A 43,528-nucleotide genomic window follows, 5' to 3' on the forward strand; every position below is an offset into this window, starting at 1 on the left:
CGGCCGTGGGGCTGGTACGACTCCATCGACAACGGCGAGCGTTTCCAGGTGAAGCGCATCGTGGTCAACCCGGGCGCGCGGCTGAGCCTGCAGATGCACCACCACCGGGCCGAGCACTGGATCGTGGTGAAGGGCACCGCCGAGGTGACCAACGGGGAGAAGACCTTCCTGCTGGGCGAGAACGAATCCACCTACATCCCGCTGGGCCATGTGCATCGCCTGGCCAACCCGGGCAAGGTGCCGCTGGAGATCATCGAGGTGCAGTCGGGCAGCTACCTCGGTGAGGATGACATCGTGCGGTTTGAGGACAAGTACGGGCGGGGGTGAGGCCAGGGGGGCTTCACCGAATGGCGTCAGCCGCCAGGCTTGGATGTAAATCCGAACCGGGTGGCGACTTCTTCCTGCCGGATTGAGCCCACCTCCAGCCGAAGCCCTGCCCAGCTGAGGGTGAGGGTGGCTCCAGGGGTTTCCAGGTCGCCTTCGAGGTGGGCGCAGAATGCGGCGAGATCCCTGTCGTCCAGGAGGGCAATGCCGTGCTCGCACTCGAGCAGCAGGCAGCCTTCTTCATCGAACCAGGCGCCGCTGACCGACTGGACCTGTGTCCCCGTGTGGGTGCGCAGTGTTCCGGCGTTCTCGAGGTGCAGTACGCTGGGCGTGTAGTCCAGATCGACGAAGACCTGCTGCGGGCCGTTCTGGAAAAACCAGCGTCCGTCAGTTGTGGCCTGGTAGTTGCGCCCGATGAAGGCTCTAAGGCCCGCGTGACGAACCGGCCCTTCGGGAACCCGCCATTCGCCTCGTCGGCTCAGGCGCAGCCAGCCCGTGCAGGAGGGGACGTCCGGCCACTTGGCGAGGGCCAGGCGAACCGCGTCATCCATTGCAGCGGACTACCAGAGTTTCCACCACGGCGTGGTGGTGTTGAGCGTGGTCTCGCCGGCAAGGAAGCGGCTCTTCGGGTAGTTCTGGCGCAGCACGCGCTCCGCATCGTCACGCAGCTCCTTGAGCTTGAGCTCGTCGTAGCTCTTGACCATCAGGAACAGGGCTTCTTCGGTCGCTGGGGACTGGGGGAAGTCCTTGACGGTGGCCTGGGCCCGGTTGGCTGCGGCCACATAGGCGCCCCGGCGGACATAGTAGCGGGCCACGTGGACCTCGTAGGACGCCAGGGCATTCACCAAGTAGCGCATGCGCAGGGTGGCGTCCGGTGCGTACTTGCTCTCGGGGAAGCGCTGAACCAGTTCCTTGAACGTCTGGAAGGAGGCGCGGGTGGCCTTGGGGTCGCGCTCCGACAGGTCCTGGTTGGCCAGGGAGCCGAGCAGGCCAAGATCCTCGTTGAAGTTGGCGAGGCCCTTCAGGTAGTAGGCGTAATCGACGTTCGGGTGGTTCGGGTGGAGCTTGATGAAGCGCTCGCAGGCGGCGATGGCTGAGGCCGGCTCGTTGGACTTGTAGTAGGCGTAAGCCACTTCAAGCTGGGCCTGCTGGGCGTAGCGACCATACGGGTAGCGGGCCTCAAGTTTTTCGAACATCTTGATGGCCCGGTCCCAGGCGCCGTCGGACATGGATTCCTTGGCCTCCGAATAGAGCTTCTGGGCGCTCCAGCCGGTGGTTTCGTCAGCCTGATCGGGCAGGCCGCTGCAACCGGCAAGCAGAAGAAAGCCGGCAAGCGTTAAACTACGCAGGGTGAAATGCGCCATTGAAAACTCTTTGGAAGATGAGTGGGCCGATTATAGCCCAGCCATTCCTTCCCTTAGCCCGCAGCGAGAATCCATTCCTGTCGACCTGGCCGGCCTCCGCGCCGATCAGGCCCTCGCGCGCCTGTTCCCCGAACATTCCCGAAGTCGCCTGCAGTCCTGGTTGAAGTCCGGCCGGATCCTGATCGACGGCAAGTCGCCGGACTCCAAGAGCAAGGTCTGGGGGGGGGAGACGGTCCAACTGAGTCCCGAGCCCGCCGACGACGTGCTGGCGGAGCAGGCCGAGGACATCCCCCTCAACGTGGTTTTCGAGGACGAGACCCTGGTGGTCATCGACAAACCGGTGGGGTTGGTGGTCCATCCGGGCAGCGGCAACTGGTCCGGGACGCTCCTGAATGCGCTGCTGCATCATGATGCGGGCTGCCGGGCCTTGCCCCGGGCCGGTATCGTGCATCGACTTGACAAGGACACCAGTGGCCTGCTGGTGGTGGCGCGCACCCTCGAGGCTCAGACCGACCTCGTCCGTCAGTTGCAGGCGCGCAGTGTCAAGCGGCATTACTACGCCCTGGTGCATGGCCATCCCCTGGAATCGGGGCGAGTGGAGGCGCCCATCGGCCGCCATCCGGTGCAGCGGACAAAGATGGCCGTGGTGCCTGGCGGGCGAGAGGCCCTGACCCACTACCGGGTGGTCGAGCGCTTCGAGCGGGCGACCCTGGTCGAATGCAGCCTGGCAACCGGGCGAACCCATCAGATCCGGGTGCACATGGCTCATATCGGTTACCCGCTGGTCGGCGATGCGACCTATGGCAAGACCCGCAGCGCCGATCCGCGTCTTGATGCATTCTCCCGCCAGGCCCTGCATGCCTGGCAACTGGGCCTGATCCATCCGCGCACCGGGCAGCCGTGCCGCTGGGAGGCTGCCTTGCCGGGCGACTTTCAGCAGCTTCTCGACGAGCTCGGCGGAGGACGGAGAGGGTGATGGGAATCAACGGAATCCGGCCGGGCTGGCCTGCACCGGATCGTGTTCACGCCTTGGTCACGACCCGTGCAGGCGGAGTCAGCGAAGCGCCCTACGACAGCCTCAATCTCGGTGAGCACGTCGGGGACGATCCTGCCCGGGTGGCTGAGAACAGGCGCCGGCTGCAGGCCTTGGTGCCGGTTGAGCCTTGCTGGCTGAACCAGGTCCACGGCACGACGGTCCTCGATGCCGACACCTGGTCCGGCGGCCTGATGGATGCCGATGCCGTGGTGAGTCGTCGTGCCGGACGCGTGTGTGCCGTGATGACTGCGGACTGCCTCCCTGTCCTGTTGTGCGATGTGGCCGGGAGCGTCGTGGCTGCGGCCCACGCCGGCTGGCGGGGGCTGCATGGCGGAATCGTCGAGGCCACCGTGGCGGCGATGGACGTGCCTCCCTCGAGCCTGGTCGCCTGGCTCGGGCCGGCCATCGGGCCGGACGCCTTCGAGGTCGGCGAGGAGGTCCGACAGGCGTTCATGAGCCACACGCCCCAGGCTGCCCGCGCCTTTCGGGCCACCGCCACGCCTGGCAAGTGGATGGCCGATCTGTATGCGCTGGCCCGTCTGAGGCTTGCTGCACTGGGTGTGGCGCGAGTGCATGGAGGTGAGTTCTGTACCCATGCCGATGCCACCCGTTTTTTTTCCTATCGCCGTGACGGGGTGACCGGCCGCATGGCCTCCCTGATCTGGCTGGACTGAGGCTTTGCCTCCGGTCTCTGACGTTATACTGCGCCCCCGTGTCTTTCCTGCCCATGACCATGACCCCCCTTGCCTGGATTATTGCAATGAGTTTTGCAGGGGGGCTGCTGAGTGTGGTGGTGGCCGCCGGCTTCGCCTGGGCGGCTCGTCCCCACTGGGTTCCCACCCTCATCAGCTATGCCATCGGAGCCTTGCTCGGGGCGGCTTTCCTTGAGGTCCTGCCGCATGCCATCGAGGCGGCGGAGAGCCCCGAGCGTGCGGCCATGAACATCCTGGCCGGCATCCTGCTTTTCTTCGTGCTGGAGAAGCTGGTGCTGTGGCGTCATTGCCATGACGAGGGCTGCCACGGCCACGGGCATGCCGCCGGCGAGGACCATCGTGACCACGGGCATGGTCACGATCACGGGCGCAGTGGCCTGCTGATCCTGGTGGGTGACACATTTCACAATTTCGTGGACGGCGTCCTGATTGCGGCGGCCTTCGTGGAAAGCACGCCCCTCGGCATTGTCACCGCACTGGCTATCATCGCCCACGAAATCCCCCAGGAGGTGGGGGATTTCCTGATCCTGCTGCACTCCGGCTATAGCCGCACCAAGGCACTTGTGTTCAACCTCTTGTCGAGTCTCGCGACCCTGGTTGGCGGCATGCTGGCGTATTTCGCACTTTCTCACATGGAGTCGCTGGTGCCGGTGTTTCTTGCGCTTGCGGCCGCGAGTATGATCTACGTGGCAGTGGCCGACCTCATTCCGGGTTTGCATAAACGGACCGAATTGCGGGCTACTGCGCAGCAGGTATTATTGATCGCCGCCGGCATTGCCTCCATCGTCCTCGCCCATCCGCTCGCGGAGCGCGCGTTGGGCTGATCGGCGGCGTCGCGCCGGTGTGCCGAAGAGCCACAGGAACAGGGAGAGCGGCGCAACGCCATAGAAGAAGAAAGTCAGAACCCCGCCGACAACGCTGGTCTCGGCCAGCGTCGCGAGCAGGGCGACATAAATCCAAGCAATCGCAACGATATACATACCCGGATTCTACAAGCCGAAGCGGAAGGGCGGTATCGGCCCCGCGTGCCTCGGTTGTCATTGCGCTTGCTTTCCGGGCGTTGCTTTTGAAGCACACAACAAGGAGAGGTAGATGTCGGTAACACCGGAGCAGTCCGCAGAGGCACTACAGAGCATGTTCAAGTTCGGCCAGTCCCTGGCCGAGGGGTTCTTCGATTTCCTTGGCAAGCAGAATGCAGCGATGCAGCAGGTGGCGCCGGCATCGGCACCGCAGATCCCCCTGCCGGAGACCGAGGAGCTGACCCGTCTTCAGAAGGATCTGGCCGAAGCCCATGCCCGCCTCTGGGCGGCGATGTCCCAGGCCCGTCCCGGCGAGCCGGTCGAGCCGGTCGTCAAGCCCCAGCCTGGCGATCGCCGTTTCAATGCGCCCGACTGGAGTTCCAGTCCAGTGTACGACTACATCCGCCAGGCCTACCTGCTGAACGCCGATTACTTGACCAAGGTGGCCGATGCGCTGCCGGTGGCTGACGGACGCAGCAAGACGAGGATGCAGTTCCTCACCCGCCAGTACATCGATGCCCTGGCGCCCTCCAATTTTGCTGCCACCAACCCGGAATTCATCCGCACGGCGCTGGACAGCAAGGGCGAGAGCATCACCCAGGGCATCAAGAACCTCATCTCCGACATGGAGAAGGGGCGCATTTCGATGACTGACGATTCGGCCTTCGAGATCGGTCGCAACCTGGCCACCTCGCCCGGTTCCGTGATCTACGAGAACGAGCTGATCCAGTTGATCCAGTACGCGCCGCTGACCGAGAAGGTGCACAAGACCCCGCTGCTGATCGTCCCGCCCTGCATCAACAAGTTCTACATCATGGATCTGCAGCCGGCGAACTCGCTGGTGCGCTTCGTAGTGGAACAAGGCTTCACGGTCTTCCTGGTGTCCTGGAAGAACGCCAAGGCCGAGCAGGCGCATTTTGGCTGGGACGACTACCTGGAAAAGGGGCCGATCACCGCCCTGCAGGTGGTCCGCGACATCACCAAGGTCGACAAGCCCAACGTGCTGGGTTTCTGTGTGGGCGGCACCATCCTGTCGTCGGCGCTGGCCGTGCTGCGTGCCAAGGGCGAGGATCCGGCCGAAAGCCTGACCCTGATGACGACCCTGCTCGATTTCAGCGATGCCGGCGAGATCGGCTGTCTGGTGGACGAGGCCTCCGTGGCCGCCCGTGAAGCCACCATCGGCAAGAGCGGGATATTCAAGGGGCGCGAACTGGCCCAGGTCTTCTCGAGCCTGCGCGCCAACGACCTGATCTGGCAGTACGTGGTCGGCAATTACCTCAAGGGCAAGCAGCCGGAGGCTTTCGACCTGCTCTACTGGAACTCGGACAGTACCAACCTGGCCGGCCCCTTCCTGGCCTGGTATCTGCGCAACATGTACCTGGAGAACAACCTCCGGGTGCCCGGCAAGCTCGAAATGCTCGGCGTCAAGGTGGATATGGGCAAGGTCGACCTCCCCGCCTACCTGCTGGCGGCCCGTGAGGACCACATCGTGCCCTGGACCAGCGCCTACCTGGTGCGCCAGATCCTCGGCGGTGAGACCACCTTCGTGCTGGGCGCGAGCGGGCACATCGCAGGCGCGATCAACCCGGCTTCGAAGAATCGGCGCAGTTACTGGGTCGGTGACTCCGCCGCCTCCGTGCCGGAGGAGTGGCTGGAGAGCGCCACCGAGAAGCCCGGCAGCTGGTGGCTGCACTGGGTTGAATGGCTGAAGACCCGTGGTGGTCCGATGGTGGCTGCGCGGACCAAGCCGGGCAATGCCAAATACAAGGTCATCGAGCCGGCTCCCGGACGTTACGTCAAGGAAACGGCCTGATAGAGGCAGCCGCCGCCCGCTCAGGGCTAGCGGCTGTCGTCACGCGTCGGCAGCGAAGAATCAGAATGGGGGCGTTGCCGGCATGCATTTGACCCCCGCAAAAATCACGACAAGGAGGGAGAATCATGGCACGTGTAGCGCTCGTAACCGGTGGTATGGGTGGTCTCGGAGAGTCCATTTGCATCAAGTTGGCGGCCCTGGGGTACAAGGTCATCACCACGCATTCGCCGGGTAACGAAAAGGCGGCCGAATGGCTGCAGTCGATGAACAACATGGGTTATGGCTTCAAGGCCTACCCCTGTGATGTCTCCGACTTCGATTCCTGCAAGGTCTGCATCGAAACCATCGTCCGTGACATCGGGCCGGTGGATGTGCTGGTGAACAACGCCGGCATCACCCGGGACATGACCTTCAAGCGCATGTCCAAGGCTGACTGGGATGCGGTGACCCACACCAACCTCGACAGCGTCTTCAACATGACCAAGCAGGTCATGGACGGCATGGTCGAGCGCAAGTGGGGGCGCGTCATCAACGTGTCCTCGGTCAACGGCATCAAGGGTGCATTCGGTCAGACCAACTATGCGGCAGCCAAGGCCGGCATGCACGGCTTCACCAAGGCGCTGGCGCTGGAAGTGGCGAGGGCCGGGGTCACCGTCAATACCATCTCCCCGGGTTACATCGGCACCAAGATGGTCATGGCGATTCCCCAGGAAGTGCTTGAGACCAAGATCCTGCCGCATATCCCGGTCAGCCGCCTCGGCAAACCCGAGGAGATTGCAGGGCTGGTGGCCTACCTCGCGTCCGACGAGGCGGCCTTTGTGACAGGCGCCAACATCTCTATCAACGGCGGTCAGCATATGTTCTAATCACGGCTCCATTTGGCACCGCAACAAAGGAAAGTGAAATGACTCAGCGTATCGCTCTTGTTACTGGCGCAGTTGGTGGCCTCGGCACTGCAATCTGTAAATCCCTCGCTGCTGCCGGCGTCCGCGTGGTGGGTAACTTCTTCCCCGGCGACCCCGCCAAGGATGCCTGGGTTGAAGCCCGCAAGGCCGAAGGCCTGGATATCCCGGTGTACGGTTTCGACGTGTCCGACTACGAGCAGTGCAAGGCGGCCGTTGAGCAGATCGCTGCTGAAGTGGGCCCGATCGACATCCTGGTGAACAACGCCGGTATCACCCGTGACAAGTTCTTCCCGAAGATGGAAAAGGGTCAGTGGGATGCGGTCATCGCGACCAACCTCACCAGCCTTTTCAATGTGACTCACTCCATTTCCCCCAAGATGGCGGAACGTGGCTGGGGCCGCATCATCAACATCTCCTCGGTGAATGGCGTCAAGGGCCAGGCTGGTCAGACCAACTACTCCGCGGCCAAGGCTGGTGTGATCGGTTTCACCAAGGCGCTGGCTGCCGAGCTGGCCACCAAGGGCGTGACCGTCAATGCCATCGCTCCGGGCTACATCGGCACCGACATGGTCATGGCGATCAAGGAAGAAGTACGTAACGCGATCATCGACACCGTGCCGGCCAAGCGCTTGGGCAAGCCCGAAGAAATCGGTGCCGCGGTGACCTATCTGGCTTCCGAGCTGGCGGGTTACGTAACCGGTGCCACCCTGAACGTGAATGGCGGTCTCTACTATCAGTAAGACATTGTCAAGTGCGTCACAAAAGCCCCGCCCCAAGGCGGGGCTTTTTTTTGCGCAGCGCAGTATAATCTCCGGAGGCGAACTCAATCGCCGAGGAGAAGACACGAATGGCCGACCAGATTCGCCTGATAAAAAAGTACCCGAACCGCCGCCTGTACGACACCCAGACCAGTTCTTACATCACGCTCGCCGACGTCAAGGAGCTTGTGCTCGAGAGTGGCACCTTCCAGGTCGTTGACGCCAAAAGCGGAGAAGACCTCACGCGCAACATCCTGCTGCAGATCATCCTCGAAGAAGAGGCCGGTGGTGCGCCGATGTTCACCAGTGACCTGCTGTCCCAGATGATCCGCTTCTATGGCAATGCCATGCAGGGGATGATGGGCAAGTACTTGGAGAACAACATCAAGGCCTTCACTGACATGCAGGCCAAGCTGCAGGACCAGGTCCGTTCCGTCTATGGTGAGAACGCCACGGTCAGCCAGGACCTGTGGGCTCAGTTCCTGAATTTTCAGGGGCCCGCCATGCAGAGCATGATGGGCGCCTACATGGAGCAGAGCAAGAAGATGTATGCGCAGATGCAGGAGCAGCTGGACAGCCAGACGCGCAACCTGTTCTCTGGTTTTCAGTTCCCCGGTTTCCCGCCCCCGCCTGGTTTCCCCGGCGAAAAGAATGACGGGCCTGTGGCGGAGACAACGCCACCTCCCACTCCCAAGAAATAATAGAATCCCTGGGCCGCGCAGTTGTCGCGGCCCTTGCACTTTTACCCATCAGGTTTTTCAAAGCATGACCCAAGCCAAACCCGCGGCCGCCCCCAAGGTGGGCTTTGTATCGCTAGGTTGCCCCAAGGCCCTGGTTGATTCCGAACACATCCTCACGCGCCTGCGCGCGGAGGGCTATGAGATCTCCCCTTCCTATGAAGGGTCGGATCTCGTGGTCATCAACACCTGTGGCTTCATCGATGCCGCAGTGGAAGAGTCTCTCGATGCCATCGGCGAAGCTCTCAATGAAAACGGCAAGGTAATCGTCACCGGCTGCCTGGGCGCCAAGGAAGATGTGGTGATGGCTGCGCATCCGCAGGTGCTGGCGGTGACGGGGCCTCATGCCACCGAGCAGGTCATGCACGAGGTGCACAAGCATCTGCCCAAGCCCCATGATCCCTTCATTGACCTGCTGCCGCCCCAGGGTGTCAAGCTGACGCCCGACCACTACGCCTACCTGAAGATCTCCGAAGGCTGCAACCACCGCTGTACCTTCTGCATCATCCCGTCCATGCGTGGCGATCTGGTGAGCCGGCCCATCGGCGAGGTCATGCGCGAGGCGGAAAACCTGGTGAATGCCGGGGTCAAGGAGCTTCTCGTCGTGTCCCAGGACACCAGCGCCTACGGGGTCGATACCAAGTACCGTACCGGCTTCTGGGGCGGCCGGCCGATGCGCACTAAACTCTATGACCTGTGCAATGCGCTGGGTGACCTGGGGGTCTGGGTCCGCCTGCATTACGTCTATCCCTATCCGAGCGTGGATGAGTTGATCCCGCTGATGGCGGAGGGCAAGATCCTGCCTTACTTGGATGTCCCCTTCCAGCATGCGAGCCCGCGCATCCTGAAGGCCATGAAGCGGCCGGCCAGTACCGAGAACAATCTGGAGCGGATCCGCCGCTGGCGCGAGATCTGTCCGGACCTGACTATCCGATCGACCTTCATCACCGGCTTCCCTGGCGAGACCGACGCAGACTTCGAGGAGCTCCTGCAGTTCCTCGAAGAGGCCCGCCTCGATCGCGTCGGCGCATTTGCCTACTCCCCGGTGGAGGGGGCTGCCGCCAACGAACTGGCTGATCCGGTGCCCGACGAGGTCCGCGAGGAGCGCCGCATTCAGTTGATGGAGTTCCAGGAAGATATCTCCACCGAGCGCCTCGAACGCTTCATCGGTCGGGAGATGACCGTGCTGGTGGATGAGATCGACGAGGAGGGGGCGCTGGCACGTTCGCCTGGGGATGCGCCGGATATCGATGGCCTGGTGATCATTCCGGCCGGGGAGAACCTGCAGCCCGGAGAGTTTGCCCGCGTCCGCATCACTGATTGCGACGTGCACGATCTCTACGCCGAGCCTCTCTGAGCGCCACCTTAGCCTGGCACCCGGCCATGAAGCGCAAGCCTGTCATCGGCATCGCCCTCGGCAGTGGCTCGGCGCGAGGCTGGGCACATATCGGCGTGCTGCGGGCGCTGGCCCGGGAGGGCATCGAGCCCGCCATCATCAGTGGCTGCTCGATCGGCGCCTTTGTTGGCGCCATTGCCGCAACCGGTGACCTGGACAAGCTCGGTGCCTGGGTCGAGGCGCTAGGCTGGCAGGATGTGGTCGGGCTGATGGACATGGGCCTCCGCGGCGGCCTGCTCAAAGGCGACAAGCTGATGGCCTTTTTCGAAAGGGAGTTTGTCGATCGGGACTTCACGGCCTTGCTTCACGTCTTTGGATGCGTTGCCACCGACCTGCACAGCGGACATGAGGTGTGGTTGAGGGAGGGCAGCGTTTCCGAAGCTGTCCGTGCCTCCATCGCCTTGCCTGGATTGATGGCACCGGTCTGGCAGGATGGGCGTCTGCTGGTGGATGGAGGGCTGGTCAATCCGGTGCCGGTGTCTCTCGCCCGTGCCATGGGGGCGGACGTAGTCATCGCCGTCGAGCTCAATTCCGATGTGGTGGGCTGGGCCTGGCGGAACAGGGCGCCGCCGCCCGAACCGGTGGAGGCGGCCAGCGGCTGGCACCGCAGGTTGCTCTCCCGCCTGGGCCGCAATGGTCACAATGGCGACTCGGACGATGAGGCCCTGCCGTCCCTGTTGAGCGTCATGCAGAGCAGCATCTCCATCATGTCGGTCCGGATCGCCCGCAGTCGTCTGGCCGGGGAGCCCGCCGACGTGGTCGTCTCGCCTCGTCTCGCCCAATTGGGCTTGATGGATTTTCACCGGGGTGCGGAGGCCATCGCAGAAGGCGAGGCCGCCGTGGCCGCCGTTCTTCCCGCCATTCATCGCGCCCTGGGGCGTTGAGTCGCTGTCTTGGCGAAAGCCGGGGAGCTTGTCATGACTGACTTCATTGCTTCACTTCAGGCCCTGCTCGGGGCGCCTCATTGTCTTGTCGATGCGGCCGGAATGGCGCCTTGGCTGAGCGACTGGCGGGGGCGGTACACGGGCAATGCGCTTGCCGTCGTGCGTCCGCAGGATACCGCTCAGGTTGCGGAGGTAGTCCGGTTGTGTGGGGCCGCGGGCGTGGCGATCGTCCCGCAGGGCGGGAATACCGGTCTGTGTGGTGGCGCGACGCCCTTGATGGAGGGGCGTTGCATTGTCCTCAATGTGTCGCGTCTGCGGAGGTTGCGGGATGTGGATCAGGCCAACAACACCCTGACCATCGAGGCTGGGGCGACTCTTGCGGAAGCCCAGGCCGCCGCCGCCGCCGTGGATCGCCTGTTTCCGCTGTCGCTGGCCTCGGAGGGGAGTTGCGAGGTAGGCGGGGTGATTTCCACCAATGCTGGCGGCGTGCAGGTGCTGCGCTATGGCAATACCCGGGATCTGGTGCTCGGGCTGGAGGTTGTCCTGCCCAGCGGCGAGGTCTGGAATGGCTTGCGTGGGTTGCGCAAGGACAACACGGGTTACGACCTTAAGCAGCTGTTCATCGGTGCCGAAGGCACGCTAGGCATCGTCACTGCAGCGACGCTCAAGCTCTTTCCGCGTCCGCGCGCCACCGCCACTGCATGGCTGGCCGTGCCGACTCCGGCCAAGGCCGTCGAGTTGCTGGGGCGGCTGCGCGAGGCTGCCGGTGAGCGTGTGAGTGCGTTCGAGCTGGTCGGGCGGCAGGCACTGGAGTTGGTGTTCCAGCATATCGAAGCTGCGGGGGATCCCCTGTCGGGCGTGCACCCCTGGTATGTGCTGGCTGAGCTGACCGATTTTGGCGAGCAGGCGGCTCTGGCTGCGCTCCTTGAGGAGGTGCTCGCCGATGCAGGGGACGATGGTTGTCTGCTCGATGGGGTCGTCGCGACCAGCGAACGGCAGGCTGCCGAGCTGTGGCGGCTGAGGGAGAACATTTCCGAAGCCCAGAAGCGCGAGGGTTTCAGCATCAAGCACGATATTTCCGTGCCGCTCAGCGCGATTCCCGAGTTCCTGGAGCGGGCGGGGCAGGCCTTGGAGGCGAGCTATCCGGGTATCCGCATCGTCGCCTTTGGTCATGTTGGTGATGGCAACCTGCACTACAACCAGTCGCAGCCGGCTAGGGGTGCGAACGCAGCATTCCTTGCGCGCACCGAAGAGGTGGGGCGGGTGGTGCACGATGTCGTGCACTCTCTGCATGGCTCCATTTCAGCAGAGCATGGCATCGGCCAGCTCAAGCGGGAGCTCCTGACCCGTTACAAGTCGCCTGTCGAGATGGCGATGATGCGAGGCATCAAGGGTTTGTTCGATCCCGCGGGAATCATGAATCCGGGGAAGGTCCTTTAAGTGCTCCCGATCAGGCGATATGCCGCCGCCCTTCCTGAAGGCGGGGCAGGAGTGCTCTGGGCGGCCTGGTGGTTTCGCAGTATGCAGGGTGTCGATCAATTTACCCATGGTGGGTAGGTGGTGGCGCGGTAGGCGTTCGGCATCCCGATGAGATGGCGGAAATGTCAGGATTTTTTACATTGCTCGTTCGCGTCGTTTGCCCATTATAGTAATTTGGTTAAATAACAGTGGTTTGTATAATCGGGCTTGAAATTTGCTGTTGTGTCCAGGTGTCTGCTTGCCTGTCGAGTGCACCGACGTGTCTTCGTAGGGTAAACAATAAGAATATCGATCCCGATCAACTTTTGAGGAATTTCGAATGAAAGCCAATCGTTTCTCTCTCGTGCTCGGCGCTGCCGTTGCTCTGTCCGGCGCTTCCGTGGCCAACGCTGCTGCCTACCTGACCACTGCCACCGGGCTGGGCGGTAGTTTCGAGATCACCGGCTTTGCCGATGCCACTCCCAACTCCTACCGGATCAGCCTGTCCAACCTGGACGGCGTCCTGAACGTCAATGTGCCGCCCACCGGTCAGTATAAGGTGGAGCGTATTGGCGGCTTCATGATTGACTACGGTGGCCCGACCCCGGTTGGTGCTCCCAACACCGCTGTCTGGGTGCCGCTGGGTACTGTGGATGCTTCCACCTCCGGTATCACCGGTTCCAGCTTTGTCTATAACTTCACCACCAACACCTTCACTTCCGATGGCGTTGATGTGAAGGGTCTGACCAACACCTTCTCCGGTTCCGTTAATACCGTCAATATGCTGCTGGGTGCCGTGTTTGGTCCTCTGGCCAACAGCTTGATTGGTTCCGGCACCCTGAGCGTCTCCCATGTGCTGACCAACGACACCTGGGTGATCGACATCACCGAGAACGATTCTCCCCTGACCGGTTTCAATGCCGTGCTGGCTGCGCTGGATGCTGCCAGTCTGCAGGATGGTCGTATCGATGGCCGCTTCCTCGCCAATGGTGCCCTGCGCTTTGTGCCTGAGCCTGGTTCGATGGCGCTGGTTGGCCTTGGCCTGGCTGGTCTGGCTGCTCTGCGTCGTCGCAAGGCTGCCTGATAGTATTACCAGATGGTTCTGTAAAAACGGCGGCGCAAGCCGCCGTTTTTCATGCGCGCTCAGTATTGGTGCGCTCCTGCGGGTGATGGCCCCGCCGCAGGTTGATTGCTGCGACGTGGCGTAGATCCCGGTTGTGTGGCGAAGAGGGGGTTCTGGCCCTGGAAGATATCGCCGCCTCGCGCCTGAAAAAGCCGCTGTGATGAGTCGGTTCGCCGCATCCAGATCCCGCCCTATTGAGGTGATGATGGCGGATTGGTTGCCCCTGCAGGTTTGGCTGCGGATTGGCCGGGCCTTCTTGGGGTGCCGCTGAGGCTTTCGGCCGGCCCGCAGTGCGCGCGATGTGGTGCGCGAAGCGCCGCGTGCTTTTGGTTGTCTGGCGGTGGGTATGAAACGGTATGAGGTGTGCCGCAAGGCGGCCTGTTGTCGTAGTCGAGGGTCAAGAGCTTGCTCTGCGAGGTGGAGGCTGGGGTGCCTGTTTGGCAGGAGATGCAGAAAATCGTCAAAAGAGGTTTACATCCGCGATTGGCTTCTCTATAATGCGTTTCTCGTTGCACGGGGGGTATAGCTCAGCTGGGAGAGCGCTTGCATGGCATGCAAGAGGTCAGCGGTTCGATCCCGCTTACCTCCACCAACAACTTGTAGTGCCGGGTCCCCATCGTCTAGAGGCCTAGGACACCGCCCTTTCACGGCGATAACCGGGGTTCGAATCCCCGTGGGGACGCCAGGATAAAAAGTCCTGCAGCTGTAAAGCAGGTAGCTTTAGCCGAAGTTCGGCTGAGGTGGATGTTTGAAGTTGGAGTGGTAGTTCAGTTGGTTAGAATACCGGCCTGTCACGCCGGGGGTCGCGGGTTCGAGTCCCGTCCACTCCGCCAGCATTAAGGAACGAGGAAGCCAGCTTTCCTCCGTTCTCAGGGAAAGTAGGTCCCCATCGTCTAGAGGCCTAGGACACCGCCCTTTCACGGCGATAACCGGGGTTCGAATCCCCGTGGGGACGCCAGTTTCAGCAGGTTGTTGGTTGCCTGTAGCAGTTACGTGGGGGTATAGCTCAGCTGGGAGAGCGCTTGCATGGCATGCAAGAGGTCAGCGGTTCGATCCCGCTTACCTCCACCACTTTTAGCAGTACCGGGTCCCCATCGTCTAGAGGCCTAGGACACCGCCCTTTCACGGCGATAACCGGGGTTCGAATCCCCGTGGGGACGCCAGGATCAAGAATCCTGCGGCAGCAACGCAGGTGGCTTCGGTCAGTGAGGCTGAAGTAGCAGTTTGGAGTGGTAGTTCAGTTGGTTAGAATACCGGCCTGTCACGCCGGGGGTCGCGGGTTCGAGTCCCGTCCACTCCGCCAACATCTAAAAGAGGGAGCCTTTGGCTCCCTCTTTTTTTGCCTGTTTTTCGCCTCATGTGATGTCTTTCAACGACCTTGCGCTCAGCTGGCGTTAAAATCCGCTCGCCCCTACATCGATTGCCTGCCGTGTTCAATACCATCCTCACTGTTTGTACTGGAAACATCTGCCGCAGCCCCGTCGCCGAGTTCCTGATCCGCCATGGCCTGAGCAGCAAGGGCCGCACCGGGGTCAAGGTGGCATCGGCCGGGATTGGTGCTCTCGTCAATCATCCTGCCGATGATGCGGCGCTAGATTTCATGACGGGCCTCGAAATCCCCATGGAGGCCCACCGGGCCAGGCAGATCGATTCATCGCATACCCGGCAATCTGATCTCATCCTGGTGATGCAGAAGCATCACCTTGATTACATCCTTGCGATGGATCCGACTGCCCGCGGCAAGGTCTTCCTGCTTGGTCACTGGAGCAGCCGGGAGGTCCCGGATCCTTATCAGCGCGGGAGTGCCTCTCATCGTGCGGCTTATGAACTTGTGCAGGAAGAAGTGGCGGCCTGGCTGAAGCGTGTCTGATTTCACGCTTTTTCGGACGTCTTAACGCGTTTAGCATGAAATTCACGGTCTAGCTGATAGAATGCTTGGTAAATAACTGTGACGTAAGCTATGCACAGTTCCGGGGCGGCAGATCCCATTCTTGGTGCCTTCAGCCGCCCACTTTGATGGATGGCATTTATTTTCAGGGAGTGACAGTTTGGCCAAGGGAATGATTCTGGCTGCCGGCCAGGGAACGCGGGTAAGGCCTCTCACCAAAAATGTTCCCAAACCGATGGTGCCCATTCTGGGTAAGCCGGTGATGGAATATCTGATCGAGCACCTGGCCCGTTTCGGCATCCGCGAGATCATGATCAATGTGGCCTACAACCATTACAAGATCGAAAACTACTTTGGCGACGGCCATCGCTGGGGCGTTTCCATCGGTTATTCCTACGAAGGCGTAAGGGATCACGGCGAGGTTGTGCCCAAGCCTCTCGGCTCCGCCGGTGGCATGCGCAAGATCCAGGACTTCTCCGGTTTCTTCGACGAGACCACGCTGGTCATCTGCGGTGATGCAATCATCGACCTGGATATCGGTGCCGCGCTGCACGAGCACAAGTCCAAGGAGGCCGTGGCCAGCGTCGTGACGCTCGAGGTGCCGCAGGACCAGGTCAAGAACTACGGCGTTGTGGTGGCTGACAAATCCGGGCGTATCCAGTCCTTCCAGGAGAAGCCGAAGCCCGAAGAGGCCAAGTCAAATCTGGCCAGCACCGGCATTTATATTTTCGAGCCCGAAGTCCTGGATCTGGTGCCGCCGGGCCAGACCTTCGACATCGGCAGCGAGCTGTTCCCGATGCTGGTGGAGCGAGAGCTGCCTTTCTTTGCCCAGAAGCGCTTCTTCAACTGGATCGACATCGGCCGTCTCAGTGACTACTGGACGGTGTTGATGCGCGTGTTGAGTGGCGAGGTGGCCCAGATGGACATGCCGGGCAAGGAGATCCGTCCTGGCGTCTGGGTCGGCCCGAACACCTCGATTGCCTGGGACAGCGTGCAGATCGTCGGCCCGGTTTACATCGGCTCCAGCGTTCGTATCGAACCGGGCGCATCAATCATCGGACCGACCTGGATCGGCCATGGCAGCCACGTCAAGTCGGGAGCCAAGGTCGAGCGCAGCATCCTGTTCGAATACACCCGGATTGCCGACGGTCAGCGCTTCTCCGAGATGATCGTCTCCCCGCAGTATTGCGTGACCCGCAACGGGGATGCGCACTACGTGGGGGACGACGAGTGTCTCCTGCGCTGGGGGGATGCGCGCGGACGCTGATCCACCACCCTGCGGCGCACGATCCTGCAGATGGCCCGTCCGCACTCGGTGTGCGGACGGGCCATCGACTTTTAGGGCTAGTGCAGGACTTCGGGCTTGCCGGGGGGCTGCACGTCCACCCAGACATCGCCTTCTTCCTCCCGCAACTGCAGGCCGAAGCTGGCAAACGCGGCCTGGATGTCGCGAAGCAGGGGGGCGTCAGCGAGTTCCCCGGGCTCGATGCTGTGGCCTGCCGCCAGGTGTTGTGCCGTGGTGAGCCACAGGGGGGCGATGTAGGAGCTCGTAACGAACTCGTCCATCTCGGCGCTGATCGCCTTCAGTGGCTGCTCAAGGCCGTCGAGATAGCCCTGCACATGGGCCAGCGCCTGCATCAGGTGGGCGATGCGGCCGATGCTCTTGGCGAACAGGCTGTCCAGGTCCTGGTCGGCGTAGTAGAGGGTGATCTCCTCCTGCATGCCTTCCGGCAAGGCCCGGACCAGGCCGGCAAGATGGTTGAGGAGCAGGTCGGAGTCGGCCGGCACCGACCATGCGGCCCGACGGTTGACCCGGTATTCCTGCCACATGGCGGCCACGATGGGGGACAGCGCGCGGCCCAGTGGCGTGGCTGCCTCGGTGGGCGAGGGCGCCTGGGATTCGTGGAGGCGCCAGCACTCCTTGTGCAGGTGGTGGATCAATCGTGCGATCTCGCCGCCATCTCCGGACAGGGTCTCCCACAGCTTGCTGCCGTCGAGGAGAAGGGCCAGGCCGCCCTCGTCAGGCACCAGGCGTGACAGGTGTGCGCTGCCCGCCGGAGTGACGCCGAAGCGTCGCTCGGTGGCGGCAAAGTCATCGCTGACCAGGATGCGCGACAGGGCAGTCAGGTCGAGGTCATCGTCCCGCGCCTGGATGCGCGTCAGCAAGGCTTCGATGACCTGGCGGAGGGTGGGCGAGTTGGCGGTGGATACCGGGCCGTCGAATTCGATGTGCATGGCGTAGCAGCTTTACTCTTCCACGTGACGCAGGGAGAGGTCGATGGCGCGCACATCCTTGGTCAGGCTGCCGATGGAGATGCGGTCCACCCCCGTTTCGGCAATCGCGCGCACCTTTTCCAGATTCACGCCGCCGGAGGCTTCCAACTCGGCGCGGCCCTGGTTGATGGCAACCGCCTCGCGCATCTGGTTCAGATCCATGTTGTCCAGCAGGATCATCCTGGCACCGGCCTCGAGGGCCTCCTCGAGCTGTGCCAGATCTTCCACCTCGACCTCGATGAACACATTGGAGGGCGCGAAGGACTTGGCCTGCTCGATAACCGCTTTGATGCTGCCGGCGGCGATGATGTGGTTTTCCTTGATCAGGATGCCGTCGTAGAGGCCGATGCGGTGATTCGTTCCGCCGCCGACCTTCACCGCGTATTTCTGGGCCAGGCGCAAGCCCGGCAGGGTCTTGCGGGTGTCGACGATTCTGGCCTGGGTGCCTGCCACAGCCTGCACGAAAGTGGAGGTCAGGGTGGCGGTGCCCGACAGCAGCTGCACGAAATTCAGAGCGGTGCGCTCGGCGGTGAGCAGCGAGCGGGCTGAGGCGTCCACCTCGCACAGCAACTGGCCGGGCTTGATGCGTTCGCCGTCGCGCACGTGCCAGATCACCGAAGCATCGGGCTCGAGCGCGGCAAAGGTGGCGTTGAACCAGGCCGTGCCGCACAGCACGGCGTCCTCGCGGGTGATCACGCGGCCACGGGCGCCACGGCTGGCGGGGACCAGGCGGGCGGTGAGATCGCCGGTTCCGATGTCTTCGGCCAGGGAGGCGGCCACGGAGCGCTGGACTTCAACGCGAAGCTGTTCTGCAAATTCCATCGAGAGTCACCTAAGATGTTCCGGCGCGAAATTCTAACACCGGGGGGGAGAGGCCATGAGCACCATGATGGGCGTGCTGCAGGTAAGTCTGGGCGTATTGATCGTGATGCTGGTCGGTGGAGGCCTGACCTACTGGTATGTTCAGGACATCACCCAGAAGAAGCATGCAATCCTGCGCAATTACCCGGTGATCGGTCACCTGCGCTACTTCTTCGAGCAGCTTGGCGAATATTTCCGCCAGTACTTCTTTCTCGGCGACCGGGAAGAGATGCCCTTCAACCGGGCTACCCGGGGCTGGGTGTACCGGCTGGCCAAGAACGAAGGTGGCGTCATCGGCTTCGGCTCCACCTATGACCTTCACCAGCCCGGCGCGCTGCTCTTCGTGAATGCCGGCTTCCCGGTGCTGGAAGAAGACCAGGCGCCCACGCCGCCCCTGGCCATCGGCGAGGGCTATGCGGCCAAGCCCTTCGTGGCCCGCTCCATCGTCAATATCAGTGGCATGAGCTACGGCGCCTTGTCGAGGCCGGCGGTGCTGGCCCTGTCGAAGGGCGCCGCGGAGGCAGGCTGCTGGATGGATACCGGTGAAGGCGGCCTGGCGCCGGCGCATATCGAAGGCGGTGCCGACATCATCATGCAGATCGGCACGGCCAAATACGGAGTGCGGGACGCCGACGGGCAGCTGTCCGACGAGCGGCTGCGTGAATTGGCCGCCATCGATGCCGTGAAGGCCTTCGAGATCAAGCTGTCCCAGGGTGCCAAGCCGGGCAAGGGCGGCGTGCTGCCGGCGGCCAAGGTCACGCCCGAGATTGCGGCGATCCGGGGCATCCCGGTCGGCGTGGATTCCATCAGCCCCAACCGCCATCGGGACGTGGGCAACGTCAATGAGCTGCTCGACATGATCGTGCGGGTGCGCACCTTGACCGGCAAGCCGGTGGGCATCAAGACCGCCATCGGTGGGCGACGCTTCCTGCACGAACTGTGTGAAGCCATTCTGCGGCGTGGGCTCGACACCGCGCCGGACTTCATCGCCGTGGACGGTGGCGAAGGCGGCTCCGGTGCTGCGCCACAAGCGCTCGCCGATCACATGGCCCTGTCCATCGACGAGGCCCTGCCGCGGGTCGTGGACACCCTCATCGAGTTCGGCCTGCGCGAGAGGGTGCGGGTGATCGCCGCCGGCAAGCTGGTCACCTCGGCGCGGGCCGCCTGGGCCCTGGCCTGTGGTGCCGACTTCGTCAACACTGCGCGGGGCTTCATGTTCTCGCTGGGCTGCGTGCAGGCCATGCGCTGTCACCAGAACACCTGCCCGACCGGCATTACCACCCACAACCCCAAGCTGCAGCGCGGGTTGGTGGTGGAGGAGAAATACCTGCGGGTGGCCCAATACGCCCGCAACATGAACCGGGAGATCGACATGATTGCCCACGCCTGCGGCCTGCGTCATGCCCGCGAGTTCCGGCGCGAGCACGTACGGCGGGTCCAGGCTGACGGTACGAGCGAAGCCTTCAACATGCTCTACCCCTATCCCGAGCCCTTCGACGGCAAGGCCGGCCTGTTCTAGACGGCACTTCCTGCCGCCGCGCCGCGGGCCATGCTGCCTGCGGCCAGCTTCCATACGGTGAGGCGGGAAGGGCCTGGCGCAGGGTGGGGCGGCAATATTTACCGCGGCACGGCCACCTTACCCGCAGCGCCTCACGATCCGGCCCTATCGAAGGGCTGCGGGGCCGACCATAGCCGGTTTGCTTAACCCAACTTTACTTCCCTTTACGGCCCTTGGCGGGCAGGTCGCCGCCTTTCGGCCGTTAAATTGCTATCTGAACAGGGCTGGCAAGGCGAACGCAGCCAGCCCGCGACGACCGGCGGCTTACCGGGTCAAGGCAAGCAAAGGAAGGCATCATGGTCAGCAACATCGGCAGTTACAGCAGCGCATCGGCGGCATTCACCCGCCCAGATCCCAGCCAGATGGCAAGCAAGCTCTTCTCCAAGCTCGACACCAAGGGGCAGGGCTACATCGAGGAGAGCGATCTTCAATCGGCCTTCAGTCAGGTCTTCTCGTCCACTGACAGCAGCTCCTCATCGTCGGATGCCTCCTCGCTGTTCAGCGCTCTGGACAGTGACAGCAATGGCCAGGTCACCGAGAGCGAGTTCTCCAGCAGCATCCAGAAGCTGGCCGATGCGCTGGACAGCCAGGCTTTTGGCAGCCGCATGGCCGGTGGCATGGGTGGCATGGGGGGAGCGGGCGGTGCCGGGGCCATGGGCGGCATGCCGCCGCCTCCGCCGCGGGATGAGGACGACGCCGGCTTCACCAAGGACCAGCTCAGCAGCCAGCTGGAGGAGATCGGCTCCACCGACAGCGAGCGCTCCTCCTTGATCTCCGACGTGGTGGCCAACTTCGAGGCCGCCGACGCCAATGGCGACGGCAAGGTCAGCCGGGCCGAGGCCATGGCCTACCAGCAGTCGAGCAGTTCCTCCACGTCGAGCAGCACTTCCGGCACCAGCACCAGCGCCAGCTCGACAAGCGACACCAGCAGCAGCGCCAGCACCAGCAGCTCCGCCTCCACCGCCCATGCCGAGGCCCGCATGATGCATCGGCTCATGGAGTTGATGCGGGCCTATGGCAGCGACGCCGACAGCAGCGCCAGCACGGGCAGCAGTGTTGCCATCTCGGCCTGAAGCCGAGCCACCAGCACGCCGGGTCTGTGTCAGCTGCCGATGCGTGACTCGACCAGCTCGAGGACACGGCTCTCCAGCCGGTCCTCGAGGCACTCCACCTCCACCAGATCGCCCCAGTTCTCCCGGAAATTGCGCTGCCAGGTGATCTGGCGCTTGGCCAGCTGGCGGGTGGCGAAGATGCCCTTGCTGCGGAAGGTCTGCAAGTCGCAGTCGCCCTCGAGGTACTCCAGCGCCTGGCGATAGCCCACGCAGCGCATCGACGGCAGGCCCGGGTCCAGGGTGTAGCGGCGGCGCAGCGCCACCACCTCGTCCACGAAGCCGGCCAGCAGCATCGCGTCGAAGCGTTTCTCGATGCGCGCATGGAGCACCGCCCGGTCGCCGGGGCTCAGCGCGATCGGAATATAGCGATGGCTGTCCGGCGTGGCTTCACGGCGGGCATAGCTGGCGGCCAGCGGCTCGCCGGTGAGGCGCACGATCTCCAGGGCACGCTGGATGCGCTGGGCGTCGTTCGGCTCCAGGCGGGCGGCGGCGGCGGCATCCAGGCGCGCCAGCTCGGCATGCAGGGCCGGCCAGCCATCCCGGGCGGCTGCCTCCTCGATCTCGCGGCGCAGCGCCGGGTCGGCCTCGGGCAGGTCGGACAAGCCCTCGCGAAGCGCCTTGTAATACAGCATGGTGCCGCCCACCAGCAGCGGAATGCGGCCGCGCGCGGTGATCTCGCCCATCAGCCGGCGCGCGTCCTCGCAGAAGCGCGCGGCCGAATACGCCTCCTCCGGGCTCAGGATGTCGATCAAGTGATGCGGGCAGGCAGCCTGCTCCGCCGCGCTGGGCTTGGCCGTGCCGATATCCATGTCGCGGAACACCAGGGCCGAATCAACGCTGATGATCTCCACGGGCAGGCTGCGCGCGAGGGCCAGCGCGCAGGCCGTCTTGCCACTGGCGGTCGGGCCCATCAGCAGGATGGCGGGGGGAAGCAGGGGCGTTTGAGGCATCATGCGGCTTTCGAGTGGACGCGCATTGTAGCGGTTGGGATAGGGGGAGGATGAAGCGGGTGATGATGAAGCGCATGGGGCGCATCGGCCTGCTGGCCGTCATGCTGATGGTGTCGGCGCAGGCGTTCGCCGCCGGGCCGACGTTTCTGTGGGAGTTGCGGGATGCCCGCGGTGCCGTGCGGGCCTGGCTGTTCGGCACCATCCACGTCTGTGACGAGGCCTGCTTCCCGCTGCCCGGGGTGGTGCGCGAAGCCTTTGCCAAGGCCGATGTGCTGGCCCTGGAGCTCGATCCGGACGATCCGCAGCTGGTCGTCCAGCTGCGTAAGGCCGGCATGCTGCCGTCGGGCCAGCGCCTCGGGCAGCGCCTGCCGCCTGAACTGAATACCCGGCTGGAGCGCGTGGCGGCGGGCTTCGGGCTGCCTGCCGAGGCCATCCAGCGCCTGCAGCCGTGGATGGTGGCGACCCTGCTCAGCCTGCAGGCGGCCGACAAGGCCGGTTATGGCGCGTCGCAGGGCGTGGATCTGTGGCTGGCCCGCCAGGCACGTGCGCGGGGCCTGCCCCTGCTGGCGCTGGAGACGGCCAGGCGCCAAGTGGCCGCCCTTGGCGCAGGGGGCGAGAAGGCCCAGCTGGCCTACCTCGCCGAGGTCGTCGATCTGATCGACAGCGGCGAAGCCAGCGCCTATTTCGGTGCCATGCTGCAGGCTTGGCGCGACGGCGACGCCGCCGAGCTGGACCGCCTGATGCGCGAAGAGATGGCGGGCGAGGCCATGCAGCCGCTGCTCGACGCCCTGCTGGGCCAGCGCAACCGCGAGATGGCGCTGCGCATCGACAAGCAGCTCAAGACCGGCCGCCGTCCCTTCGTGGCGGTGGGGGCAGCCCACCTGGGCGGTCCGTCAGGGCTGGTCGTGCAGTTGGCAGCCAAGGGCTACAAGCTGCGCCAGCTCGATGCCACGCCCGACTAGCCTGCAGTGGGCCGTGACGTGAGCCGCAACGTGAAGTTTCCTGCACCCGCCTGCACCCTGTTCGCCTGCCTGCTGGCCGCACCCGCCCAGGCCGGGCCGATAGCTGTGGATGTCGGGCATTATCTCGCCCGGCCCGGCGCCACCAGCGCCCGCGGCATCACCGAGTTCGACTACAACCACAGCCTTGCCGCCGTGGTCGCCGCGCGCCTGCAAGCCGAGGGTGGAACCGTGAGTCTCATCGGCCAGCGGGGCGAGATGGCCGAGCTGCGCGAGCGTACCCGCGAGGCCGAGGCCGGCGGTGCCCGCTTCTTCCTGTCCATCCACCACGACTCGGTCAAGGAAGAGGCCCTGCGCCCCTGGGTCTGGCAGGGCCAGGCCCGGCATTACGCCGAAGGCTTCACCGGCTTCTCGCTGTTCGTGTCACGCCTCAACCCGTATCCGGTCGAGAGCATCGCCTGCGCCAGTGCCATCGGCGCGCACCTGCGCCAGGCTGGCCTGGCGGTCGCCACACACCATGGTGTGTCGTCCTCCGGCGTGCTGCGGCCCTGGGCCGACGCGGACAATGGCGTGTATTTCTACGACAATCTGGTGGTGCTGAAGACGGCCAGCATGCCCGCCGTGCTGCTGGAGGCCGGCGTCATTGTGGATCGGGACGAAGAGCTGGCGCTGGCCACTCCCGCCCGGCGCGCCCTCACCGCCGAGGCCGTGGCGCAGGGCCTGCGCGCCTGCGGCATGTTCGACACTGCCGCGAACCCGCCGGCTGCCGGAGGTTCCAAGCCTCCGGGCACGGGGAATCCGTGACCGGGCGCCGCCGATCGGCGAAAATCCAGGCCCTGGAAGCCAAGGAGACCTTCCCGCAACATGAAGAACGTTCTGCTGTCCTATTTTTCCGCCGCCCGCAGCCTCACCCGGCGCGGCATCCTGTGGCATCTCATGTGGCCGACCCTGCTCGCCGCCATCATCTGGTCCGGCCTGCTGGTGGCCAGCTGGGGCGCCCTGATCGAGCTCGGTACGCATTTCGTCACCGGCCTGCCGCTGGTTGGCGACTGGCTGGCGGGCTCCGAATCGGCCCTGATGGTCGCCCTGGTGATGTTCAAGCTCAGCCTGGTGGTGCTGGCGCTGCCCATCATCTACGTTACGGCGGCCTTCCTGGTCGCCGCGGTGGCGCTGCCCTTGATGGCCGAGAAGGTGGCGGCGCAGGATTACGCCGATATCGCCCGGCGCGCCGGCGGCAGCCAGGTGGGCAGCGTGTGGAACGCCCTCACCTCGGTGCTGCAGTTCCTCGTGCTGCTGATCCTCACCCTTCCGCTGTGGCTGATCCCCGGCGTGGGCCTGGTGATCTCCCTGATCCTCACTGCCTGGCTCAACCAGCGCGCCTTCCGCTACGACGCCCTGATGGCACATGCCGACCGGGCCGAGATGAAGGAACTGCCGGCGGTGCACGCCAGCGGTTTGTTCGGCGTGGGCCTGCTGGGCGCCGTGATGGCCCACATACCGGTGCTCAACCTGTTCGCCCCGGCCATGTCCGGGCTGGCTTTCGTGCACTACCTGCTGTCTGCTCTGCGGGTCAGTCGCCTGACCGACGACAACCGGGAAAACATCATCGAGGTGAAATGAATGGCTGACAACGCAATCCCCGCCTTTGGCGCAATCATCATCGGCGACGAACTGCTCTCCGGCCGGCGCGAGGACAAACACCTGGGCAAGGTGCTGGAGCTGCTCAAGGCCCGCGGCCTGCGCCTGGCATCGGTGCGCTACGTGGGCGACGAACGGCCGCGGCTGGTGCAAACCCTGCGCGAGAGCTTCGCCACCGGCGACATCGTGTTCAGTTTCGGCGGCATCGGTGCCACCCCGGACGACCACACCCGCCAGGCCGCCGCCGAGGCACTCGGCCTGCCCCTGGCCCTGCACCCCGAAGCCGAGGCCGAGATCCGTGCCCGCTTCGGCGACGAGACCACTCCGCAGCGCCTGCAGATGGGCGTGTATCCGGAAGGCAGCGAGATCATCCCCAATCCCTACAACCGCATCCCCGGCTTCTCCATCCGCAACCACTTCTTCGTGCCCGGCTTCCCGGTAATGGCCTGGCCGATGGTGGAGTGGGTGCTCGATACCCGCTTTGCCCATCTGCATCACCAGCAAGACTACGTCGAGCAGTCGGTGATCGTCTGGGACGCCATGGAAGGCAAGCTCATCGACCTGATGGAGCGCATTACCGCCGACTTTCCCGATGCCACCCTGTTCAGCCTGCCGAGCGTGGGCGGGGAGGGCGGGCGCCGCCATATCGAACTGGGCATGAAGGGCCCGGCGCAGCGTGTCGCGGCGGCCATGGCCCTGATCACCGCCGAAGTCAGCCAGCGCGGCTACACCTGGGAGGCCCCGCCCGCCGGAGATGCTGCGTGACCTGCGGCTACCGGGACTTCCCCGGCCGGCGCTGGCTGGTGGTGTTCCTGCGGGCCGCCCACCTGGCTGGCGTGGTTGGCGTGGGGGCCGGCCTGCTCGCGGGCGCGGCCGCGGCGGCAGGGCCCTTCGCCGAGCTGCTGGTGATCTCCGGCGTGCTCATGGCAGCGCTGGACGCCTGGTCCAACCCGGTCTGGCTGCGGGAGTTTGCCGGCCTGTCGCTGCTCCTCAAGCTGGCCCTGCTGCTGTGGTTTGCGGCGGACGAAGCCGCCCGGCCAGCCCTGTTCTGGTCCATCCTGGTCTTCTCGGCCATCTTTTCCCACGCCCCTGCCAGTTTCCGCCACCGCCAACTGTAGGCCGTGACTGCTGCTGTCACGGGCGTGCAGCCTTGCCCCGCTATGCTCCCGCTGCGTTGTGGCAGGGAGAGGGAAGATGGATGCGGACTGCGTATGGATCAAGACAGCGGCCGGGGTGGAAGAAATCACGGAGCGCCGGCGGACCATTCCGCCCCGCCTGAGAACCGTGCTGATCCTCGTGGACGGACGGCGCAGCGTGCGTCATCTGCGCGAGACGGCCGGCACACTGGCCGACATGGGCGCCTCGCTCAGCGAGTTGCGCGGCCTCGGCCTGATCGCCCCGGTTGAAGCGCCTGCCCACCCGGTGGCCCGGGTGGAGCCCGCCAGCAGGGCCTCCCAGCCCCAGTTGCCGGGGGCTCCCGCGGCGGCACCGCAACGTGCGGCCGGCCGGCGGCGCTCCCTGGCGCTGGCCCGCTTCTACCTGCTCAACGCCATGGAGAAAAGCCTGCGCCATGCCGATGGCGACATCCGCGAACAGCTGCGCCAGGCCACCACCCGTCCGGCCCTGCTCGAGGCCTTCGAGATCTGCCGCGGCGTGGCGGCGGAAGTCGGAGTGGCTCACGTGGAGTCGATCGAGCGGGAGTTCTTCCAGCTCCTCCCCGCCGAGGACGAGTCCTAGGCGCCGGCCTGCATCCCGGCCGTGGCGGCCTGACAGTCGGCGCAATCGTCCGGTGGGCTCTCCAGCACATGGGCCTCGAAGAGCGGAATCGGCATCGGGCGGCCAAACAGGAAGCCCTGGTAGGCATGGCAGCCCATCCCGGCCAGGGCGATCTGCTGCTCCGGGCTCTCCACGCCCTCGGCGATCGACTCGATGCCCAGGCTGCTGGCCAGCGCCGACACCATGCGGGCAATGGCTGCGTCATTCGGGTCCACCAGCATGTCCTTCACAAAGTCGCGGTCGATCTTGAGCTCGTCCAGGGGCATCCGCTTGAGATAGGACAGCGACGAATAGCCCGTACCGAAGTCATCCAGCGAAAAACGCAGCCCATGCATCTTGAGCCGGTTCATCTTGTCGATGATCGACTCCACGTGGGTCGCCATGGTGCTCTCGGTCAGCTCCAGGATCAGCCGGCGCGGGTCGGCACCCGTCTCGTCCAGGGTCTCCAGCACCATGTCGACGAATTCGGGCTCGCGCAGCTGCTTGGCGCTCACATTCACCGCCAGCGACACCTCGCGCAGGCGCGGGTGGGCCTGCCACGCGGCCAGTTGTTCGCAGGCGCGGGTCAGCACCCAGCGGCCGATCGACACGATCAGGCCACTCTCCTCGGCGTGGGGGATGAAATCCGCCGGCTGGACCAGCACGCCGCCCGGCTTGCGCCAGCGCAGCAGCACTTCACCGCCACGCACCCGGCCCAGGGCGTCCACCTGGGGCTGCACATGCACTTCGAACTGATGTTCGGTCAGTGCCACGCGCAGCTCACGGTCCACCGAGGCGCTCTGGTCCACCACCAACTGCATCCGCGGGTCAAAAAAGCGGATGGTGTTGCGTCCCGACGCCTTGGCCTGGTACATGGCCAGGTCGGCCTGCTTCAACAACTCGTCCGAAGTCGAATCCGCGGCGGTGGGGATCGATACGCCGATGCTGGGTGTGCAAAAATGCGCGCCGCCATTCAGTTCATAAGGCTGCGCCAGCGCCGCCAGGATCTTGGCACCCACAATCTCGGCGTGCGATGCCGTCTCCACGCCCGACGCACTCGAATCCAGCAGCAGCACCACGAATTCGTCGCCGCCGAAGCGGGCCACCGTGTCCTCGCCACGCACACACTTGCGCAGCCGGCGTGCCACCTCCTGCAGCAACAGGTCGCCCACGTCGTGGCCACGCGTGTCGTTGAGGGATTTGAAGTTGTCCAGGTCGATGAACAGCACCGCGCAAGTCTCCCCGCGGCGGCGCATCGACTGCAGGGCGTGGCCCAGCCGCTCCTGCAGCAGGCGCCGGTTGGGCAGCTCGGTCAGCGGGTCGTAGAAGGCCAGGCGCTGGATCTGCGCCTCGGCCTCCTTGGTGCGGGTGATGTCCCGCGCGATGGTCGAGGCGCCGATCACCCGGCCACTGTCGTCACAGATCGGCGAGATGGTCACCGATACGTCGATCAACAGCCCATCCTTGCGCCGCCTCACGGTTTCGTAGTGCTCGACGCGCTCGCCGGCGGTGATCCGGGCCAGGTTGCGCGGCTCTTCCTCAACCCGGTCGGCGGGGATGATCAGCTTGGTCATCGACTGCCCCAGCGCTTCGGCCTCGCTGAAGCCAAACAGGCGCTCGGCACCCGAATTCCAGCTGGTGATGATGCCCGCGGTGGTCTTGCTGATGATCGCGTCGTCCGACGAGGTGACGATCGCCCGGAACTGCAGCAACTCCATGCGCGCCAGGCGCACCTGGGTGTCGCGCAGCCAGGCCAGCACGCTGTTGCTATGCTTCACCGGCACCTCGATGCGGCTGACAAAGTCGCCGCTGCCGAGCTGTGAGATGGTGCGTTGCAGCTCGCTCACCGTACAGCCCAGGATCACGTGCAGCTCCCGGTGCACCCGCCACAGCAGGTAGAGCGACAGTAGGCCCAGCCCGATCTGGATGATGCGCATGCGCAGCGTAAGCTGGCGGGCCGACTCCACCGCCGCCCGGGTGCGCTCATTGACCATCCGGTCGAACTCCACGATGGGCCGCATGATGCGCACCTTGGCCAGGTGGAAGGCCTCGTCGTGGAGCATCGAGATGGCCCGCTCGCGCAGCTCGGGCGTCGGCGGCGACTGCTGCTCGATCAGGGCCATGGCCTCGTACTCCAGCTTGGTGAGGGCGTCGGAGTTGTCCTTGGCCTCGGCCAGCTTACCCAGCTCCGCTTCGGTGAAGCCGGCCCGGCGCATCACCTCGAGCAGGGGGATGGCCGGGCCCCTGCGGTTCGATTCACCGCTCACCACATAGAAATCCCAGAACGACGGGCCGTAATCGGCCGGCCGCGGACGCAGGCCGTCGCGGATCTCGCGCACCGCGTTGAACTGGGCCTTGAAGGTCTGGTCGCCGGTGACCACATAGGTGCGCACCAGCCGGGTCAGGTCGTTCGATGACTGCCGCAACTCATCGGCCAGCAGCACCGATTTGAGGCGCATCTCGTTCATCTGCTGGAGCTGCGACTCTGCGTTCACGTGGAAGGCAAAGCTCACCACGAAGGCCACGATGGTGGCGAGCATGGACAGCAGCAGCGCGGCGAACTTGGTCATGGCGGGGTCCCGATATGCATTGACTCGAATGCCCCGCAAATCCATCCGGCGCAGCAGCCTGCGCGTCCGGGGTTATTCAATATAGTGCCCGGAACGGGGCGCCGCGATGATGCACTTCACGGCCTCCGCGCGATGCGGAGGCCGCCCGCGGGCGGAATTTTCGGGCTTGTCCTTGCATCCGGCGCAGGCGTCTTCTATATTCCGGTTGTCCCAAGGGGGAGTAGCTCCACGCCGGCAGGCCGTCAATACGAAGAAAAGCGCGCGAAGTCAGCGGCGTTTCTTCCGGTCTCCGGGCAGTGGCCGGGTTGATTCCGGTCGATGTGAGCAAGACCTTTGCCGTGATGGCAAAGTGTCAATGAACAATCCGGGCTCCCCTGCCGGACCACTCAAAGGCCTTTCGCCATCACCGGACGAAAGGCCTTTTTGTTTGGTTCCGTTTTGGGAGATTCATCGTGGAAAGTATTGGTACGGTGTGGATGTGGGCGGGTTTTACCGCCGTCGTCCTGGTGATGCTGGCAATAGATCTGTTCCTGGTGGGCGGTGGTAAGTCGCACAAGGTGTCCGTAAAGGAAGCGGGCATCTGGACGGTGGTGTGGGTCAGCGTGGCGATGCTGTTTGCCGCGGTGCTGTGGTGGTATCTGGATGGCACCCTGGGGCGCGAGGCAGCCAATGCCCGCACGCTCGAGTTCGTCACCGGCTACCTGATCGAAAAGGCCCTGGCCATCGACAACGTGTTCGTGTGGCTGATGCTGTTTTCCTTCTTCGCAGTACCCCCCGAGCTGCAGAAGCGTGTGCTGCTCTACGGCGTGCTCGGCGCCATCGTGCTGCGCACCGGCATGATCTTCGCCGGTGCCTGGCTGATCAGCCAGTTTCACTGGGTGCTCTACCTGTTTGGCGCCTTCCTGCTGATCACCGGCGTCAAGATGATGTGGTTTGCCGAGCATGAGCAGAACCTGGGCAATAACCCCCTGCTGAAGTGGCTGCGCAGCCATATGAACATCGCCACCGAGTTCCATGGCGAGCGATTCTTCATCCATCGCCAGCTCAACGGCCGGCTGGTGCGCTTTGCCACGCCGCTGTTCCTGGCCCTGGTGCTGGTCGAGGTGTCGGATGTGATCTTCGCGGTGGACTCCATTCCTGCCATCTTCGCCATCACCACCGACCCCTTCATCGTGCTCACCTCCAACATCTTCGCCATCCTCGGCCTGCGCGCCATGTACTTCCTGCTGGCCGACTTCGCGGGGCGCTTCTCCCTGCTCAAGTACGGCCTGGCCGCGGTGCTGATGTTCATCGGCGGCAAGATGCTGCTGCTTGATCTGGTCAAGATCCCGGTGGGCCTGTCGCTGGGCGTGGTGGCCCTGCTCATCGGCAGCTCGGTGCTGTTGTCCCTGCGCAAGGACAGGTTGGCTGCCGCCGACGAGCGCTGAAGTGTGGACGGGGCCCGGCCGCGTGGGGCATGCTGCCGGGCCGTCCTGCTGTGTGGAGAGTCTGCCCCGTGCGGATCCGCAATGAAGTTCCGGCCGATGAGGCCGCCGTCCGCCAACTCAACCTCGCCGCCTTCGAAGGCCCGGGCGAGGCCGACCTGGTCGATGCCCTGCGCGGCAAGACCTTTCCCTACGTGTCTTTGGTGGCCGACGACAAGGGTTTGATCGTCGGCCACATCCTGTTCACCCCGGTGCATCTGCCCGAACATCCCCGCGCGCGGCTGATGGCCCTGGCCCCCATGGCCGTATTGCCGGGCTACCAGCGCAGCGGGGTGGGCAGCGCCCTGGTGGAAGAGGGCCTGCGCCAGGCCCACGAGGCCGGTGCCGGCGCGGTGGTGGTACTGGGCCACCCGGGCTACTACCCGCGCTTCGGCTTCGTGCCCGCCTCGCGCCACGGTCTCCGCTGCGAATACGAAGTGCCCGACGAGGCCTACATGGTGCTCGAACTGCAGCCCGGACATCTGGACGGGCTGGGCGGCACGGTGCACTACCACGCCGCTTTCGCTGCCTTGTAGGGGCCGCTTCAGTGGCTGTCGCGGCATCCATGGGGTCACGCTTGTGGGGGAGGATGTTGCCGGCACTTTGTAGTTTGCCGCTGGTAGGCTTTACTGGTCGGCTTTCCATTGTTCCGCGTTGGATTGGCCGGGAGTTCGCCCCGGCGGGCGACCTCCTTTCTTGCTTCGCCAAGAAAGGAGGCAAAGAAGGCGACCCGCCTCCCCGGTCATTCGCTGCGCGAATGACTGCCCTGCGCTGCTCACGGCAGGCGGCCGGCGCGGAACTCGCCCTTCGGGCTCAAACAGCCGCGCCGGACTACCCCGCCTGCCGCTCCGCGGATCAAAGGGTCGGAACGGGCTTTTCGCAAACACCGCGCGTTTACTGAAGCAGGGCGTGATGATCAACGCACAAGCAAAACCCAAGCGCCTCGCACCCACCGGTCTTTCCGCAGAGGCTCGGTGTTTGCTGAAAGCCCGTTCTGACCCTTTGATCCGCGCAGCAGCGGGCGGGGCTTTCCGGCGCGGCTGTTTGAGGAGGCGTAGCCGACGAGTTCCGTGCCGGCCGCCTGATGCGAGCAGCGCAGGGGAGTCGTCCGCAACGCGGACGACCGGGGAAGCCGGGTCGCCTTTCTTTCCCCCTTTCTTTGGCGACGCAAAGAAAGGGGTCGCCCGCCGGGGCGAAATCCCGGCCAATTCAACTCAAAATAAAGGAAAGCCGCCCAGCAAAGGCACAGACGCAGAATAACCTATACGCCCCGGACAACATCAGCCTCGGCGGGGCCGCAGCGCTTTACACCCCCCTCTTCATCCGCCCGCAGACTTCGATCAAGCCCCTGCGGGCGGATGAAGCCGCCCCTGCACAAGGGAGCTGATGCTGGAGCGGGGCGTGTGTTCCGCCCCTCCCGCCTCAACCCCGCAGGCGCGCCAGCAGGGGCCGCCAGCTCTCACCCTCGTGAATGGCCAGCCCCAGCAGGATCAGCGCGGTGCCGGCCATCAGCCGGCCGCCGATCTCCTCGCCATTGAGCAGGTGGCCGAGCAGCAAGGCCATCACCGGCGTGATCAGGGTGATCAGCGCCACCTTCGACGCCTCCAGATGCTTGATCACGTAGTAATAAAGCGCAAACCCGATCACCGAACCAAAGACCCCGAGGTACACGATGGCCGCCCCCGAGCGCGGCGGGATCACCGCCGGCAGCGTACCGTCGTTGGCCAGCCACACCAGTGCGAAAAACGGCAGCGACACGGTGAGCGAGCCCACCGTGGTGGCCAGCGGCGGGCTGTCATCACCGATGCGCTTGAGGTAAACAAGGCTCGCCGAGTACACGAACACCGCCGCCAGCAGCGCCACCAGCCCTGCCAGCACGTGATCCCCGGCGGCGCTGCCGCCATGCAGGAAGATCACCGCCAGCCCGGCTGCGCCCAGCAGGGTGCCCGACACCTTGGCGCGGGTCAGCGATGCCTCGCCCAGCCACAGGGCCGCCATGATGCCGGCCATCAGCGGCGACAGGCCGAACAGCACCGACACCAGCCCCGAATTGACATAACGGGCGCCCCAATAGGTCAAGGCCATGGCCCCGAAGACCCCCAGGCCACCCACCAGGTAGGCCCGTCGCGCGCGGGCGTGCAGGGGTAGCCCGATTCGCCATACCGCCACCACCAGGCCCGCCACCACCGCGCCGATCAGCATGCGCGCCAGCACCGCAAAGGCAAAACCGGTGCCTTCGGTGCTCCACTGGATGGCCAGCGGCGTGGTGGACCAGATCAGGATGATGGTGAAGTAGGCAAGGGGCACGGACATGGAAAACCTCGTCGATCAATCAGAGTGGGAGAAAAGGGGTATCGGCTGGGATGAGTGCTGCGTGCGCACTTCATTGAGCACAGGGCAAGCGGGGGCGAAAGTCATGCTGGGGCTCCGGGTAAAGGGCAAACAAAAAGGCCGCGGTCTGATGAACCGCGGCCTTGGGGAAAACTGATGCAGGGGCTGTGTCAGCCCGACCCTGGCCACGGACGCGCGCGATCGCGCCATGCGCGCGGCAGGCGGCATACAAGGGCGGTGAAGGTGGCGTGGCAGGTGTGCATGCCCCAATCATGGGGGCGGGGCCGGCCATCCGTCAAGCCGGCCATGTCACAGCCGGCCCGGGATGTAGCCGCAGACCCCGCTCCGGAGTGTTGCGGGCACACCTATCCCGGTACGCCGGCCTGGCAGGCCTAAGCCACCCGGAATCCGGCGACTGTCGTGGCCAGGCTTTGCGACAGGGCGCGCAGATCGGTGGTGGAAGCGCTGATGTTACGGGCTGCGGCGCTGTTCTCCTCCACCATGTTGGCGATGCGCTCCATGCTCTGCGCAATGGCGGTGGAGGCCGCCTGCTGTTCAGACACTGATTCGGTGATTTCAGTGACTCCGTGGGTGGATTGAAGCACTGCATCGCGGGAGTGGGCGAGTACGTCCTCCACTTCCCCAGCCAGCTGGGTGCTGGTGCCGATGGACTGCTCGCCCGCGCTGATGGCAGCCTGAACCGCCTCGGACTGGGACATGATCGAACGCGTCACGGCGTCGATCTCGCTGGCTGAGCGGGCCGATTTTTCGGCCAGTTTGCGCACCTCATCGGCCACCACGGCAAAGCCACGGCCTGCCTCACCGGCGCGGGCGGCTTCGATGGCCGCATTGAGGGCCAGCAGGTTGGTCTGGTCGGCAATGTCGCGCACTTCTCGGGTCATATGGGTGATGGCCTGGGTGCTCCGCACGAATTCCTCCACGGTGCGGGCAATCTCACCCATGTTGCGCTGGATGTGGCCGACCTCACCCACCAGCAGCGACACCTTGCGCGAGCCTTCGGTGGTCTTGTCGACACTGTCAGTGGCCTGGCGCTGCACATCCCGCGCCGTGTCGGAGACGGAGGCGATGGCCACGGTCAACTCCTCGATGGCGGCGGCGCTGCTCGCCACTGCGCCGGACTGCTGCTCCGACACCTCGGCCAGGGCATGGGACGAACCGTCCAGTTGTTCCGATGCGCGGGAGACGTGCCGGCTGGCGCCATGCACTTCACCGATGATCTTCTGCAATTGCTCCATCATCGCGTTGAAGGCCCCCGCCATGCGGCCGATCTCGTCCTGTTTGTGGATCGCCGCACGCTTCGTCAGGTCACCATGCCGGGCAATCTCACTCATGGTGGACTCCAGGTCGGCCAGCGGGCCGGTGATGGACTTGATGAAGACCACCGACAGGCCCGCCAGCACGATCACCGCACCCAGCAGGAAGGCCGCCAGCCCGGTCTTGACGCTGCCAAAGGTCTCTGCAGCCCTGGCGGCCTCTTCGGCGTTGAAGTCGGCGGAGACTTTCTGGATACGGGTGACCAGCTCATCGATGGCGGTGCTGGGAGCACGGTCCAGGCCGTGGACCCGCTTGTCCACCGCGCCGGCAGGGTCGGCCGTGCTGCGGTCGTAGTGCTGCAGGGCATCGCGGTAGGCCGGGCCCAGCGTGCCGAAGGTGACCAGCACCGCGTCGATCTTCAATTGCTCGGCAATCCCCAGCTGGCTGGCGGTGGCTTTCACCTCCTCCAGGCGCTGGCGGACGACACGCTCCTCGTTGTCGAAGCCCTTGAGGTGCTTGGCATAGGCCTCAGGGTCCTTGCCGCGCAGCAGGATGTTCTTCCACTCCTGCACCTGCGTCTTGAAGCGGACCTGCGCGCCCCGGGCCTTGTCCACGGTATCCACGATCAGAGCATGGCGGGTAATGGCTTCGTCCAGCGCGTCATTGAGTGTGTGCGCCTGCATGAAGGAGAAAGCGCCGACGCTGATCAAGGCCAGCATGGCCACCGCAACGAGGACAAGCAGCTTCTGTTTGAGCTGTAGATGCATGGCAGATCCGACCCCCCCAAGTGTCATCTGGCCTTTCGATCCCGGGCAGCGGCGCGGGTCGGAAGCGTCGTGATCCACGCTCCGGAATCAAGCAGGGGCGGGCTGGTCACGATTATTGCCGATAATAGGCAGTGTAGTTGGCGCAAGCCCGATTGCCATCGCGGCATCCCGTCATGCGCGCATGGCAGGCTGTTGGCATACCGGCCGGCGCGGTATGCTGCGCATCGTTTGCTGCGCTGCGTCAGCGCAGCTCTTGTCATGACTGGAAGGAAGCCGAATGGAATCCCGCGAACGTTTTGTCGAACTTGTCCGGGCCTTGCCCCTGGTCTCGGTGGACCTGGTGCTGGTACGCGACCGGCGCGAAGTGCTGCTCGGCCTGCGCACCAACCGGCCGGCCCAGGGCAGCTGGTTCGTCCCCGGTGGCCGCATCCTCAAGGACGAAAAACGTACCGACGCGCTCGCCCGCGTCGCCGCACGGGAGCTGGGTATCACCGATGTGCACGCGCTCGAGCCCGGCTTCCTCGGCCCCTTTGAACACTTCTACCCGGATTGCTTTGCCGGCGACAACGGTGTCTCCACCCACTACGTGGTGCTCGCCCACCGCATCGACGTGCCGGCCGGCTTCGAGATTCCCGGCTGCGACGACCAGCACGAAGTCCTGCGCTGGTGGCCGATTGCCGAAGCGCAGGCCAGCAGCGAGGTTCACCGCTTCACGCGGGACTACCTGCCGTTGTTGGGCTGAGTCAGGGGGCGGGATGGCCGGTGTGGGGCCCGGGATGGCCCCTTGCGGGGGCGGCTTCAGCTGCCTGCTCGTGCCTTTGCTGGGCGGCTTTCCGTTGTTTGGCGTTGGATTGGCCGGGAATTCGCCCCGGCGGGCGACTCACTTCTTTGCTTCGCCAAAGAAGTAAGCAAGAAAGGCGACCCGCCTCCCCGGTCATTCGCTTGCGCGAATGACTCCCCTGCGCTGCTCACGCCAGGCGGCCGGCGCGGAACTCGCCCTGCGGGCTCAAACAGCCGCGCCGGACTTCCCCGCCTGCCGTTCCGCTGCTCGGCGGGTCGGGACGGGCTTTTCGCAAGCACCGCGCGTTTGCTGAAGCAGGGCGTGATGATCAATGCACAAGCAAAACCCCAAGGTCTCGCATCCACCGCCTTTTCCGTAGAGGCTCGGTGTTTGCTGAAAGCCCGTTCTGACCCTTTGATCCGCGCAGCAGCGGGCGGGGCTTTCCGGCGCGGCTGTCTGAGGAGGCGTAGCCGACGAGTTCCGCGCCGGCCGCCCGATGCGAGCAGCGCAGGGGAGTCGTTCGCGCAGCGAACGACCGGGGAAGCCGGGTCGCCTTTCTTTCCCCCTTTCTTTGGCGACGCAAAGAAAGGGGTCGCCCGCCGGGGCGAACTCCCGGCCAATCCAACGCCAAACAACGGAAAACCGCTCAGCAAAGGCACTCCAGCGCGAACCCAAAGTGCTTACAGCATCACTCCGCAGGCTTGGCACCGTGGGTTCTGCGACACCCTCTGAAGCCCTGGCAGAGGAATTCCAGTCGTCACCCACCGGATTCACATCCGCCACCGCGTAACTCAATTCCGCCACCGCATAACTCAATAAATCCATCGCGGATGTCAGTTAACGAACTTGTTAACTGACATCCGCCGCCCGTTAACTGAGATACGCGACCCGTTAACTGACATCCTGGACTCGTTAACTGACATCCGGGGCGCGTTAACTGACATCCGCGACTCGTTAACTGAGATACGCGACTCGTTAACTGACATCCGCAGCCGCGTGATTGAGATACGCGGCTGCGGATGCCGGATAAGGAGTGGCCATGCTGCGGAGCAGCGAGGGGGAGGAAAGTCCAGTGATGTAGTGCACCGCAGGCGAGCGTCTTATGTTGTTTTACATTCTCCAATGTCATCCGATGATGTCTCCGGAAGGATGTAATCCACATACAGGTGCGAATCCCGCAGAGCCAGGTACAGCGTAAATGGAGAGTGGCAAGGACAGCCCCCCCGCCCACTCGTGGATTGGCTTGGACTCCTTGCGTCTCCAGCTGGCGGTGGCGCTTGTGGCGCTGTTTGGGGCCTTGATCTTCGGCGTCACCGCGCTGACGCTGTATTACTTCGAGAGCCGCTTCATCGAGCAGATCCGTCATGAACAGGAGAGCAATGTTCATGGGGTGGCCACCTGGATCCGGCAGGAGGTTGCCGAAAGAACCCGCGTTCTGGAAGACCTGGCAAAAGGTCTGCCCATCGGCTCGTGGAGCGATGAGGCGCGGGTGCAGGCCTATCTGGACGACAAGTTCGTGGCCTCGTCACTGTTCTCCCGCGACATCTACGTCATCTCGCCGGCAGGCCGGCGCATTGCCGAGCTGCCACGGCGCAAGGGCGTCGGCACCGACTACCGGGATTCCCGATATGTAAAGCAGGTGCTGGAGACGCGGCGCCTGGCCATCATGCCCCTGCTCGGGCGCTTCTCCGGCCAGCCGAACCTCATTTTTGCGATACCCGTGCTCGATGATGCGGGCACCGTGCGCGCCATTCTGTGTGGTTCGGAGAGCCTCAGCCCCGGCAGCCACTTCTACATCTCCGACATCCTCAAAAATGGCCGGGCGGGGGGCTACCACGTCTATTCGCTGAAGCACGATGTCTATGTGGCCAGCACGGATCCCACCCGTGTGCTCCAGCCCCTGCCCAAGCCGGGGGTCAATCCGCTGCTCGATCGGCGCAGGAGCGAGAACTACACCGCCTTTGACCTGACCACCGACTCAAAAGGCCTGGAGATCTACTCGGTGGCGGAGAACCTGCCCGAGCTGGGCTGGAATATTGCCGCCTACATGCCGGCCGACGAGGTGCGTGCGCCCTTTGTGAGCCTGTCACGCACTCTCTGGCTGACGGCGGTGTCTGGAATGCTGCTCGTCGGCGGGCTGGTGTGGTGGTTGATGAAGCACAAGCTCAAACCGCTCGAGGATGCGGCAAGACAGATCGCCCGACATCGGACCGGTGACCCCATCCCGACGCTGCCGGAGCGGGGAGGCCGCGAGGTGCGCGAGCTGTTGGCTGTCTTCAACCGGCTCCACCAGCAGGTACAGTCGCAATACGCAACCCTCAAGTCCGAACGCGACGAGCTGGACCGCAAGGTGGCCGAGCGCACCCGTGAGCTGGTCCAGCGCGAGCAGTTCATCCGCACCATTACCGACGCCCTGCCCGGGATGGTGGCCTACTGGGATGCCGACCTTCGGAACCGCTTTGCCAACGCCGCCTATCTCAAGTGGTTTGGCCGGAGGCCGGAGCAGGTCCTTGGCATGCACATGCGAGAGTTGCTCGGCTACAGGCTCTTTGCGCTTAACGAACCTTTCATCACAGCGGCCATTGGTGGGGAGTACCAGCAGTTTGAACGCGAGCTGATCACCCTCGATGGTCAGCCTACGATGACCTGGGCCCAGTACATCCCCCACAAGGTCGACGGGCATGTACTGGGCTTCTTTGTGCTGGTGACCGACATCTCAGCCCTCAAGCAGGCCCAGTCGCAGCTCCGCCAGCAGGCCAGGGAGCTTGAAGATCTCTACCAGCAGGCTCCCTGCGGTTACCACTCGCTGGACAAGCATGGCATTGTCCGGCGCATCAATGAATCCGAACTGCGCTGGCTCGGCTATGAGCGTGACGAGGTGCTCGGCAGGCCCATCACCGACTTCATGACGCCGGAGTCGGCCATATTGTTCAAGGCCCGTTACCCGACTTTCCTTGCCGCAGGCCACATCGGCGACCTCGAGATCGAATTCATCCGCAAGGACGGTGCCCAGCTGCCCGGCCTGGTGGCGGCAACCGCGGAATACGACGAGCGGGGCGACTTCCTCATGACACGCTCGGTCGTCCAGGACTACTCGGGCCTGCGCAGCCAGCAGCAGAACCTGCGCAACATCCTGGCCTGGGCCCCCATCGGGGCACGCATCGTGTCCCTCAAGAGCAATGTCGTGCTCTTCATGAACCAGCGCTTCCGCGACATGCTGGGCGGCAAGGACGACCTGGCGGAAGAGGGGCTCGACGCCGGCGAGTTCTATGTGGATCCGGCGGCCTTCGAGAGCATCAACCGGGCGGTGCGGGCCGGCGAGCTGGTGAGCAACCAACTGCTCGAGATGAAGACCCCCCGCCAGCCCGGATCACCCCACCGCTGGGTGCTGGGCACCTTCATGCGCATCAGCTACGAAGGCCAGGACGCCAAGCTGGCCTGGTACTACGACATCACCGACCTGCGGGCGACCCAGAACAACCTGGCCGAGGCCCAGCGCATCGCCCGCATGGGCAGCTGGCGGCTCGACCTGGCGAGCAACGCAGTGGTGTGGTCGGAGGCGCTGTACCGCATGTTCGGTGCCGATCCGGCCAAGCCGCCACCCGCCTACAGCGAGCAGGAGGGCTGGTTCGAGCCGGACAGCTGGAAGCTGCTCACCCGGGTCCTCGCCCACACGGTGGACACCGGCGAAGCCTACGAAGTCGAGCTGCAGACCCGCCGCACCGATGGCACAAAGGGCTGGATCATGGCCCGTGGCGAGCGCATCTGCGACGCCGCCGGCCATCCGGTGGCCCTGCAGGGCGTCTCGGTGGATATCTCCCTGCGCAAGCACAACGATCTGCTGCTGGCGCGGGCCAAGGAGGCGGCCGAAACCGCCACGCTGGCCAAGAGTGCCTTCCTGGCCAACATGAGCCACGAGATCCGCACACCGATGAATGCCATTGTCGGCCTCACCCACCTGCTGCGCACCGGCGAGACCACCCCGCTGCAGGCCGAGCGCCTCACCAAGATCGAGGCGGCCAGCCTGCACCTGCTGTCGATCATCAACGACATCCTCGATCTGTCGAAGATCGAAGCGGGCAAGATGACCCTGGAGGCCCATGACTTCGCCCTGGACCAGGTCCTCGACCATGTCTGCTCCCTGCTCGCCGAGCCGGCCAGGGCCAAGGGCCTGACGCTCGAAGTCGACGGCGATGGCGTGCCCCTGTGGCTGCGTGGAGACCGCACCAGGGTGCGCCAGAGCCTGCTCAACTTTGCCGGCAACGCTGTAAAGTTTACCGACAAGGGCAAGGTCATATTGCGCGCAAAATTGCTGGACGAATCCGACGCCGGCCTGCTTGTGCGCTTCGAGGTGGAAGACACCGGCATCGGGCTCGCCGCAAGCGAGCTGGCCAGGCTCTTCCAGGAGTTTGAACAGGCCGACAGCAGCACCACGCGTCAATACGGCGGCACCGGCCTGGGCCTGGCCATCACCAAGCGGCTGGCCAGCCTGATGGGGGGCGAGGTGGGCGCCGACAGCACACTTGGCCAGGGCAGCCGCTTCTGGTTCACCTGCAGGCTGCAGCGTGGCCACGGCGCCATGCCGACAGAACCGCGCCTGCCCGCCGACTCCGGGATCAAGTGCTTGCGCAAACACGGCGGCGCAAGGCTGCTTCTCGTTGAAGACAACCCGGTCAACATCGAAGTAGCCCTCGAACTGCTGCACGGCGCCGCAATGAGCGTGGACGTAGCCGAAAACGGCCAGATCGCAATCGACAAAGTGCAGGCCGGAGATTACGACCTGATCCTGATGGACATGCAAATGCCGGTGATGGACGGCCTGCAGGCCACCCGCAGCATCCGCGCCCTGCCGGGCTGGCAGACCAAGCCCATCCTGGCCATGACCGCCAACGCCTTCGGCGAAGACCGCGACGCCTGCAAGGCCGCCGGCATGGACGACTTCCTGGTCAAGCCGGTGGACCCCCATGAACTCTACGCCAAACTGCAGCACTGGCTGCCAGCCCCGCCTCAAGAGGAGGAGGAAGTCAGCCGGGACTGATAAATGATGTGTCCTGTATGCAAATGGCTTTATGGATATCCCGATGGGATTCTAGTATTGACCTGTGCCCAAAGTGCATATCCAGACCATAACAGGAGACATCATGACCAACGTCAGCGAAAACACCCAGGTATCCGTCAAGCAGACCCAGAAAGACGTCGAGTCCTACCTCGCCTTCAGCGCACTGCTCGACTACCGCTCCCACAACCCCGACCACAGCCGCGAAGCCGCCGACCTGGCCTACAAGACCCTCCGCGACGCCGAACTCCTCGCCATCACCTCCCAAGCCGCCGCCAGCGCCGCCGCCGACGCCCTCATCAAAGCCCGCCGCGACCTCCACAACGTGATCCTCGGCATCAAGAACGAAGCCCGCGCGCTGTATGGGCCGAGTTCGGACCAGGTGGCAGCTTTGGGGTTGAAGAAGAAGAGTGAACAGGTGAAGAGGACGCGGGCGAGGAAGGGGGAGGGGAGCGGGGTGTGAGGGGCAGGTAAGTCATGGTACGGCGTCGCCCCTTCTGTGGCGCGCCGTGCTGCTGGTGACTTCGTTGGAGCTTGCTCCGGGGGCATTGGCCTGCCTGATCTGCCATCGATGAACTGTTTTGCCCAGCGCGATTGCGCATAGATGCTGCGGGGTTGGAGTTCTGGATGGTGAGATGTCCAGTGATGTAATTCACAAAAGGCGGACGGCTTATTTGGCTTCAGGTTTTCTCCCGGAGGTCGAAGATGCTTATCGAATGAAGGAAGTCAATCAGCCCGGACCGACCTTGACGGGTGCTCACAAAGACATATCACGATTGTTGCAAGGTAAATGACAAACCAGTTCCTGGCCGGGCAATACCGGGGGGCATTCGGCGGCAGCCGGATTCATGCAGACAAGCCTGCTGCTCAGGTAGATGATTTTTCGTCACTATCTTGGCCGTCATTGCCGTGGAGATTTGAATGAAGATTGCAGAAGCGCTTGCACTGCGCGCAGACCATCAAAAGCGGATCGAGCAACTGAAGGCCCGTCTCCTCCGAAACGCAAAGGTTCAGGAGGGCGAGCAACCGGCTGAAGATCCAGAGGCCCTCATCCTCGAGTACGAGGCACTGGCATCCGAGTTGGTCCACCTGATCAAACGGATCAACGTAACAAACTCGTCTGCATCCGTGGCTGGCCGCTCGATGACCCAAGCCCTTGCCGAACGCGACATCCTGAAGCTCCGGCACACGATGTACCGAGACCTCGCCCAGGCCGCAACCATCACCCAAGCAGTCGCCACGCGCTCCGAAGTCCGATTCAAAGGCACCGTGACCGTTTCGGTAGTGCAAAAGAAGGCAGACGTAATCGCAAAGGACTTGCGGGAACTTGATGCGCGGATTCAAGAAGCGAATTGGTTGATCGACCTGGCTGAATAACAGGATGCCGGTAGCCAAGTCAAAGCGGCGAACACAACCCCGCCGGCGGGGCAATGCCGAGCAAGGAAAGTGCTTGGGGCGGCGCTACGCGGGTTCGAATCCCGCACCGCAAACCGCATGCCCAGAACGCTTACACGAGTACAGGGCACCGTTAATGTGTACTACCGTGTGTTGGGCTTATGACTTGGCGAGGGTGGGTAAGGGGCAATGGTGCTGGTTTCGAGCACCAGGCGTTCTGTTTGGTTGGTGTGGAGGGATTGGCCTTGAACCCTCTTGAGGAACCAGGGAGCTTGGAAGCTGTGCTTCCAGCTTTTGTCAGTCGTGGCAGGGGTTGATAGTGGGGGTGGTGAATCTGGATGGCTGGTATTTGGTCGTTGTGGTTGTTGGGAGTTTGAATAGTCTCGGGCAGCAAACGGCCAGAAGCCGTCACTGGCCACCCAATCCGGATAGCAGTCATCCGGGCGAGTCGGTATGCTACCAGTCTGTATGGCAGATCTGTCGCATCGATCCGCAAACCGTCAGCCGCTACTTTTCCTGCCTTGTGATTCTGTGTTTCGCGTAGTTTCTGCTCCTAAACAGTAAAGTTATCAGGCATTCCGATCTTACGCGGCGAACCTGTCTCCCTAAAACAAAGTTAGCTTTCATTCTTGCACCCTGAGGCGAAAACTTCCAACTAGCTCACCCAATAAGATATGTTGAAACTACAAGACGTTTTTAAGCTCTCTGGTGTTCCGACGCATACATTTGTGAAGCCACAGGAATACTTGAGATTGTCCGTCGCCTTAGATACACCTGGACGGGGAATAATTATCGAAGGACCATCTGGAATAGGAAAGACCACCAGCGTGGTTAAGTCATTATCTGAGTTAGGCATTAAAGATCAGGCAAAAATTCTTTCGGCTCGAAAACCATCTGATCTTGCTCAGATTAAGTCAATACCCAAATCCACGGAAGTTGGTCTTGTTATTATCGACGACTTTCACTGGCTTGATCAACCGACCAAGGCCGCATTCGCAAGCCTAATGAAAATTCTTGCGGACGAGGAAGCCGAACATTCAAAAATCGTACTAATCGGAATTAACAAGCCCCCCGCGTCAGAATAGTTGTCGCCTCTCTATGATGTTGAACCTGGGGGCGACAAGGATGAGAGATGGCTCGGTACGGAGAAGCATTCAGGAACAGAGCGGTGGCGCGGTTGTTGCCGCCGGAGAGCGCCCAAGTGGGCGTGGTATCACAAGAGATTGGGGTTTCGGTGCAGACATTGGAACGATGGCGTGAGGATGCGCAGTCCAGGCCCGCCCGAGGGCGGGCCTGGACTGCGCGCGCTCGACTCGAAGCGGTGATCACTACGGCGGCGATGGACGAGGCCGGCAAGAGCGCCTG

Annotated in this window: 39 protein-coding genes and 7 tRNA genes; 38 read left to right on the forward strand and 8 right to left on the reverse strand. The window is 63.9% G+C overall.

The annotated features are described in order from the left end of the window. The coding region (locus HHL15_RS23060) for a cupin domain-containing protein (RefSeq protein ID WP_169148171.1) at window positions 1–327 on the forward strand (327 nt) is incomplete at its 5' end. Window positions 328–353: 26 nt separating this feature from the next. On the opposite strand, the gene HHL15_RS23065 is transcribed toward HHL15_RS23060, so the two are convergent. Together HHL15_RS23065 and HHL15_RS23070 are read right to left on the reverse strand one after the other, a co-directional pair. Then, window positions 354–875, reverse strand: coding sequence for a DUF2946 family protein (locus tag HHL15_RS23065; protein ID WP_169148172.1), 522 nt, complete (start codon window positions 873–875; stop codon window positions 354–356). Window positions 876–884: 9 nt separating this feature from the next. Continuing rightward, entirely contained in the window at window positions 885–1,688 is an 804-nt protein-coding gene (locus HHL15_RS23070; RefSeq protein ID WP_169148173.1) for an outer membrane protein assembly factor BamD, read from the reverse strand. Between HHL15_RS23070 and HHL15_RS23075 the strand changes: the two genes are divergently transcribed. From HHL15_RS23075 to HHL15_RS23175, 20 genes are all read left to right on the forward strand, one after another. Then, on the forward strand, window positions 1,675–2,664 hold the full coding sequence (locus HHL15_RS23075) for an RluA family pseudouridine synthase (protein WP_169148174.1): 990 nt from the start codon (window positions 1,675–1,677) through the stop codon (window positions 2,662–2,664). The genes HHL15_RS23070 and HHL15_RS23075 overlap by 14 nt on opposite strands. Next, the gene (pgeF, locus tag HHL15_RS23080) at window positions 2,664–3,398 is read left to right on the forward strand and encodes a peptidoglycan editing factor PgeF (RefSeq protein ID WP_169148175.1); all 735 of its coding nucleotides are present in this window, start codon (window positions 2,664–2,666) and stop codon (window positions 3,396–3,398) included. Before HHL15_RS23075 ends, pgeF begins: the two co-directional genes overlap by 1 nt. Before the next feature lie 53 nt (window positions 3,399–3,451). Further along, complete coding sequence (locus HHL15_RS23085; protein WP_235943630.1) at window positions 3,452–4,261, forward strand: ZIP family metal transporter; 810 nt, start codon at window positions 3,452–3,454, stop codon at window positions 4,259–4,261. Between the two features lie 268 nt (window positions 4,262–4,529). After that, window positions 4,530–6,269, forward strand: a complete 1,740-nt coding sequence (locus HHL15_RS23095) for a PHA/PHB synthase family protein (RefSeq protein ID WP_169148177.1) — start codon at window positions 4,530–4,532, stop codon at window positions 6,267–6,269. A 125-nt stretch (window positions 6,270–6,394) separates the two neighbouring features. Next, window positions 6,395–7,135: an acetoacetyl-CoA reductase gene (gene phbB / locus HHL15_RS23100; protein WP_169148178.1), complete on the forward strand. Its 741-nt coding sequence runs from the start codon at window positions 6,395–6,397 to the stop codon at window positions 7,133–7,135. Between the two features lie 38 nt (window positions 7,136–7,173). Next, window positions 7,174–7,914 carry an acetoacetyl-CoA reductase gene (phbB, locus tag HHL15_RS23105; protein ID WP_169148179.1) on the forward strand — a complete coding sequence of 247 codons (741 nt, stop codon included), beginning with the start codon at window positions 7,174–7,176 and terminating at the stop codon, window positions 7,912–7,914. Between the two features lie 107 nt (window positions 7,915–8,021). Beyond that, window positions 8,022–8,633 carry a polyhydroxyalkanoate synthesis repressor PhaR gene (gene phaR, locus HHL15_RS23110; RefSeq protein ID WP_169148180.1) on the forward strand — a complete coding sequence of 204 codons (612 nt, stop codon included), beginning with the start codon at window positions 8,022–8,024 and terminating at the stop codon, window positions 8,631–8,633. A gap of 64 nt (window positions 8,634–8,697) precedes the next feature. After that, complete coding sequence (gene rimO, locus HHL15_RS23115) at window positions 8,698–10,026, forward strand: 30S ribosomal protein S12 methylthiotransferase RimO (protein ID WP_169148181.1); 1,329 nt, start codon at window positions 8,698–8,700, stop codon at window positions 10,024–10,026. A 26-nt stretch (window positions 10,027–10,052) separates the two neighbouring features. Beyond that, a complete protein-coding gene (locus tag HHL15_RS23120; protein ID WP_169148182.1) occupies window positions 10,053–10,949 on the forward strand; it encodes a patatin-like phospholipase family protein in 897 nt (298 codons plus the stop codon). Between the two features lie 33 nt (window positions 10,950–10,982). Continuing rightward, a complete protein-coding gene (locus HHL15_RS23125) occupies window positions 10,983–12,389 on the forward strand; it encodes an FAD-binding oxidoreductase (protein ID WP_169148183.1) in 1,407 nt (468 codons plus the stop codon). Between the two features lie 358 nt (window positions 12,390–12,747). Then, the gene (locus tag HHL15_RS23130; RefSeq protein WP_206198937.1) at window positions 12,748–13,491 is read left to right on the forward strand and encodes a PEP-CTERM sorting domain-containing protein; all 744 of its coding nucleotides are present in this window, start codon (window positions 12,748–12,750) and stop codon (window positions 13,489–13,491) included. Window positions 13,492–14,046: 555 nt separating this feature from the next. Continuing rightward, window positions 14,047–14,122: transfer RNA gene (locus HHL15_RS23135), tRNA-Ala, on the forward strand. A gap of 17 nt (window positions 14,123–14,139) precedes the next feature. Then, window positions 14,140–14,215: transfer RNA gene (locus tag HHL15_RS23140), tRNA-Glu, on the forward strand. Between the two features lie 71 nt (window positions 14,216–14,286). Continuing rightward, window positions 14,287–14,363: transfer RNA gene (locus tag HHL15_RS23145), tRNA-Asp, on the forward strand. A gap of 49 nt (window positions 14,364–14,412) precedes the next feature. Then, a tRNA-Glu gene (locus HHL15_RS23150) sits at window positions 14,413–14,488 on the forward strand. Between the two features lie 37 nt (window positions 14,489–14,525). Beyond that, window positions 14,526–14,601, forward strand: a tRNA-Ala gene (locus HHL15_RS23155). A gap of 16 nt (window positions 14,602–14,617) precedes the next feature. Beyond that, window positions 14,618–14,693 (forward strand) — tRNA-Glu (locus tag HHL15_RS23160). 63 nt (window positions 14,694–14,756) lie between these two features. After that, window positions 14,757–14,833: transfer RNA gene (locus HHL15_RS23165), tRNA-Asp, on the forward strand. Between the two features lie 126 nt (window positions 14,834–14,959). Further along, on the forward strand, window positions 14,960–15,400 hold the full coding sequence (locus HHL15_RS23170; RefSeq protein WP_169148184.1) for a low molecular weight protein-tyrosine-phosphatase: 441 nt from the start codon (window positions 14,960–14,962) through the stop codon (window positions 15,398–15,400). A gap of 190 nt (window positions 15,401–15,590) precedes the next feature. Beyond that, window positions 15,591–16,685: a sugar phosphate nucleotidyltransferase gene (locus tag HHL15_RS23175; protein WP_169148185.1), complete on the forward strand. Its 1,095-nt coding sequence runs from the start codon at window positions 15,591–15,593 to the stop codon at window positions 16,683–16,685. A 77-nt stretch (window positions 16,686–16,762) separates the two neighbouring features. On the opposite strand, the gene HHL15_RS23180 is transcribed toward HHL15_RS23175, so the two are convergent. Both HHL15_RS23180 and nadC read right to left on the reverse strand, forming a co-directional pair. Continuing rightward, window positions 16,763–17,653, reverse strand: coding sequence for a hypothetical protein (locus tag HHL15_RS23180; protein ID WP_169148186.1), 891 nt, complete (start codon window positions 17,651–17,653; stop codon window positions 16,763–16,765). A 12-nt stretch (window positions 17,654–17,665) separates the two neighbouring features. After that, a complete protein-coding gene (gene nadC / locus HHL15_RS23185; protein ID WP_169148187.1) occupies window positions 17,666–18,514 on the reverse strand; it encodes a carboxylating nicotinate-nucleotide diphosphorylase in 849 nt (282 codons plus the stop codon). Between the two features lie 55 nt (window positions 18,515–18,569). On the opposite strand from nadC, the gene HHL15_RS23190 reads away from it, so the two are divergent. Beyond that, window positions 18,570–20,072, forward strand: a complete 1,503-nt coding sequence (locus HHL15_RS23190) for an FMN-binding glutamate synthase family protein (protein ID WP_169148188.1) — start codon at window positions 18,570–18,572, stop codon at window positions 20,070–20,072. Window positions 20,073–20,407: 335 nt separating this feature from the next. Next, window positions 20,408–21,184, forward strand: coding sequence for an EF-hand domain-containing protein (locus HHL15_RS23195; protein WP_169148189.1), 777 nt, complete (start codon window positions 20,408–20,410; stop codon window positions 21,182–21,184). A 29-nt stretch (window positions 21,185–21,213) separates the two neighbouring features. On the opposite strand, the gene miaA is transcribed toward HHL15_RS23195, so the two are convergent. Continuing rightward, window positions 21,214–22,173, reverse strand: a complete 960-nt coding sequence (gene miaA, locus HHL15_RS23200) for a tRNA (adenosine(37)-N6)-dimethylallyltransferase MiaA (protein ID WP_169148207.1) — start codon at window positions 22,171–22,173, stop codon at window positions 21,214–21,216. 50 nt (window positions 22,174–22,223) lie between these two features. Here miaA and HHL15_RS23205 point away from each other — a divergent pair, with 50 nt between their 5' ends. The 6 genes from HHL15_RS23205 to HHL15_RS23230 all read left to right on the forward strand — a co-directional run bounded on the left by HHL15_RS23205 (window position 22,224) and on the right by HHL15_RS23230 (window position 26,507). Beyond that, window positions 22,224–23,135 carry a TraB/GumN family protein gene (locus HHL15_RS23205; RefSeq protein WP_169148190.1) on the forward strand — a complete coding sequence of 304 codons (912 nt, stop codon included), beginning with the start codon at window positions 22,224–22,226 and terminating at the stop codon, window positions 23,133–23,135. Window positions 23,136–23,165: 30 nt separating this feature from the next. Further along, on the forward strand, window positions 23,166–23,936 hold the full coding sequence (locus HHL15_RS23210; protein ID WP_328825081.1) for an N-acetylmuramoyl-L-alanine amidase family protein: 771 nt from the start codon (window positions 23,166–23,168) through the stop codon (window positions 23,934–23,936). Window positions 23,937–23,996: 60 nt separating this feature from the next. Continuing rightward, complete coding sequence (locus HHL15_RS23215) at window positions 23,997–24,752, forward strand: EI24 domain-containing protein (RefSeq protein ID WP_169148191.1); 756 nt, start codon at window positions 23,997–23,999, stop codon at window positions 24,750–24,752. Beyond that, window positions 24,753–25,535 (forward strand): competence/damage-inducible protein A, encoded by a 783-nt coding sequence (locus HHL15_RS23220; RefSeq protein WP_169148192.1) that lies wholly within the window; start codon window positions 24,753–24,755, stop codon window positions 25,533–25,535. After that, on the forward strand, window positions 25,532–25,888 hold the full coding sequence (locus HHL15_RS23225) for a hypothetical protein (protein ID WP_169148193.1): 357 nt from the start codon (window positions 25,532–25,534) through the stop codon (window positions 25,886–25,888). The genes HHL15_RS23220 and HHL15_RS23225 overlap by 4 nt, the downstream gene beginning before the upstream one ends. Before the next feature lie 76 nt (window positions 25,889–25,964). Beyond that, window positions 25,965–26,507 carry a hypothetical protein gene (locus tag HHL15_RS23230; RefSeq protein WP_169148194.1) on the forward strand — a complete coding sequence of 181 codons (543 nt, stop codon included), beginning with the start codon at window positions 25,965–25,967 and terminating at the stop codon, window positions 26,505–26,507. Here the strand turns inward: HHL15_RS23230 and HHL15_RS23235 are convergent. Continuing rightward, window positions 26,504–29,095 (reverse strand): putative bifunctional diguanylate cyclase/phosphodiesterase, encoded by a 2,592-nt coding sequence (locus HHL15_RS23235; RefSeq protein WP_169148195.1) that lies wholly within the window; start codon window positions 29,093–29,095, stop codon window positions 26,504–26,506. The two genes, HHL15_RS23230 and HHL15_RS23235, sit on opposite strands and share 4 nt — an antisense overlap. A 452-nt stretch (window positions 29,096–29,547) precedes the next feature. On the opposite strand from HHL15_RS23235, the gene HHL15_RS23240 reads away from it, so the two are divergent. Both HHL15_RS23240 and HHL15_RS23245 read left to right on the forward strand, forming a co-directional pair. Then, window positions 29,548–30,522, forward strand: a complete 975-nt coding sequence (locus tag HHL15_RS23240; protein ID WP_169148196.1) for a TerC family protein — start codon at window positions 29,548–29,550, stop codon at window positions 30,520–30,522. A gap of 68 nt (window positions 30,523–30,590) precedes the next feature. Continuing rightward, a complete protein-coding gene (locus tag HHL15_RS23245) occupies window positions 30,591–31,094 on the forward strand; it encodes a GNAT family N-acetyltransferase (protein ID WP_169148197.1) in 504 nt (167 codons plus the stop codon). Between the two features lie 886 nt (window positions 31,095–31,980). On the opposite strand, the gene HHL15_RS23250 is transcribed toward HHL15_RS23245, so the two are convergent. Then, on the reverse strand, window positions 31,981–32,871 hold the full coding sequence (locus tag HHL15_RS23250) for a DMT family transporter (RefSeq protein ID WP_169148198.1): 891 nt from the start codon (window positions 32,869–32,871) through the stop codon (window positions 31,981–31,983). Here HHL15_RS23250 and HHL15_RS23255 point away from each other — a divergent pair. After that, window positions 32,870–33,046: a hypothetical protein gene (locus tag HHL15_RS23255; RefSeq protein WP_169148199.1), complete on the forward strand. Its 177-nt coding sequence runs from the start codon at window positions 32,870–32,872 to the stop codon at window positions 33,044–33,046. The genes HHL15_RS23250 and HHL15_RS23255 overlap by 2 nt on opposite strands. Before the next feature lie 235 nt (window positions 33,047–33,281). Here the strand turns inward: HHL15_RS23255 and HHL15_RS23260 are convergent, their stop codons facing one another. Next, window positions 33,282–34,931 carry a methyl-accepting chemotaxis protein gene (locus HHL15_RS23260; RefSeq protein ID WP_169148200.1) on the reverse strand — a complete coding sequence of 550 codons (1,650 nt, stop codon included), beginning with the start codon at window positions 34,929–34,931 and terminating at the stop codon, window positions 33,282–33,284. A 277-nt stretch (window positions 34,932–35,208) separates the two neighbouring features. Here HHL15_RS23260 and HHL15_RS23265 point away from each other — a divergent pair, with 277 nt between their 5' ends. The 6 genes from HHL15_RS23265 to HHL15_RS23290 all read left to right on the forward strand — a co-directional run. Beyond that, the gene (locus HHL15_RS23265; RefSeq protein ID WP_169148201.1) at window positions 35,209–35,673 is read left to right on the forward strand and encodes a GDP-mannose mannosyl hydrolase; all 465 of its coding nucleotides are present in this window, start codon (window positions 35,209–35,211) and stop codon (window positions 35,671–35,673) included. Window positions 35,674–36,955: 1,282 nt separating this feature from the next. Then, a complete protein-coding gene (locus HHL15_RS23270) occupies window positions 36,956–40,750 on the forward strand; it encodes a PAS domain-containing protein (RefSeq protein WP_169148202.1) in 3,795 nt (1,264 codons plus the stop codon). A 103-nt stretch (window positions 40,751–40,853) separates the two neighbouring features. After that, window positions 40,854–41,231: a hypothetical protein gene (locus tag HHL15_RS23275; protein WP_169148203.1), complete on the forward strand. Its 378-nt coding sequence runs from the start codon at window positions 40,854–40,856 to the stop codon at window positions 41,229–41,231. A gap of 458 nt (window positions 41,232–41,689) precedes the next feature. Further along, entirely contained in the window at window positions 41,690–42,145 is a 456-nt protein-coding gene (locus HHL15_RS23280; protein WP_169148204.1) for a DIP1984 family protein, read from the forward strand. 692 nt (window positions 42,146–42,837) lie between these two features. After that, on the forward strand, window positions 42,838–43,248 hold the full coding sequence (locus HHL15_RS23285) for an ATP-binding protein (protein WP_206198940.1): 411 nt from the start codon (window positions 42,838–42,840) through the stop codon (window positions 43,246–43,248). Window positions 43,249–43,295: 47 nt separating this feature from the next. Then, window positions 43,296–43,528: transposase (locus HHL15_RS23290; RefSeq protein WP_169147065.1), on the forward strand; the 233-nt coding region annotated here is incomplete at its 3' end.

Origin of the sequence: Zoogloea dura (genome assembly GCF_012927165.1) — a bacterium.
GTDB lineage: Bacteria > Pseudomonadota > Gammaproteobacteria > Burkholderiales > Rhodocyclaceae > Zoogloea > Zoogloea dura.

Bases quoted from the DNA above. Each gene is read 5' to 3' on its own strand.
- HHL15_RS23065 (WP_169148172.1), bottom strand. From the start codon at position 875: ATGGATGACGCGGTTCGCCTGGCCCTCGCCAAGTGGCCGGACGTCCCC.
- HHL15_RS23070 (WP_169148173.1), bottom strand. From the start codon at position 1,688: ATGGCGCATTTCACCCTGCGTAGTTTAACGCTTGCCGGCTTTCTTCTG.
- pgeF (WP_169148175.1), top strand. From the start codon at position 2,664: ATGGGAATCAACGGAATCCGGCCGGGCTGGCCTGCACCGGATCGTGTT.
- HHL15_RS23085 (WP_235943630.1), top strand. From the start codon at position 3,452: ATGACCATGACCCCCCTTGCCTGGATTATTGCAATGAGTTTTGCAGGG.
- HHL15_RS23095 (WP_169148177.1), top strand. From the start codon at position 4,530: ATGTCGGTAACACCGGAGCAGTCCGCAGAGGCACTACAGAGCATGTTC.
- phbB (WP_169148178.1), top strand. From the start codon at position 6,395: ATGGCACGTGTAGCGCTCGTAACCGGTGGTATGGGTGGTCTCGGAGAG.
- phbB (WP_169148179.1), top strand. From the start codon at position 7,174: ATGACTCAGCGTATCGCTCTTGTTACTGGCGCAGTTGGTGGCCTCGGC.
- phaR (WP_169148180.1), top strand. From the start codon at position 8,022: ATGGCCGACCAGATTCGCCTGATAAAAAAGTACCCGAACCGCCGCCTG.
- rimO (WP_169148181.1), top strand. From the start codon at position 8,698: ATGACCCAAGCCAAACCCGCGGCCGCCCCCAAGGTGGGCTTTGTATCG.
- HHL15_RS23120 (WP_169148182.1), top strand. From the start codon at position 10,053: ATGAAGCGCAAGCCTGTCATCGGCATCGCCCTCGGCAGTGGCTCGGCG.
- HHL15_RS23125 (WP_169148183.1), top strand. From the start codon at position 10,983: ATGACTGACTTCATTGCTTCACTTCAGGCCCTGCTCGGGGCGCCTCAT.
- HHL15_RS23130 (WP_206198937.1), top strand. From the start codon at position 12,748: ATGAAAGCCAATCGTTTCTCTCTCGTGCTCGGCGCTGCCGTTGCTCTG.
- HHL15_RS23175 (WP_169148185.1), top strand. From the start codon at position 15,591: ATGATTCTGGCTGCCGGCCAGGGAACGCGGGTAAGGCCTCTCACCAAA.
- HHL15_RS23180 (WP_169148186.1), bottom strand. From the start codon at position 17,653: ATGCACATCGAATTCGACGGCCCGGTATCCACCGCCAACTCGCCCACC.
- nadC (WP_169148187.1), bottom strand. From the start codon at position 18,514: ATGGAATTTGCAGAACAGCTTCGCGTTGAAGTCCAGCGCTCCGTGGCC.
- HHL15_RS23190 (WP_169148188.1), top strand. From the start codon at position 18,570: ATGAGCACCATGATGGGCGTGCTGCAGGTAAGTCTGGGCGTATTGATC.
- HHL15_RS23195 (WP_169148189.1), top strand. From the start codon at position 20,408: ATGGTCAGCAACATCGGCAGTTACAGCAGCGCATCGGCGGCATTCACC.
- miaA (WP_169148207.1), bottom strand. From the start codon at position 22,173: ATGCCTCAAACGCCCCTGCTTCCCCCCGCCATCCTGCTGATGGGCCCG.
- HHL15_RS23205 (WP_169148190.1), top strand. From the start codon at position 22,224: ATGAAGCGGGTGATGATGAAGCGCATGGGGCGCATCGGCCTGCTGGCC.
- HHL15_RS23215 (WP_169148191.1), top strand. From the start codon at position 23,997: ATGAAGAACGTTCTGCTGTCCTATTTTTCCGCCGCCCGCAGCCTCACC.
- HHL15_RS23220 (WP_169148192.1), top strand. From the start codon at position 24,753: ATGGCTGACAACGCAATCCCCGCCTTTGGCGCAATCATCATCGGCGAC.
- HHL15_RS23230 (WP_169148194.1), top strand. From the start codon at position 25,965: ATGGATGCGGACTGCGTATGGATCAAGACAGCGGCCGGGGTGGAAGAA.
- HHL15_RS23235 (WP_169148195.1), bottom strand. From the start codon at position 29,095: ATGACCAAGTTCGCCGCGCTGCTGCTGTCCATGCTCGCCACCATCGTG.
- HHL15_RS23255 (WP_169148199.1), top strand. From the start codon at position 32,870: ATGGAAAACCTCGTCGATCAATCAGAGTGGGAGAAAAGGGGTATCGGC.
- HHL15_RS23250 (WP_169148198.1), bottom strand. From the start codon at position 32,871: ATGTCCGTGCCCCTTGCCTACTTCACCATCATCCTGATCTGGTCCACC.
- HHL15_RS23260 (WP_169148200.1), bottom strand. From the start codon at position 34,931: ATGCATCTACAGCTCAAACAGAAGCTGCTTGTCCTCGTTGCGGTGGCC.
- HHL15_RS23265 (WP_169148201.1), top strand. From the start codon at position 35,209: ATGGAATCCCGCGAACGTTTTGTCGAACTTGTCCGGGCCTTGCCCCTG.
- HHL15_RS23275 (WP_169148203.1), top strand. From the start codon at position 40,854: ATGACCAACGTCAGCGAAAACACCCAGGTATCCGTCAAGCAGACCCAG.
- HHL15_RS23280 (WP_169148204.1), top strand. From the start codon at position 41,690: ATGAAGATTGCAGAAGCGCTTGCACTGCGCGCAGACCATCAAAAGCGG.
- HHL15_RS23285 (WP_206198940.1), top strand. From the start codon at position 42,838: ATGTTGAAACTACAAGACGTTTTTAAGCTCTCTGGTGTTCCGACGCAT.